Source organism: Microbulbifer sp. S227A (assembly GCF_049800935.1).
The window spans coordinates 1-56,980 of record NZ_JBNAFZ010000008.1 but is presented as its reverse complement, the minus strand read 5'-3'; the positions used below and the strand labels follow the sequence as shown (position 1 = coordinate 56,980).

General features: G+C 62.8%; 54 protein-coding genes and 1 tRNA gene (1 of these 55 cut by a window edge). 17 read left to right on the top strand and 38 right to left on the bottom strand.

Features of this window, described 5'->3' with window-relative positions:
• Positions 1 to 583 carry the 3' portion of an ABC transporter ATP-binding protein gene (locus ACP15R_RS18280; RefSeq protein WP_424987650.1) on the top strand. The gene continues 113 nt to the left of window position 1, outside the view, so 583 of the gene's 696 nt are visible here — the last part of the coding sequence; its start codon lies beyond the left edge, outside the window; the stop codon is at positions 581 to 583.
• Positions 580 to 3,108, top strand: coding sequence for an ABC transporter permease (locus ACP15R_RS18275; protein ID WP_424987649.1), 2,529 nt, complete (start codon positions 580 to 582; stop codon positions 3,106 to 3,108). The genes ACP15R_RS18280 and ACP15R_RS18275 overlap by 4 nt, the downstream gene beginning before the upstream one ends.
• Here ACP15R_RS18275 and ACP15R_RS18270 read toward each other — a convergent pair whose 3' ends face one another.
• Entirely contained in the window at positions 3,109 to 3,555 is a 447-nt protein-coding gene (locus ACP15R_RS18270) for an RrF2 family transcriptional regulator (RefSeq protein WP_424987648.1), read from the bottom strand.
• Between the two features lie 93 nt (positions 3,556 to 3,648).
• On the opposite strand from ACP15R_RS18270, the gene ACP15R_RS18265 reads away from it, so the two are divergent.
• Positions 3,649 to 4,227 carry a gamma-glutamylcyclotransferase family protein gene (locus ACP15R_RS18265; RefSeq protein ID WP_424987647.1) on the top strand — a complete coding sequence of 193 codons (579 nt, stop codon included), beginning with the start codon at positions 3,649 to 3,651 and terminating at the stop codon, positions 4,225 to 4,227.
• A gap of 74 nt (positions 4,228 to 4,301) precedes the next feature.
• On the opposite strand, the gene gltX is transcribed toward ACP15R_RS18265, so the two are convergent.
• Positions 4,302 to 5,627: a glutamate--tRNA ligase gene (gene gltX, locus ACP15R_RS18260; protein WP_424987646.1), complete on the bottom strand. Its 1,326-nt coding sequence runs from the start codon at positions 5,625 to 5,627 to the stop codon at positions 4,302 to 4,304.
• A 71-nt stretch (positions 5,628 to 5,698) separates the two neighbouring features.
• Positions 5,699 to 6,127 (bottom strand): DUF1801 domain-containing protein, encoded by a 429-nt coding sequence (locus tag ACP15R_RS18255; protein WP_424987645.1) that lies wholly within the window; start codon positions 6,125 to 6,127, stop codon positions 5,699 to 5,701.
• A gap of 114 nt (positions 6,128 to 6,241) precedes the next feature.
• On the opposite strand from ACP15R_RS18255, the gene ACP15R_RS18250 reads away from it, so the two are divergent.
• On the top strand, positions 6,242 to 7,156 hold the full coding sequence (locus ACP15R_RS18250) for an MBL fold metallo-hydrolase (protein WP_424987644.1): 915 nt from the start codon (positions 6,242 to 6,244) through the stop codon (positions 7,154 to 7,156).
• An 88-nt stretch (positions 7,157 to 7,244) separates the two neighbouring features.
• Entirely contained in the window at positions 7,245 to 7,637 is a 393-nt protein-coding gene (locus ACP15R_RS18245) for a metallopeptidase family protein (protein WP_424987643.1), read from the top strand.
• Here the strand turns inward: ACP15R_RS18245 and ACP15R_RS18240 are convergent, their stop codons facing one another.
• Positions 7,638 to 9,296 carry an NAD+ synthase gene (locus ACP15R_RS18240; RefSeq protein ID WP_424987642.1) on the bottom strand — a complete coding sequence of 553 codons (1,659 nt, stop codon included), beginning with the start codon at positions 9,294 to 9,296 and terminating at the stop codon, positions 7,638 to 7,640.
• 157 nt (positions 9,297 to 9,453) lie between these two features.
• Between ACP15R_RS18240 and ACP15R_RS18235 the strand changes: the two genes are divergently transcribed.
• On the top strand, positions 9,454 to 10,896 hold the full coding sequence (locus tag ACP15R_RS18235) for an MORN repeat-containing protein (protein WP_424987640.1): 1,443 nt from the start codon (positions 9,454 to 9,456) through the stop codon (positions 10,894 to 10,896).
• Between the two features lie 263 nt (positions 10,897 to 11,159).
• Positions 11,160 to 12,734, top strand: coding sequence for a 2-isopropylmalate synthase (locus ACP15R_RS18230; RefSeq protein ID WP_424987639.1), 1,575 nt, complete (start codon positions 11,160 to 11,162; stop codon positions 12,732 to 12,734).
• Positions 12,735 to 12,797: 63 nt separating this feature from the next.
• On the opposite strand, the gene ACP15R_RS18225 is transcribed toward ACP15R_RS18230, so the two are convergent.
• A complete protein-coding gene (locus tag ACP15R_RS18225; protein WP_424987638.1) occupies positions 12,798 to 13,370 on the bottom strand; it encodes a hypothetical protein in 573 nt (190 codons plus the stop codon).
• A 346-nt stretch (positions 13,371 to 13,716) separates the two neighbouring features.
• On the opposite strand from ACP15R_RS18225, the gene ACP15R_RS18220 reads away from it, so the two are divergent.
• From ACP15R_RS18220 to ACP15R_RS18195, 6 genes are read left to right on the top strand one after another with little or no spacing between them, the layout of a single operon-like run.
• The gene (locus ACP15R_RS18220) at positions 13,717 to 14,757 is read left to right on the top strand and encodes a rod shape-determining protein (protein WP_424987875.1); all 1,041 of its coding nucleotides are present in this window, start codon (positions 13,717 to 13,719) and stop codon (positions 14,755 to 14,757) included.
• Between the two features lie 60 nt (positions 14,758 to 14,817).
• Complete coding sequence (gene mreC, locus ACP15R_RS18215) at positions 14,818 to 15,720, top strand: rod shape-determining protein MreC (RefSeq protein WP_424987636.1); 903 nt, start codon at positions 14,818 to 14,820, stop codon at positions 15,718 to 15,720.
• 1 nt (position 15,721) lies between these two features.
• Positions 15,722 to 16,249 (top strand): hypothetical protein, encoded by a 528-nt coding sequence (locus ACP15R_RS18210; protein ID WP_424987634.1) that lies wholly within the window; start codon positions 15,722 to 15,724, stop codon positions 16,247 to 16,249.
• Positions 16,249 to 18,192, top strand: a complete 1,944-nt coding sequence (mrdA, locus tag ACP15R_RS18205) for a penicillin-binding protein 2 (protein WP_424987633.1) — start codon at positions 16,249 to 16,251, stop codon at positions 18,190 to 18,192. The genes ACP15R_RS18210 and mrdA overlap by 1 nt, the downstream gene beginning before the upstream one ends.
• The gene (rodA, locus tag ACP15R_RS18200) at positions 18,189 to 19,340 is read left to right on the top strand and encodes a rod shape-determining protein RodA (RefSeq protein ID WP_424987632.1); all 1,152 of its coding nucleotides are present in this window, start codon (positions 18,189 to 18,191) and stop codon (positions 19,338 to 19,340) included. Before mrdA ends, rodA begins: the two co-directional genes overlap by 4 nt.
• Positions 19,341 to 19,344: 4 nt before the next feature.
• Positions 19,345 to 20,289 carry a 2-hydroxyacid dehydrogenase gene (locus tag ACP15R_RS18195; protein WP_424987631.1) on the top strand — a complete coding sequence of 315 codons (945 nt, stop codon included), beginning with the start codon at positions 19,345 to 19,347 and terminating at the stop codon, positions 20,287 to 20,289.
• Between the two features lie 10 nt (positions 20,290 to 20,299).
• Here the strand turns inward: ACP15R_RS18195 and ACP15R_RS18190 are convergent, their stop codons facing one another.
• From ACP15R_RS18190 to ACP15R_RS18160, 7 genes are all read right to left on the bottom strand, one after another.
• Positions 20,300 to 21,130, bottom strand: coding sequence for a TylF/MycF/NovP-related O-methyltransferase (locus ACP15R_RS18190; RefSeq protein WP_424987630.1), 831 nt, complete (start codon positions 21,128 to 21,130; stop codon positions 20,300 to 20,302).
• Positions 21,127 to 23,139 carry a M3 family metallopeptidase gene (locus ACP15R_RS18185; RefSeq protein WP_424987629.1) on the bottom strand — a complete coding sequence of 671 codons (2,013 nt, stop codon included), beginning with the start codon at positions 23,137 to 23,139 and terminating at the stop codon, positions 21,127 to 21,129. Before ACP15R_RS18185 ends, ACP15R_RS18190 begins: the two co-directional genes overlap by 4 nt.
• 80 nt (positions 23,140 to 23,219) lie before the next feature.
• On the bottom strand, positions 23,220 to 24,278 hold the full coding sequence (moeB, locus tag ACP15R_RS18180; protein WP_424987628.1) for a molybdopterin-synthase adenylyltransferase MoeB: 1,059 nt from the start codon (positions 24,276 to 24,278) through the stop codon (positions 23,220 to 23,222).
• Positions 24,278 to 24,733, bottom strand: coding sequence for a dUTP diphosphatase (dut, locus tag ACP15R_RS18175; RefSeq protein WP_424987627.1), 456 nt, complete (start codon positions 24,731 to 24,733; stop codon positions 24,278 to 24,280). Before dut ends, moeB begins: the two co-directional genes overlap by 1 nt.
• 47 nt (positions 24,734 to 24,780) lie before the next feature.
• Positions 24,781 to 25,977, bottom strand: a complete 1,197-nt coding sequence (gene coaBC / locus ACP15R_RS18170; protein ID WP_424987626.1) for a bifunctional phosphopantothenoylcysteine decarboxylase/phosphopantothenate--cysteine ligase CoaBC — start codon at positions 25,975 to 25,977, stop codon at positions 24,781 to 24,783.
• A 64-nt stretch (positions 25,978 to 26,041) separates the two neighbouring features.
• Entirely contained in the window at positions 26,042 to 26,851 is an 810-nt protein-coding gene (locus ACP15R_RS18165) for a ChaN family lipoprotein (RefSeq protein WP_424987625.1), read from the bottom strand.
• On the bottom strand, positions 26,848 to 27,726 hold the full coding sequence (locus ACP15R_RS18160; RefSeq protein ID WP_424987624.1) for an RNA polymerase factor sigma-32: 879 nt from the start codon (positions 27,724 to 27,726) through the stop codon (positions 26,848 to 26,850). The genes ACP15R_RS18165 and ACP15R_RS18160 overlap by 4 nt, the downstream gene beginning before the upstream one ends.
• Before the next feature lie 101 nt (positions 27,727 to 27,827).
• Between ACP15R_RS18160 and cobU the strand changes: the two genes are divergently transcribed.
• Genes cobU through ACP15R_RS18145 form a run of 3 tightly spaced genes read left to right on the top strand, consistent with a single transcriptional unit; the run spans position 27,828 to position 29,675 of the window.
• The gene (cobU, locus tag ACP15R_RS18155; protein WP_424987623.1) at positions 27,828 to 28,349 is read left to right on the top strand and encodes a bifunctional adenosylcobinamide kinase/adenosylcobinamide-phosphate guanylyltransferase; all 522 of its coding nucleotides are present in this window, start codon (positions 27,828 to 27,830) and stop codon (positions 28,347 to 28,349) included.
• A complete protein-coding gene (locus ACP15R_RS18150; protein WP_424987621.1) occupies positions 28,346 to 28,924 on the top strand; it encodes a histidine phosphatase family protein in 579 nt (192 codons plus the stop codon). The genes cobU and ACP15R_RS18150 overlap by 4 nt, the downstream gene beginning before the upstream one ends.
• Before the next feature lie 58 nt (positions 28,925 to 28,982).
• A complete protein-coding gene (locus ACP15R_RS18145) occupies positions 28,983 to 29,675 on the top strand; it encodes a glutathione S-transferase (protein WP_424987620.1) in 693 nt (230 codons plus the stop codon).
• 85 nt (positions 29,676 to 29,760) lie between these two features.
• On the opposite strand, the gene rplP is transcribed toward ACP15R_RS18145, so the two are convergent.
• From rplP to ACP15R_RS18025, 24 genes are all read right to left on the bottom strand, one after another.
• Entirely contained in the window at positions 29,761 to 30,174 is a 414-nt protein-coding gene (gene rplP, locus ACP15R_RS18140) for a 50S ribosomal protein L16 (RefSeq protein ID WP_424987619.1), read from the bottom strand.
• 12 nt (positions 30,175 to 30,186) lie between these two features.
• Positions 30,187 to 30,894: a 30S ribosomal protein S3 gene (gene rpsC, locus ACP15R_RS18135; RefSeq protein ID WP_424987618.1), complete on the bottom strand. Its 708-nt coding sequence runs from the start codon at positions 30,892 to 30,894 to the stop codon at positions 30,187 to 30,189.
• On the bottom strand, positions 30,894 to 31,274 hold the full coding sequence (gene rplV / locus ACP15R_RS18130) for a 50S ribosomal protein L22 (RefSeq protein WP_369953039.1): 381 nt from the start codon (positions 31,272 to 31,274) through the stop codon (positions 30,894 to 30,896). Before rplV ends, rpsC begins: the two co-directional genes overlap by 1 nt.
• Positions 31,275 to 31,277: 3 nt before the next feature.
• The gene (gene rpsS, locus ACP15R_RS18125) at positions 31,278 to 31,556 is read right to left on the bottom strand and encodes a 30S ribosomal protein S19 (RefSeq protein ID WP_106609258.1); all 279 of its coding nucleotides are present in this window, start codon (positions 31,554 to 31,556) and stop codon (positions 31,278 to 31,280) included.
• Between the two features lie 3 nt (positions 31,557 to 31,559).
• The gene (gene rplB, locus ACP15R_RS18120; RefSeq protein WP_424987617.1) at positions 31,560 to 32,402 is read right to left on the bottom strand and encodes a 50S ribosomal protein L2; all 843 of its coding nucleotides are present in this window, start codon (positions 32,400 to 32,402) and stop codon (positions 31,560 to 31,562) included.
• 206 nt (positions 32,403 to 32,608) lie between these two features.
• Positions 32,609 to 33,643 (bottom strand): fatty acid desaturase, encoded by a 1,035-nt coding sequence (locus ACP15R_RS18115; RefSeq protein ID WP_424987616.1) that lies wholly within the window; start codon positions 33,641 to 33,643, stop codon positions 32,609 to 32,611.
• 171 nt (positions 33,644 to 33,814) lie between these two features.
• Positions 33,815 to 34,111, bottom strand: a complete 297-nt coding sequence (locus ACP15R_RS18110) for a 50S ribosomal protein L23 (RefSeq protein WP_424987615.1) — start codon at positions 34,109 to 34,111, stop codon at positions 33,815 to 33,817.
• Positions 34,108 to 34,725 (bottom strand): 50S ribosomal protein L4, encoded by a 618-nt coding sequence (rplD, locus tag ACP15R_RS18105; RefSeq protein ID WP_424987614.1) that lies wholly within the window; start codon positions 34,723 to 34,725, stop codon positions 34,108 to 34,110. The genes ACP15R_RS18110 and rplD overlap by 4 nt, the downstream gene beginning before the upstream one ends.
• The gene (gene rplC, locus ACP15R_RS18100; RefSeq protein ID WP_424987613.1) at positions 34,722 to 35,447 is read right to left on the bottom strand and encodes a 50S ribosomal protein L3; all 726 of its coding nucleotides are present in this window, start codon (positions 35,445 to 35,447) and stop codon (positions 34,722 to 34,724) included. Before rplC ends, rplD begins: the two co-directional genes overlap by 4 nt.
• 16 nt (positions 35,448 to 35,463) lie before the next feature.
• Positions 35,464 to 35,778, bottom strand: a complete 315-nt coding sequence (gene rpsJ / locus ACP15R_RS18095) for a 30S ribosomal protein S10 (RefSeq protein ID WP_008756422.1) — start codon at positions 35,776 to 35,778, stop codon at positions 35,464 to 35,466.
• A 159-nt stretch (positions 35,779 to 35,937) separates the two neighbouring features.
• On the bottom strand, positions 35,938 to 37,113 hold the full coding sequence (gene tuf / locus ACP15R_RS18090) for an elongation factor Tu (protein ID WP_424987598.1): 1,176 nt from the start codon (positions 37,111 to 37,113) through the stop codon (positions 35,938 to 35,940).
• An 82-nt stretch (positions 37,114 to 37,195) separates the two neighbouring features.
• Positions 37,196 to 39,313, bottom strand: coding sequence for an elongation factor G (gene fusA / locus ACP15R_RS18085; RefSeq protein WP_424987611.1), 2,118 nt, complete (start codon positions 39,311 to 39,313; stop codon positions 37,196 to 37,198).
• 21 nt (positions 39,314 to 39,334) lie between these two features.
• A complete protein-coding gene (rpsG, locus tag ACP15R_RS18080; protein WP_424987610.1) occupies positions 39,335 to 39,805 on the bottom strand; it encodes a 30S ribosomal protein S7 in 471 nt (156 codons plus the stop codon).
• 15 nt (positions 39,806 to 39,820) lie between these two features.
• Positions 39,821 to 40,192 carry a 30S ribosomal protein S12 gene (rpsL, locus tag ACP15R_RS18075; RefSeq protein WP_011570072.1) on the bottom strand — a complete coding sequence of 124 codons (372 nt, stop codon included), beginning with the start codon at positions 40,190 to 40,192 and terminating at the stop codon, positions 39,821 to 39,823.
• 311 nt (positions 40,193 to 40,503) lie between these two features.
• The gene (locus ACP15R_RS18070; RefSeq protein WP_424987609.1) at positions 40,504 to 41,382 is read right to left on the bottom strand and encodes a DMT family transporter; all 879 of its coding nucleotides are present in this window, start codon (positions 41,380 to 41,382) and stop codon (positions 40,504 to 40,506) included.
• Between the two features lie 168 nt (positions 41,383 to 41,550).
• A complete protein-coding gene (gene rpoC, locus ACP15R_RS18065) occupies positions 41,551 to 45,792 on the bottom strand; it encodes a DNA-directed RNA polymerase subunit beta' (protein WP_424987607.1) in 4,242 nt (1,413 codons plus the stop codon).
• Between the two features lie 49 nt (positions 45,793 to 45,841).
• Positions 45,842 to 49,975, bottom strand: coding sequence for a DNA-directed RNA polymerase subunit beta (gene rpoB, locus ACP15R_RS18060; RefSeq protein WP_424987606.1), 4,134 nt, complete (start codon positions 49,973 to 49,975; stop codon positions 45,842 to 45,844).
• A 244-nt stretch (positions 49,976 to 50,219) separates the two neighbouring features.
• Positions 50,220 to 50,594: a 50S ribosomal protein L7/L12 gene (gene rplL / locus ACP15R_RS18055; protein ID WP_424987605.1), complete on the bottom strand. Its 375-nt coding sequence runs from the start codon at positions 50,592 to 50,594 to the stop codon at positions 50,220 to 50,222.
• A gap of 74 nt (positions 50,595 to 50,668) precedes the next feature.
• Positions 50,669 to 51,184, bottom strand: coding sequence for a 50S ribosomal protein L10 (gene rplJ, locus ACP15R_RS18050; RefSeq protein ID WP_369952536.1), 516 nt, complete (start codon positions 51,182 to 51,184; stop codon positions 50,669 to 50,671).
• A 245-nt stretch (positions 51,185 to 51,429) separates the two neighbouring features.
• Positions 51,430 to 52,128 (bottom strand): 50S ribosomal protein L1, encoded by a 699-nt coding sequence (gene rplA / locus ACP15R_RS18045; protein WP_424987604.1) that lies wholly within the window; start codon positions 52,126 to 52,128, stop codon positions 51,430 to 51,432.
• Between the two features lies 1 nt (position 52,129).
• Positions 52,130 to 52,555 (bottom strand): 50S ribosomal protein L11, encoded by a 426-nt coding sequence (gene rplK, locus ACP15R_RS18040; protein WP_424987603.1) that lies wholly within the window; start codon positions 52,553 to 52,555, stop codon positions 52,130 to 52,132.
• Positions 52,556 to 52,714: 159 nt separating this feature from the next.
• Positions 52,715 to 53,248 (bottom strand): transcription termination/antitermination protein NusG, encoded by a 534-nt coding sequence (gene nusG / locus ACP15R_RS18035; RefSeq protein ID WP_424987602.1) that lies wholly within the window; start codon positions 53,246 to 53,248, stop codon positions 52,715 to 52,717.
• Positions 53,249 to 53,602: 354 nt separating this feature from the next.
• Positions 53,603 to 53,800 carry a preprotein translocase subunit SecE gene (secE, locus tag ACP15R_RS18030; RefSeq protein ID WP_424987601.1) on the bottom strand — a complete coding sequence of 66 codons (198 nt, stop codon included), beginning with the start codon at positions 53,798 to 53,800 and terminating at the stop codon, positions 53,603 to 53,605.
• Between the two features lie 173 nt (positions 53,801 to 53,973).
• A tRNA-Trp gene (locus ACP15R_RS18025) sits at positions 53,974 to 54,049 on the bottom strand.
• Between the two features lie 160 nt (positions 54,050 to 54,209).
• Between ACP15R_RS18025 and ACP15R_RS18020 the strand changes: the two genes are divergently transcribed.
• The gene (locus tag ACP15R_RS18020; RefSeq protein ID WP_424987600.1) at positions 54,210 to 54,914 is read left to right on the top strand and encodes a lysophospholipid acyltransferase family protein; all 705 of its coding nucleotides are present in this window, start codon (positions 54,210 to 54,212) and stop codon (positions 54,912 to 54,914) included.
• Between the two features lie 3 nt (positions 54,915 to 54,917).
• Here ACP15R_RS18020 and ACP15R_RS18015 read toward each other — a convergent pair whose 3' ends face one another.
• Both ACP15R_RS18015 and tuf (ACP15R_RS18010) read right to left on the bottom strand, forming a co-directional pair.
• A complete protein-coding gene (locus ACP15R_RS18015; protein ID WP_424987599.1) occupies positions 54,918 to 55,571 on the bottom strand; it encodes a CatB-related O-acetyltransferase in 654 nt (217 codons plus the stop codon).
• Positions 55,572 to 55,804: 233 nt separating this feature from the next.
• The gene (gene tuf, locus ACP15R_RS18010; RefSeq protein WP_424987598.1) at positions 55,805 to 56,980 is read right to left on the bottom strand and encodes an elongation factor Tu; all 1,176 of its coding nucleotides are present in this window, start codon (positions 56,978 to 56,980) and stop codon (positions 55,805 to 55,807) included.

The window sequence follows — 56,980 nt, the reverse complement described above, 5'->3', positions numbered from 1 at the left end:
CGGGCTGATCGGGCCGTCGGGGTCGGGAAAATCCTCGCTGCTGATGCTGATGGGCGGGCTGGAACAGGCAACCTCGGGGGCGATCACCGCGCTCGGCCATGACCTGACCGCGATGGACGAAGACGCGCTGGCCCGGTTTCGCCGTGATCACATGGGGGTGGTGTTTCAGTCCTTTCACCTGATCCCGACCATGACGGCGCTGGAAAACGTGGCCACGCCGCTGGAGCTCGCCGGGGTCAAGGACGCGTTTGACCGGGCCGCCGCCGAACTGGAAGCCGTGGGGCTGGCGAGTCGCGCCAATCACTATCCCGCGCAGATGTCAGGCGGCGAACAGCAGCGCGTGGCACTGGCCCGCGCCTCGGCCCCGCGCCCGCATATCCTGTTGGCGGATGAACCCACCGGCAACCTTGACGAAGCAAACGGGGCCGCGATCATGGACCTGCTCTTTGGCCTGCGCGACCGGCACGGGGCGACGCTGGTGCTGGTTACCCATTCCAACGAGCTCGCCGCCCGCTGTGACCGGGTGATCCGCCTGCGCGACGGCTCAATCGCACCCGAGATCGAGCGCGAGGCCGCCGAATGAGCCTGCGCCTTGCCGCGCGCTTTGCCCGGCGCGAATTGCGTGGCGGGCTGCGCGGGTTTCGCATCTTTCTCGCCTGTCTTACCCTCGGTGTCGCGGCCATTGCCGCAATCGGCACGATCCGCGCCTCGATCGAGGCGGGGCTGACCCGCGAAGGGGCGGCGTTGCTCGGCGGGGACGCCCAGATGCGGTTCACCTACCGCTTTGCCTCCGAGGATGAACGCCTGTGGATGCGCGATACCGCCACGGCGATCTCCGAGATCGTCGATTTCCGCTCGATGGCGGTTGTGACGCGCGATGGCGAAACCGAACGCGGCCTGACCCAGGTCAAATCGGTCGATGACGCCTATCCGCTGGTCGGCACCGCGCGGCTGGCCCCGGACATGCCCCTGCAAGACGCGCTCGCGGGGCGCGATGGCCTGCCCGGCGCGGTAATGGATCGGGTCTTGATGGACCGGCTGGGCCTGGTCGCGGGCGATCGGTTCCGGCTGGGCACCCAGGAGTTTGTCCTGATGGCAACGCTGGCGCATGAGCCTGACGGGGCCTCCGAAGGCTTTGGCCTCGGCCCCCGTACGCTGGTCGCGACCAAGGCCCTGGCGGAATCCGGCCTGTTGTCGCCCGGCTCGCTCTTTTCCACCAAGTACCGCCTGTCCCTGCCGCCGGGCAGCGATCTTGACGGGCTCGCCACCGAGGCACGCGCTCGGTTCGAGAATTCCGGCCTGCGCTGGTCGGACGCCCGCAACGGCGCGCCGGGTGTCGCGGAATTCGTCAACCGGCTCGGTTCGTTCCTGGTTCTGGTGGGCCTGTCGGGGCTTGCAGTGGGCGGTGTCGGCGTCTCCGCCGCCGTGCGCGCCTATCTCGCGGGCAAGACCAACGTGATCGCAACCCTGCGCACCCTGGGCGCGGATCGCAACACGATCTTTCAGACCTATTTCCTGCAGATCGGCCTGCTGTCGCTGGTCGGGATCGTGCTCGGGCTGACCCTTGGCGCCTTGGTCCCGGTTCTTGTGGCCCCGCTGATCGAGGCGCAACTGCCGATTCCCGCCGCCTTTACCATCTATCCCGCGCCGCTCGCCGAAGCCGGCATTTACGGCCTTCTGACGGCGCTGATCTTCACGCTCTGGCCGCTGGCGCGCACCGAAGAAGTCCGCGCCGCGACCCTGTTCCGCGATGCTCTGGCCGGCGCGCGCCTGATCCCGCCGCTGCGCTATCTCATCGCCCTTGCCATCGGCCTCGCCGCCCTTGTCGGGCTCGCCACGTGGTTCAGCGGAACCGCGCGGCTGACCCTGTGGACCACGGGCGGCCTTGCCTTTGCGCTCGCCCTGCTGGCGATCTCGGCGATCCTGATCCGCACGCTCGCACGCCGTTCCGGCAACATCGCCCGTGGCCGCCCCGCCCTGCGATGGGCGCTGTCGGCGATTTCCGGCCCCGGCGAAGGCGCAACCTCGGTTGTCCTGTCGCTGGGGCTTGGCCTGTCGGTGCTCGCGGCGGTCGGCCAGATCGATGGCAACCTGCGCAACGCGATTTCCGGCAACCTGCCCGACATCGCGCCGTCATACTTCTTTGTCGACATCCAGCAGGACCAGATCGACGGCTTCAGCGAACGGCTTGCCACCGATCCCGCCGTCAGCCGGGTGGAAACCGCCCCGATGCTGCGCGGGGTCGTGACCCGCATCAACGGCCGTCCCGCCCAGGAGGTCGCAGGAGGCCACTGGGTCGTCGAAGGCGATCGCGGCCTGACCTATGCCGCCGACATGCCCGACAGCACGCGGCTGGTCGCCGGGCAATGGTGGCCCTCCGACTATGACGGCCCGCCCCTGATCAGCTTTGCCGCCGAAGAGGCCGCCGAACTGGGCCTGGCCTTGGGTGACACGCTCACGGTCAACATCCTGGGGCGCGACATCACCGCCACGATCGCCAGCTTCCGCGAGGTCGATTTCTCCACCGGCGGGTTGGGCTTTGTCATGTCGATGAACCCTTCGGCGCTGGCTGGCGCGCCCCACAGCTTCATCGCCACCGTCTATGCCGAAGACGCCGCCGAAACCCAGATCCTGCGCGACCTGGCAAACGCCTATCCCAACATCACCGCCATCCGGGTGCGCGATGCCATCAACCGCGCCTCCGAAGTGCTCGCCGGGCTGGCCGCCGCCACGTCCTATGGCGCGGCGGCCACGCTGCTGACCGGTTTTCTGGTGCTGATCGGTGCCGCCGCCGCCGGCGAACAGGCCCGCACCTACGAAGCCGCCCTGCTCAAGACCCTGGGAGCGGCCCGCAGCCGCATCCTCGCCAGCTTCGCCCTGCGCGCCGCACTGCTCGGAGCCGCCGCGGGCAGCGTCGCTCTGGCCGCCGGCATAGCCGGGGGATGGGCGGTCAGCCATTTCATCATGGATACCGATTTCACCGTGATCTGGCCCTCTGCCCTGGGCATCGTGGCCGGCGGCGTCCTTGCCACATTGCTCGCCGGTCTCGGCTTTGCCTGGCGTCCCCTCGCCAGCCGCCCGGCCCGCGTGTTGCGTGGCCGCGAATGATCAGCGCGAACAGGCAACCGGCTGCAAGAGCCGCAACAGATCGGTATTGTCACAAACCAGCGCATCCAGCGTGATGCCGTCAAGGCTCGCATAAAACGCCGACACCGCATCCCTGAGCGCCAGTCGCAACCGGCAGGACGCGACAAGCGGGCAGCTGTTATCGGCATCCGCAAAACACTCCGACACCGGCGGCTCGCCCTCGACATCGCGGAACACATCGCCGATCCGGATGTTCTCCGGCCTGCGCGCCAGCGTCATCCCCCCGTTGCGCCCCCGCTGCGTGTGCAGATAGCATAACTGGCTCAACTGGTTGATCACCTGCGCCAGGTGGTTCTCGGACACCTTGCAGCATTCCGCGATCTCCGCCTTGGTCACAAGCCGACCGCCATTGGCCGCACAATACATCAACAATCGCACCGCGATGTTGGTCCTCTTGGTGATTCTCACGCCCTCGCTCCCCGGATCCTTCGGATTGCAACTTGTCGCACATCGCGCGAAAAAGCGGTTTGACATACATCAATAGAAACAGCACGGACCCGGATGACAGCAGCCCCCTATTGCTTCGGCTATGGCAGCCTCGTGAACTGCGCCACCCACGACTTCACCAATCCACAGCCCGCCCGGCTGACCGGCTGGTGCCGCGCCTGGCGGCATACCGATCTGCGCCCGGTGGCTTTTCTCACGGCAATACCCGCGCCCGGCACCGCCATCGACGGGCTGATCGCCCATGTGCCGAACGACGACTGGCAGACGCTGGACCAACGCGAATGGGCCTATGACCGCATCCCGGCAACCGCCTCGGTCACACACCCCTTGACTTTCCCCGTCGAAATCGCGGTCTACAGCGTCCCCCGGACCCGCCACATCGCGCCGGCAAACCGCCACCCGATCCTGCTCAGCTATCTTGACGTGGTGATCCAGGGCTACTTGCGGGAATTCGGCGAAACCGGCGCCGACCGCTTCTTTGAAACGACGCGGGGATGGGACATCCCGATCCTTGATGATCGCAACGCCCCGCGCTACCCGCGCCACCAACATCTGACTCCCGATGAAACCGCCTGTGTCGACGACCGGCTCGCGGCGATCGGGGCCCGCATCGTGACCACCACAGCCGACTGACTCACCGCCCCTTCAGCTTTGGACAAATACTCCCGCCGGAGGCTCCCGCAGCCTCCACAGGCGCAGGTGCCGCGTCAGGCGCGCGCCCGTACAACCTGCATCAACGGCATCAGCGCCGCCATTTCCGGCCCGCGCTCCATCCCGGTCACCGCCTTGCGCAACGGCATGAACAGCCCCTTCCCCTTGCGCCCGGTTGCGGCCTTCACCGCATTGGTCCAGCTGCTCCAGGTGTCGCCATCATAGGGCCCATCCGGCAACAGCGCCATCGCCTGCGCGACGAACGCGCTGTCCTCCTCCGCGATCAATGGCTCCGCGCCATCCCGGCACAGGGTCCACCATGCCTCAAGATCGCCCAGCGTGGTGATATTGTCGCGCGCCATCAGCCAGAAAGCCTCGGCAATATCCTCCGGCACCCCCGCTGCCGCCACCGCGCCGCGCACGTCTGACAGCGGCAGACCTTGCAGGTAATGCCCGGTCAGCGGGAACAGGTCGTCGACATCGAACTTGGTCGGTGCGCTGCCGAAACGGGAAATGTCAAATCCTTCGACCAACTCGTCCATGCTGCCGCGCAGTTCCACCGGATCGCTCGACCCCAGCCGCGCCAGCAGGCTCAGCAGCGCCATCGGCTGCACCCCCCGATCGCGCAGGTCCCGCAAGGCCAATGTGCCCAACCGCTTGCTCAATGCCTCGCCCTGCGGGCCGGTCAGCAGCGAATGATGCGCAAAGCGCGGCGGCTCGAACCCGAGCGCGCGGATGATCTGGATCTGTGTTGCGGTGTTGGTCACGTGGTCCGAACCGCGCACCACGTCAGTCACGCCCATCTCGGTGTCATCGACCACCGACGCAATCGTATAGAGCACCTGGCCATCGCCCCGGATCAGCACCGGATCGCTGACGCTGGCGGCATCGATGGAAATATCCCCAAGGATTCCATCGGCCCACTCGATCCGTTCGTGATCGAGCTTGAACCGCCAGACCCCGTCGCCGCGTTCGGCGCGCAGGGCCTCCTGTTCCGCCTCGCTCAGGTTCAGCGCCGCGCGATCATAGACCGGCGGCTTGCCCATGTTCAGCTGTTTCTTGCGCTTGAGGTCCAATTCGGTCGGCGTCTCGAACGCCTCGTAGAACCGCCCCATCCCGCGCAGACGCTCCGCCGCCTCCGCATAACGGTCCAGCCGCTCGGATTGCCGTTCAACCCGGTCCCAGTGCAGCCCCAGCCAGTCGAGATCCTGCTTGATCGCGTCCACATAGGCTTCCTTGGAGCGTTCCGGGTCGGTGTCGTCGATGCGCAGGATGAACGTACCGCCCGACTTGCGCGCGATCATGTAGTTCATCAGCGCCGTGCGCAGGTTTCCAACATGGATATAGCCGGTAGGCGAAGGGGCAAAACGGGTGGTTGTCATCGGTGTCTCCTGTTCGGCGACCTGTTGTCACAGGGATGCGCCATTGTCCAGCCAGAGCGCCAACTGGCGCATCATTCGCGGTGCACCGGCCAACGCGTCCCAAGATCGTCAAGCCCGGCGCGGATCAACTCGCCCAGCACCTCCATGTCGATATCCGCCAGCTTGTTGACATAAAGACAGGACTTGCCGATCCGATGTTTGCCCAGCCGCCCCAGAATACCCGCGAAATCCCCGTAGCCGGGCATGATATAGATCGACAGCGCCGCCTTGCGCGGGGAAAACCCGGTGGCGAGGAAATCCCCCTCGCGCCCACTGTCATAGACATAGTGATAGCGCCCGTACCCCACGATGCTGCCGCCCCACATCCGCGGCTGAAACCCCGTAACCGCGCGAAACAGCCGATCCAGACGCGCGCCCTCTTCCGCGCGGCGGCGCGGCTCGACGCCAGCGAGAAAATCGCTCACATTTGCATCGTTCGGCTGGGTCTTGTTCGCGCTCATGGCATCGCCCTATCACATCTCGGTGCGCGCTGCCAAACCGGGCAAACAACCTGTGGCCAAATGCCGGAACGGTTCTATCATGTCCGTAATGCACCGAACCCAGGAGATTGCCCGATGACCAAACTGACCCGTCGCGCCGCATTGGCCGGGGCTGCTGCGCTGCCCTTGGCCACCGCCGCCACCCGGACCCGTGCCGCCGCCCCGATGATGGGGGCCGCCGACGCCCCCTACAAGCGCTTCAAGCTGGGAGAGTTCGAAGTCACCACCATCCTTGCCGGTACCCGTGCGGTTCCGGATCCCCAGGCGATCTTTGGCATGAACGTGTCCCCCGAAGCTTTCAAGGAAGCCTCGGACGCGGCGCATCTTCCGATCGACCAGGCGCAGTTCTTTTTCACCCCCACCATCGTCAACACCGGATCGGAACTTGTGCTGTTTGACACCGGCCTGTCGGCAGAGGGCACAACCGCCGCGCTTGCCGCCGCCGGGTATTCGCCCGACATGGTGGATGTTGTCGTCATCACCCACATGCATGGCGACCATATCGGCGGCGTGATGAACGGTGACGCCCCGACCTATCCCAATGCCCGCTATGTCACCGGATCGACCGAATTCGACGCCTGGAGCGCCATGGGCAACGAAACATTTGATGCCAAGATGAAGCCCCTGGCCGAACAGACCACCTTTCTGGCCGACGGCGGAGACGTGACCGGCGGCATCACCGCGATGCAGGCTTTTGGCCACACCCCCGGACACATGACCTATCTGCTGGACAGCGGCGGCAAGCAATTGCTGATCGGCGCGGATTTCACCAACCATTATGTCTGGTCGCTCGCCTATCCGGATTGGGAAGTGAAATTCGACATGGACAAGGAAATGGCCGCGCAGACCCGGCGCAAGCTCCTCGGGATGCTGGCCGCCGACGGGGTTCCGATGATCGGCTACCACATGCCATGGCCCGCTATCGGCTATGTGGAAACGCGCGGCGATGGGTTCCACTATGTGCCGCACAGCTATCAATTGATGCTGTGATCCCGCCTGTGGCGGGCCTGTCCGGGTCCGCCACCCACGATTCGCGCCGCATCTTCAATTCGCGGCGATCCCGCGCCATATGATGCGCATGACCATGCCTCCAACCCTCGATCATTTCGAAACCGTGGCCCGCGCTACGGTCGATACGCTTCCGGACCCGTTTCGCGACCCGGCGCGGGACGTGGCGCTTTGCGTAGCGGACAGGCCATCGCAGCAGATGCTGCGCGATCTCGGGATGAGCGACCCCCTGCTCCTGACCGGCTTGTACGAAGGCACCCCGATGACCATGAAATCGGTCTGGGACCAACCGGCGCAGCCCGATACCGTGTGGCTGTTTCGTGAACCGATCCTCGCGGAATGGCGCGACCGGCGATCCGTGCCGCTCGACACGTTGATCGCGCATGTCACGATCCACGAATTTGCCCACCATTTCGGCTGGTCCGATGACGACATCGCGCGGATTGACCGCTGGTGGGAATGATCAGCTTGGATCGCGCCAGCGATTGACGATCGGATAGCGCCGGTCAAGCCAGAACGCCCCCTTGGTCAGGCGCGGCCCCGGTGCGGACTGGAACCGCTTGTATTCGCTGATGTAAATCAGCCGCTCGACCTTTTGCGCGATGGCCCGGTCAAACCCGGCGGCGACACAATCGGCAATCGACCCGTCCCTGTCCACGAGGATGTCCAGCATCGCATCGAGATCCGGATAATCCGGTAGGCTGTCGCTGTCTTTCTGGTCTTCGCGCAGTTCCGCCGAGGGCGGTTTGTCGATCACGTTGGGGCGGATCACCTCGCCCGCCGGTCCCATCATCCAGTCGCGATGATTGGCATTGCGCCAGCGGCAGGTTTCGAACACCCGGGTCTTGTAGAGATCCTTGATCGGGTTATAGCCCCCCGCCATGTCGCCATAGATGGTGGCATAACCGACCGCCACTTCGGACTTGTTACCGGTGGTCAGCAGCATTTCGCCGAACTTGTTGCTCATCGCCATGAGCAGCAGCCCGCGCAGGCGGGACTGGATGTTTTCTTCGGTCAACCCCGGCTCGGTGCCTTCGAAAAACGGCGCGAGCGTGTTGGTGATCGCGGCGCGCCCCTCGCTGATGGGAAGATAGTCATAGCGACACCCAAGCGCCCTGGCGACGGCCTCGGCATCCGCAAGGCTCTCGGCGCTGGTATATTCCGAGGGCAGCATCACACAGCGCACGTTCTGCGGGCCCAGCGCATCGGCGGCAATGGTCGCGACAATGGCGCTGTCAACGCCGCCGGACAGCCCCAGCAGAACCTTGGAAAAGCCCGACTTGGCCATGTAATCGCGCAGGCCGGTGACCATCACGCGATAATCCTGTTCGTATGCGTCGGGATGCGAATGCTCGACACCGGGCACGATGCGCCATCCGGCGTCGGAACGCTCAAGGTCCAGATGGGTGATCGCCTCATCAAACAGCGGCATCTGCAAGGCCAGTTCGCCACCGGGGTTCAGCGCAAAGCTGCCGCCGTCAAAGACCTGGTCATCCTGCCCGCCCACCATGTTGAGATAGATCAGCGGCAAACCGGTTTCGACGACGCGGGCCACCATGTGATTCAGCCGTGTTTCGAACTTGTTGCGGTAATAGGGCGACCCGTTGGGGATGAGCAGGAACTCGGCCCCGGTTTCCGCCAGCGTCTCGGCCACGTCCTCGTGCCAGGCATCCTCGCAGATCGGCGAGCCGATCCGCACATTGCCGACCGCATAGGGTCCGCCAAGCGGCCCGGTGTCGAATATGCGCACCTCGTCAAACACCGTTTCGTTGGGCAGGTGATGCTTGAACACGGTGCTGACAACCTGGCCACCCCGCAGGATCAGGTAGCTGTTGAAGAGCTCGGTCCCTTCGACCCATGGTCCGCCGATCGCCATGGCCGGCCCACCGGCGCAGTCGGCGGCCAGCTGGCGGACCGCCTCAATCGCCGCCGTGTGAAAGGCCGGCTTCATCACCAGATCCTGCGCATTGTAGCCGGTGATGAACATTTCCGGCAGCGCCACGAGGTCGGCCCCCGCCTCGCGCCCCTGTTCCCATGCGGCACGCGCCTTGTCGGCATTGCCGGCCAGATCGCCGACAACCGGGTTGAGTTGCGCCAGAGTTATGCGAAATCGGTCAGCCATACTGCCCTCGTGCCCAGAACCATCCCCTGCCATTTAGCAGATCATCGCCCGAGTGAAAGGGAGCAGCGGCAAAAGACATTGCTCAATCCGGCATGCTCGCCTAATTTCGGCCCACAGGGCGCAGAAGCCGCCAGCACATCGGGCAACAGGGCATCTCATGACATTTCCGACCGTATTTCGCCGATCTTCAGCGACCGCATCCGCAATGCTGGCCCTGATGATGGTCCTGTCCCCCGCTGGCCCGGCGCTGGCGCAGAGCGATCAGGTCCTGATCAAGCAGGACGATATCGGCGGCGTCTACGAAGGGACTTTTCGCGGCGGGCTGCAACACGGCACCGGCACCTATACCCTGCCCAACGGCTATGAATACACCGGCGACTGGGTTGATGGCGAGATCACCGGCTCGGGCATCGCGCATTTCCCCGATGGCTCGGTTTATGAAGGGGAATTCGCCAAGGGCAAGCCGCAGGGTACAGGAAAAATCGTCTTTGCCGATGGCGGCACCTATGAGGGCGAATGGGCCGATGGGGCGATCAACGGGAGCGGTGTCGCGGTCTATGCCAATGGCGTGCGCTATGAGGGCACGTTTCGCGACGCGCAGCATCACGGCACCGGCACCATGCAGGATCCCGAGGGATATGAATATGTCGGGGCCTGGGTTGACGGGGTCAAACAGGGCACGGGCGTGATCACATACGCGGATGGCGCGGTCTATGAGGGAGAGTTGCTTGCTGGCAAGCGCTCGGGCAACGGCAAGCTGACCCTGCCCGACGGGCTGGTCTATGAGGGCGAATGGAAAAACGGCCAGTTCGATGGCTCAGGCACGCTCGTGCAGCCCAATGGAGACACCTATTCCGGTCAGTTCGTGGGTGGCCGCCGGCAGGGCAAAGGGCGCGTCGACTATGCCAATGGCGACAGCTACGAGGGTGATTTCGCCGAGGATCACCGCGACGGCACCGGCACGTTCACCGGTTCGGACGGCTATGTGTATGCGGGCACATGGGCGGCCGGGAAAATCGCCGGCAATGGCCGGGTGACCTATCCTGACGGGTCGATCTATGTGGGCGAGTTCAGCGACGATCTCGCGGATGGCATCGGCACGATCACCTATCCCGACGGGTCATCCTATGAAGGCAGCTGGGTGGCCGGGGTCATCGAGGGAAGCGGCACCGCGACCTATCCCAACGGCGTGGTTTACGCGGGCGAATTCAAGAACGCGCTGAACCACGGCAGCGGCGTCATGACCTATTCGGACGGCTATCGCTATGAAGGCGGCTGGGTGGATGGCCAGCGGCAGGGCACCGGCAAGGCGACCTATGCGGATGGTTCGGTCTATGAGGGCGCGTTCGACAAGGGCGCGCGCCACGGCACCGGCAAGATCGTGATGCAAAACGGCTTTACCTATGAGGGCGACTGGACATCGGGCGCGATCACCGGCAGCGGACGCGCCACCTATTCCAACGGCGATGTCTACGAGGGCCAATTCCTCGGCGGCAAGCGCCACGGCGAAGGCACAATGCGCTATGCCAGCGGTCAGCAGGAAAGCGGCGAATGGGAAAACGGCGCGCTGAAACCCCAGGCCACGGCAACGCAGGAGTAATCCGCCCCGCGCCGCCCCGTCCGGTCACAGCCCGGCCCCGCCCCACGGCGGACGCAAAAACAGCCTTTTCATTTTCAGCCGGGCCGATATAACCTGTGCCCATGACACATGACGCACATATCCGTTTCGCTCCCGCCCCCGGCGGTGCGTCGCTGTGCGGCCTACTGATCCTAACGCGCCTCTGAGCGTGCCATTCGGCGCGCCCGCTCAGAGGATGCAGCCTGCGCGCCATTGGCTTTAGGACAGATACGAAAGAACCCGACATGACACAGACAACTGACAAAGATCGCGTCTTGATCTTCGATACCACCTTGCGCGATGGCGAACAGAGCCCGGGCGCGACCATGACCCATGCGGAAAAGCTTGAAATCGCGGGATTGCTCGACGAGATGGGCGTCGACATCATCGAGGCCGGTTTCCCGATCGCCTCCGAGGGCGATTTCAAGGCGGTCAGCGAAATCGCGGCAAACGCCCGCAACAGCGTGATCTGCGGCCTTGCCCGCGCCAATATCGGCGATATCGACCGCTGCTGGGAGGCCGTCAGGAACGCGGCGCGGCCCCGCATTCACACGTTCATCGGCACCTCGCCGCTGCATCGCGCCATTCCGAACCTCACGCAGGATGAAATGGCCGACCGGATCCACGAAACCGTGACCCATGCGCGCAACCTCTGTGACAACGTGCAATGGTCGCCGATGGATGCCACCCGCACCGAATGGGATTACCTCAAACGCGTTGTCGAAATCGCCATCAAGGCCGGTGCCAGCACCATCAACATCCCCGACACCGTGGGCTATACCGCGCCGGCGGAAAGCGCCGACCTGATCAAGCGGCTGATCGCCGAGGTGCCGGGGGCCGACGAGGTGATCTTTGCCACCCATTGCCACAACGACCTTGGCATGGCGACCGCCAACAGCCTTGCCGCCGTGGCCGGTGGTGCCCGCCAGATCGAATGCACGATCAACGGCCTGGGCGAACGTGCGGGCAACACGGCGCTCGAAGAGGTGGTGATGGCGTTGAAGGTCCGCTACGACATCATGCCCTGGCGCACCGGGATCGACACCAGCAAGATCATGAATATCAGCCGCCGCGTCGCCACCGTCAGCGGCTTTGCGGTGCAGTTCAACAAGGCCATCGTCGGCAAGAACGCCTTTGCGCATGAATCCGGCATTCACCAGGACGGGATGCTCAAGAACCCCGAGAATTTCGAGATCATGCGCCCCGAGGACGTGGGGTTGACCGAGTCAAACCTTGTCATGGGCAAGCATTCGGGCCGCGCCGCGCTGCGCGACAAGCTCGAACAGCTTGGGTTCGAAGTGGGCGACAACCAGCTCAAGGATCTGTTCGTGCGGTTCAAGGAACTTGCCGACCGCAAGAAAGAAGTGTTCGACGATGACATCGTCGCGCTGATGCGGGCGGGCGAAGATCCCGAGAACGACCATCTGCAAATCGTGTCGATGAAAGTGGTCTGTGGCACCGGCGGCCCCGCCGAGGCGACCATCGAGATGGAAATCGACGGCAAGGATGTTACGGCCACTGCCCATGGTGACGGACCTGTCGATGCCTCGTTCAAGGCCATTCGCGAATTGTTCCCCAACGCCGCGCAACTGCAACTCTACCAGGTTCACGCCGTGACCGCGGGCACCGACGCCCAGGCAACCGTCTCGGTTCGTCTGGAAGAGGACGGGATGATCTCGACCGGGCAATCGGCCAATACCGATACCGTGGTCGCCAGCGCCAAGGCCTATGTCAACGCGCTCAACCGGCTGATCACCCGGCGCGAGAAATCCGCGCCCGGCAGCGATGTCCGCGAGATCAGCTACAAGGACGTGTCCTGACGCGGGCACACGGAAAGCTGTCCCGATCGGCGCGCGCGGGATCGTTCGTGCGCGCCTCCCCTGTCAGCGGCCAAAGGCGGTGTTGGCCACCCAGCTGCGCTTTTGCCCGGCCGGGCCGGCCTTCATCATCAGACAGGAGGTGCCGGCATTCTGATAATAGAGGATGCTGAGGTCATACCAACCCGCCACCGGTGCCTCGACCTGGGTTACCACGGTGCCTTCGCAGCCCTGGATACCCGAGAAATACCCGACCTTCTGACCGCCGATATAGGCATCCAGACCGTCATTGGTGAACATCTCGATGTCATAGACCCCGGGCGCATCAAAGCGGTAATAGCCCTTGATCCTGGCGGCGAAATACCACGGTTGCGTTGCGGTCAGGTTAAGCTCGCCGAATTCCTTTTCGCGATAGTCCAGCCCGCGCAACGGTTGCCCGCGCTGCGGGTTCGCATCATGGATTTGCCTGGCCCGCGACAATGTCTTGAATTTGGTTTCCGAATAGCCATAGGTCACGTTTAGCCCGCTCTTGACCGACGAGGGTTGCGGCTTGGCGGGCGTCAACTTCAGCGGCGCCGCGACGGCAGCCGTGCAGAACAGCCCCAGCACCAAGGTCGTGCCGATCAGAAATCTGAACATGGTGGTCTCCTTGTTGTCGGCACGGGTCTGTTGCCCGGTCCGGTTTTGCGCCCGAGTCTAGAACCGCCATGTAAATGCGACAAGCCCGTCATTGCCGGGATGCAAGGGCACGTGGCGGCAACCGAACCGTCATATTGCCGGAAAACCCCGTGCTTTTCATGGCTTGCCCGATCTGCACCCTGCCCCCGCCTTGCGCGGCGTCATCGCCCGAACGGGCAATAATGCGCTGATCGGCGGGAATTCGGACCTTTCGCACAAACCGGCACGGGCATATAAGATGCACGGCTTGGCTCGCTGCGAGTCGCGGGCCCAATCTACAGTAACCTACAGGACCACGTGCATGTCGATCTTCGGTAATTTGGGCGGCATCTTTGCCTCGGACATGGCGATCGACCTCGGAACGGCCAACACGCTGGTCTATGTCAAGGGGCGGGGCATCATCCTGAGCGAACCCTCGGTGGTCGCCTATCACGTCAAGGATGGCGTCAAGCGGGTGCTTGCGGTGGGCGAGGATGCCAAGCTGATGCTGGGCCGGACCCCCGGTTCCATCGAGGCGATCCGCCCGATGCGTGAAGGGGTCATCGCGGATTTCGACACCGCCGAAGAGATGATCAAGCACTTTATCCGCAAGGTTCACCGCCGTTCGACCTTTTCCAAACCCAAGGTCATCGTCTGTGTGCCCCACGGTGCGACGCCGGTGGAAAAACGCGCGATTCGCACCTCGGTGCTGAGCGCCGGGGCGCGCAAGGCGGGGTTGATCGCGGAGCCGATCGCGGCGGCCATCGGGGCCGGGATGCCGATCACCGATCCCACCGGCAACATGGTCGTGGATATTGGCGGCGGCACCACCGAAGTCGCGGTGCTGAGCCTTGGCGACATCGTCTATGCCCGCTCGATCCGGGTCGGGGGCGACCGCATGGACGAGGCGATCATCGCCTATCTGCGCCGCCAGCAGAACCTGCTGATCGGGGAAAGCACCGCCGAGCGGATCAAGACCAGCATCGGCAGCGCCCGGATGCCCGATGACGGGCGCGGCGCGTCGATGCAAATTCGCGGCCGTGACCTGCTGAACGGTGTTCCGCGCGAACTCGAAGTCAGCCAGGCGCAGGTTGCCGAAGCCCTGTCCGAACCGGTGCAGCAAATCTGCGAAGCGGTGATGACCGCGCTGGAAACGACACCGCCCGACCTGGCCGCCGATATCGTCGACCGGGGCGTGATGCTGACCGGCGGCGGGGCGCTGCTGGGCGATCTCGACCTGGCACTGCGCGAGCAGACCGGGCTGGCTGTGTCGATTGCCGATGAAAGCCTGAACTGTGTTGCCCTGGGCACCGGCAAGGCGCTGGAGTTCGAAAAACAACTGCGACACGCGATTGACTACGACAGCTAGGGCGCGCACCCTCGCCTAGCATGGATTGCCGGTGCCCCGCGCGCCGCAAATGAGGTTCCGTTGGCCAAGGACCGTTCACAACGCGACGACTATACGACCCCGCTGCGCCGGCTATTGCTGGGGGTGCTGTGCCTGTGCCTACTGGCAATTTTCCTCGTCTGGCGGATCGACAGCCCGCGGGTCGAACGGTTTCGCGCCCAGGTCACCGACAAGGTCGTGCCCAACATGAGCTGGGCAATGGTTCCTGTCACCGGCGCCATCAACCTGATCCGCGATTTCCAGAGCTACCAGCGGCTGGCCGAGCAAAACCGCGACCTGCGCGACGAGTTGCGGCAGATGCAGGCCTGGAAGGAAGCGGCGCTGCAACTGGAACAGGAAAACGCCCGGCTCCTCGATCTCAGTAATGTCCGCCTCGACCCGCGGCTGACCTATATCACCGGCGTCGTGATGGCGGATTCCGGATCTCCGTTCCGGCAATCCGTGTTGCTGAATGTCGGGGCGCGCGACGGTATCGTCGATGGCTGGGCGGCGATGGACGGCATCGGCCTCGTGGGGCGCATTTCCGGTACCGGCGAGGCAACGTCGCGGGTCATCCTGCTGACCGACGCGGCAAGCGCCGTCCCCGCAACCATCCAGCCCTCGGGCCAGGGCGCGCTGGTGGCCGGTGACAACTCGGCCGCACCCATTCTGGATTTCCTCGAAAATACCGACCTCGTGCGCCCCGGCGACCGGGTGATCAGCTCGGCCGATGGCGGGGTGTTCCCGGCGGGCCTGTTGATCGGTCAGGTCGCCGCCGACCCTTCCGGGCGGCTGCGCGTCCGGCTGGCGGCGGATTACGAGCGGCTCGAATTCCTGCGGGTGCTGCGCCATCACGGGACCGAGGCGATATCGGATCCGGGCAATATCGTCGCCCCGCTTGCCCCCCGTGACACGGCACAATCGGAACCGGCAGGCGATGAGTGACATGTCGCTCTCGCATACATGGGCCATGCGCCTGTGGTTCATCGCCCTGTGCGCGCTGATCGTGTTTTTCCACCTGATCCCGCTGGACACCACGCCACGCAACTGGGCACCGCCCGATCTGCTGATCGCCTTTACCCTCGCATGGGTGCTGCGCCGTCCGGATTATGTGCCCCCGCTCAGCGTGGCGGCGGTTATCCTGATGGCGGACCTGCTGTTTCAGCGCCCCCCGGGGCTAATGGCGCTGCTGGTGGTTCTGGGCTGCGAATTCCTCAAGAGTCGCTCCAACAGCCATGGCGAAACCAGCTTTGTGGTGGAATGGTTCAATGTCTGCGTGGTCATCGCCGGCATCACCGTGCTGGACCGGCTCATTCTGACGATGACGCTGGTGGACAGGGCGCCGCTGTCGCTGCATCTTGTTCAAATGGTCCTCACCATGGCCGCATATCCGCTGGTGGCCTTCGTGACCCAGACCGTTATGGGCGTGCGCAAGCTGTCGCCCGGCAATTCCGACGCACTGGGGAGCCGCTGATGCGACGCAATCCGAGGGAACTTGAGTCGACCCACCGCCAGATGAGCCGCAGAACGCTGGTTCTCGGCGGGGCGCAGCTGGCGCTCATCGGGACGCTGGGGATGCGGATGCGCTATATGCAGGTGGATCAGGCCGACCAGTTCCGCCTGCTGGCCGAGGAAAACCGCGTCAATATCCGCCTGCTGCCACCGGCGCGGGGCGAATTGTTCGACCGCAATGGCGAACAGCTGGCCCATAACTCGCCCAGCTACCGGATCATCATCGTCCCCGAGGATGCGGGCGACGTGGAAAAGGTGATTGCCGACCTGTCCCAACTCGTGGAGCTGGACGAGGAAGACCTGAACAAGGCGCTGACCGAAATGCGGCGCAGCCCGCCCTTTCTGCCGATCACCCTCGCCGACCAGGTCAGCTGGCAGGACATCAGCAAGATCGCGGTCAATGCCCCGGCCCTGCCCGGCATCACGCCCGAAGTCGGCTTGACCCGCGTCTACCCGCGCCGCGCGGATCTGGCGCATGTGATCGGCTATGTCGGCCCGGTCAGCGACTATGACCTGAAACAGATCGACGATCCCGAACCGGTGCTGCTGATCCCGCGATTCCAGATCGGCAAGGTCGGGCTCGAAGCCAAGCGCGAAGACGTGCTGCGCGGCAAGGCCGGGGCCAAGCGGGTCGAGGTCAATGCCACCGGGCGCGTGATGCGCGAACTGGACCGGCAAGAGGGCCAATCGGGTGCCGACCTGCAACTGACCGTCGACGCCGACCTGCAAGGCTATGTGCAGGCACGTCTGGGCACCGAAAGCGCCGCCGCCGTGGTGATCGATTGCGAAACCGGCGATCTGCGGGCGATCTGCTCGTCGCCGAGCTTTGATCCCAATCTCTTCGTGCGGGGAATTTCGGTGGCCGATTATCGCGGTCTCACCGAAGACCCCTATCGCCCGCTGGCCAACAAGACGGTGCAGGGCACCTACCCGCCCGGCTCGACCTTCAAGATGATCACGGCGCTGGCCGCGCTCGAAGAAGGGTTGGTCGGTGCCGGGGAAACCGTCTGGTGTCCGGGGCATCTCGAAGTGTCCGGCCGGCGGTTCCATTGCTGGAAACGCGGCGGGCACGGGCATGTGGACCTGAATGCCTCGCTGATGCAAAGCTGCGACGTCTATTACTATGACGTTGCAATCAAGGTCGGCATCGACAAGATTTCCGCCATGGCCAAACGCTTTGGACTCGGGGTACGGCACGACATTCCGATGTCGGCGGTCGCCGAGGGGCTGGCCCCCGACCGGGCATGGAAAGAACGGGTTCACAACGATGTCTGGCGGATCGGCGACACCGCCAACTCGTCGATCGGCCAGGGCTATATGCTGGCCTCGCCGCTTCAGCTTGCGGTGATGTCGGCGCGGCTGGCAACCGGACGTGCGGTGACGCCGCGCCTGGTCAAGAAGATCAACGGCATCGAGCAACCCAGCGGCGCCGGCGACTCGCTCGGCATGAACGAAAACCACCTGCGGCAGGTGCGGCGCGGCATGTATGACGTGTGCAACAGCCGCCGGGGCACCGCCTATCGCAGCCGCATCATCGAAGACGCCTATCGCATGGCCGGCAAGACCGGCACCAGCCAGGTGCGCAACATCACCAAGGCCGAACGCGCGGCGGGCGTGATTCATAACCGCGACCTGCCATGGGAACGGCGCGACCACGCGCTCTATGTGTGTTTCGCGCCCTATGACAACCCGCGCTATGCGGTGTCTGTCATCGTCGAACATGGCGGCGGCGGATCGACCGCCGCGGCCCCGATTGCCCGCGACGTGATGTTGCAGGCCCTCTATGGCGACACCCCGCCCCTGTCGGCCTATCCCGCCGGCGATCGCAGCAAGATCAAGGCCCAGCAAGAGCGCCTGCACCGCGATTACCCCGGTGTCAGCGCCCCGGTGAGCGACCGCGCATGAGTTATCTCGAGCATAACGTCAAATCGACACCGACCGGCCCGCGCAAGATGCTGCACATGAACTGGCCGCTGACGCTGCTGTTGATCAGCGTCGCCAGCGTCGGATTCCTGATGCTCTATTCGGTTGCCGGCGGCTCGTTCAGCCCCTGGGCGGAACCCCAGATCAAGCGGTTCGCGCTTGGCTTTGCGGTCATGGTGATCGTGGCGATGGTGCCGATCTGGTTCTGGCGCAACATGTCGGTGCTTGCCTATCTGGTTGGGGTCGTGCTGCTGGTGCTGGTGGCGACAATCGGCGAAGAGGGCAAGGGCGCGCAGCGCTGGATCAACCTCGGCTTCATGCGCCTGCAACCGTCCGAATTGATGAAGATCTCGCTGGTGATGGTACTGGCCGCCTATTACGATTGGCTGCCCGCCAAGAAAACCTCACACCCGTTCTGGGTGATGATCCCGGTGGCGTTGATCCTGCTGCCGACGGCGCTGGTCTTGAAACAGCCCGACCTTGGCACCTCGATCCTGCTGCTGACGGCGGGGGGCGGGCTGATGTTTCTGGCCGGTGTACACTGGGCCTATTTCGCGGCCGTCATCGCCGCCGGCGTCGGCCTGGTCACCGCCGTGTTCGAAAGCCGTGGCACCGAATGGCAATTGCTCAAGAATTACCAATACCGCCGCATCGATACCTTTCTCGATCCCTCAAGCGACCCGCTGGGGGCCGGGTATCACATCACCCAATCCAAGATCGCCCTGGGCTCGGGCGGCTGGACCGGGCGGGGTTTCATGCAGGGTACGCAATCACGCCTGAACTTCCTGCCCGAGAAACACACCGATTTCATCTTTACCACGCTGGCCGAAGAGTTCGGCTTTGTCGGCGGGTTTTCCCTGCTGACGCTCTATGCGCTGATCATCGTGTTCTGTGTCTACACCGCACTGGCCACGCGCGACCGGTTTTCTTCGCTGGTGACGCTGGGGATCGGGCTCAATTTCTTCCTGTTCTTCGCGGTGAACATGTCGATGGTCATGGGGCTTGCCCCGGTTGTCGGCGTGCCCCTGCCCATGGTCAGTTATGGCGGTTCGGCCATGCTGGTCCTGATGGTCGCCTTCGGGCTGGTTCACAGCGCCCATATCCATCGCCCACGCCAACAAAGACGGTAACACATTGACCATCAACATTCTCTTCGCCGCCAAAACCGAACGCTGGGACAGCTATGAAGGGCCGCTGACCAAAGCCCTGACCCAGGCGCTGTCGCAGACCGGGATCGACTTTGACCTGCGCACCGATTTCGCGCCCGCCGAGGTCGATTACATCATCTATGCGCCCAACAGCCCGGTTCAGGATTTCCGCCCCTATACGCGGCTCAAGGCGGTTCATAACCTCTGGGCCGGGGTCGAGGGCGTGGTGCATAACGATACCCTGACCGTGCCGCTGACCCGGATGGTCGATCACGGGCTGACACAGGGCATGGTCGAATGGGTCACCGGGCACGTGTTGCGGCATCACCTGGGGATGGATGCCCATATCCACGGACAGGACGGGCAATGGCGCAGCGACGTGCCACCGCTCGCCGAGGACCGCCCGGTCACCATCCTGGGCATGGGCGCGCTTGGACAGGCCTGCGCCGCCGCGCTGACCGGTCTCGGGTTTCCCGTCAGCGGCTGGAGCCGCAGCGCCAAGACCGTGCCGCAGGTTGCCACCCATCATGGCTATGACGGGTTGCAGACCGCGCTTTCAACCGCGCAGATCCTCGTTCTGCTGCTGCCCGACACGCCGGTCACGACCGACATCCTGAACGCCGACACGCTTGCCGAATTGCCGCGCGGCGCAGTGGTGATCAATCCGGGACGCGGCCCGTTGATCGACGACACGGCGCTGGTCGCCGCACTTGACAGCGGACAGCTGAGCCATGCGACACTCGACGTGTTCCGGGCCGAACCGCTGCCCGCCGATCATCCGTTCTGGGCGCATCCCAACATCACCGTCACGCCGCATATCGCCTCGGCCACGCGCGAGGGCACGGCGAGCCAGACCATTGCCGAGAACATCCGCCGGGGCGAAGCCGGCGAACCGTTCCTGCATGTCGTGGATCGCGCGCTCGGGTACTGAACCTAGGGGATCAGGTTTTCTGCCACCACACGCCGGTATGGTCGATCTTGTGGATCTCTTCGGTGATCCCCTGCGCGTCCCGGTAATCGTGGATCGCCTGGCGGCAGGCCTTGATCCCGCCATAGTCGTCGACGATGACAAACCCGCCCGGAGCCAGCCGGGGATAAAGCGCCGAAATCGCCTGGATGGTTGACTCGTACATATCCCCGTCCAGCCGGATCAACGCGAATTGCGGCACGTCAAGCTTGTGCAGCGTGTCCTTGAACCAGCCGACCACGAACTCGACCCGATCATCCAGCAGGTCATAGGCCTCAAAGGTCTTCTTGACCGCATCGACCCCCACGGCCAACCGCCCGCGCGTGTGATAGCGGCTGCCCTTGTCTGCCGGATAGTCTTCTTCGTTGGGGGGCGGCAGCCCCTCGAAACTGTCGGCAAGATACACCTTGCGGTCCTCGATGCCGCGAAACTTCAGCACCCCGCGCACCATCGCAGACGCGCCGCCGCGCCAGACGCCGGTTTCGATGAAATCGCCCGGCACGTCCTCTGCGATCACCCGGTCGGTCAGGTGCGCGACATTCTGCAACCGCCGGACCCCCGCCATGCTGTGCCCGACAACCGGCCAGTCGCGCCCCTGAAAGCGCTTTTTCCTGTCAAACGCGATCTTGTTGCCGCGCCGCACAATCCGCCGGTCTCCGCCATAAATCATGTCGGTCAGGCATTTTGCCATGAGATCCACGTACATCTCGAAACCGGGATCGGATACCGAAACCTTGTGCAGGTCCGATTGTGGCGTGGCTTGGGTCTGGTCGGTCACTTGCTTGTCCATTCTGGTGTCCTTCATGCCGCCAATCCGCGGCCTTTCAACAGGGCTCCGACCTCGGGCAGGCGCCCCCGGAACGCGGTATAGAGCACATCCGGTTCCTGCGAGCCGCCGGCGGACAGGATATGTTCTTCCAACGCCTGCGCCCGCTCGGGATCGAACGCGCCACCGGCCTCTTCAAAGGCGGCAAAGGCATCGGCATCCATCACCTCGGACCACATGTAGCTGTAATAGCCGCTGGAATATCCATCGCCCGCAAAGACATGCGCGAAATGCGGCGTGGCGTGGCGCATCCCGATCGCGTGCGGCATGCCCAGCTCTCCGAGGATCTCGGCCTGGCGCGCCATCGGATCGGCGGGGGCGTCGCCCTGGTGAAACGCCAGGTCAACCATCGCCGAGGCCACGTATTCCACGGTCTGAAAGCCCATGTCGAACGTCGCCGCACCCAACACCTTGTCGAGCATCTCTGCCGGCATCGCCTGGCCGGTTTCCGCATGTACCGCAAATTCGCGCAGCACTTCGGGCACTTCCAGCCAGTGTTCATAGAGCTGGCTGGGCAATTCCACGAAATCGCGCGCGACCGACGTGCCCGAAATGCTCTCGTAGGTGACATCCGACAGCATCTGGTGCAGCGCGTGGCCGAATTCATGAAACAGCGTGCGCGCATCGTCATAGGACAACAGCGCCGGATCGCCCTTGGCAAAGTTGCAGACATTGATGACAATCGGTGCCTGCACACGCGGGAACCTGGCCTGCGACCGCATCGCCGAGCACCAGGCCCCGGACCGTTTCGATCCACGCGCGAAGTAATCCCCGATGAACAGCGCCACGTGCTCGCCTTTGCGCGTCACCTCCCACGCCCGGCAATCCGGGTGATACAACGGCAGATCGACCGCCCGGAACTCCAGCCCGAACAGGCGATTGGCACAGGAAAACGCCGCCTCGATCATCCGGTCGAGTTGCAGGTAGGGCTTGAGCGCGGCCTCGTCCAGGTCATGCTCGGCCTTGCGCCGCTTCTCCGCATAATACCGCCAGTCCCAGGGCTCCAGAGCGCCGTTGATACCGTCCTCATGCATCATCCGGGCGAGCACCTCGGCATCCTGATCCGCGCGCGCCCTGGCCGGTTCCCAGACCGCCATCAAAAGGTCGCGCACCTTGTCCGGCGTGCGCGCCATTTCGGTTTCCAGCTTGTAGTCCGCAAAGCTGTCATATCCCAGCAAAGCCGCCCGTTCCTGCCGCAGGGCCAGAATCTCGGCGGCAATCGCGCGGTTATCCGTATCGCCGCCATTCGCGCCACGCGCCACCCAAGCGGCATAGGCCCGTTCGCGCAGATCGCGGCGCGGCGAGAATTGCAGGAACGGCACGATGATCGACCGCGACAGGGTGACAACCGGCCCTGCCACGCCCTTTTCCCGCCCCGCCGCCTGCGCCGCATCGACGGCAAATGCCGGCAGCCCGTCAAGATCGGCCTCGGACAGTTCCATGAACCATTCCCGCTCATCCGCCAGCAGGTTCTGGGTAAAGGCGGTCCCAAGCGTGGCAAGCCGCGACTTGATCTCTTTCATGCGCGCTTCCGCGTCGCCTTCAAGCGCCGCGCCGGCCCGCACCAGGCCGCGATGGGTCAGCAGGAGAACCCGCGCCTGCTCGGCGGTCAGGCGCAACTCATCCTTGCGCGCCCAGAGTTCGGCCACCCGCCGAAACAGCACCTTGTTGGCGGAAATATCCGAGAAATGCGCCGCAAGCCTGGGTGAGAATTCCCGTTGCAGGGCCTCGCGGTCCGGGTTGCTGTCGGCCCCGGATACGGTGAAGAACACCGACAGGACCTTGTCCAGCGCCTCGCCCGCAGCCTCGAGCGCCTCGACCGTGTTGGCAAAGCTTGCCGGTTCGGAATTGGTTGCAATCGCCGCGATCTCGGCCCTGTGCTGCTCCAGCGCAGTGTCAAGCGCGGGGGCGAAATCGCTGTCAGAGATCGCGTCAAAAGGGGCAATCTGAAACGCTGTGTTCCAGTCGGTCAGGATCGGGTTGGTCATGGCAATCTCCTTCTGACACGCAAGCTAGGAGCGCACGGCCCCCGGGTCCAGTGGCCGGCGCGAGATTTCTGCTGTGGGGGTCAGCCCACCCGCCCCTTGCCGCCGCAAACCGGGCAATCCGCGCGCGGCGCAAGCCGGATGGTGCGGGTCTCGCCATAGAGCGCATCATAGATCAGCATCTGCCCCCGCAGCGGTGCCCCGGCATCGGTCACCACCTTGATCGCCTCGACCGCCATCATCGCGCCCACCACTCCGGGCAGCGGGCCAATCACCCCGGCCTCGGCACAGGAGGGGGCCAGCCCGGGCGCCGGGGCCTCGGGGAATATACACTGATAACAGGGGCCTGAATGCGCCGGGTCAAAAACCGAAAGCTGCCCTTCCCATTGCGACAAGGCCCCCGAGACCAGCGGCTTGCCCGCCGCCACCGCCGTGGCATTCGACAGGTAACGGGTGTCGAAATTGTCGGTGCCGTCAAGGATCAGGTCATATTCCGCGAACAGGTCCGCGGCGATTTCAGACGTCAGCCTGCGGTGATAGGGGCGTACCGTCACCGCCGGGTTCTGGGCCAGCATCGCCTGTTGTGCGGAAAACACCTTGGGCATGCCGATATCTGCGTCACGGTGGATGACCTGCCGTTGCAGGTTGGCGTTTTCCACCACGTCATCGTCGATCACACCGATTGTACCGATGCCGGCGGCGGCAAGATACTGCAAGGCCGGCGCGCCAAGACCACCCGCCCCGATCACGAGGATACGCGCCTGTTTCATGCGCTTCTGCCCCGGCCCGCCAATCTCGCGCAGCACGATGTGACGGGCATACCGGTCCAGCTCGGTTGCGCTGAACGTGCCCCCCGGCTGTGGCGTGGATTGCGGCGCGTCGCCAGCCCGCGCCCGATTGCGCAGCGCCAGCAGCCCGCGCCGGTACAGCGCGACGATCCCCGCGAACCCGGCGAGCAACAGCCAAGGCGCGGGCGCGCCGCCAGTCACCACCCGGACCGGATGCCCCACCGGCAGGATCAGCTGCGCCAACAGCACGACGCCGAAAAGGGCCGCCAACAGCGTCAGCCGCGCCTGTCGCGACACGCCCATCCAGCCACCGCCCCACCAGATCAGCGCGGCAAATCCAAGAACCAGCAGCATCAGCCCCGCCCGGTCGACCCAAAGCCGCCCGCGCCACGTTCCGTATCGCCCAGCCCATCGGCCAGGTCGAAACGCGCCTGCACCACCGGGGCCACGACCATCTGCGCGATCCGATCGCCATGAGCGATCTCAAACGGGGCCTCGCCCGCGTTCATCACGATCACCCCAAGCGGACCGCGATAGTCGCTGTCGATGGTGCCCGGCGCATTGGGCAGCGTGATGCCATGCTTGAGCGCCAGCCCCGAACGCGGGCGGATCTGCGCCTCGTACCCTTCGGGTATCTCGATGCGCAACCCGGTCGGCACCAGCGCACGCGCGCCCGGCGCCAGCGTTACGGTTCCGCGATCGGCAAAATTGGCGCGCAGGTCGGCCCCCGCCGCCCCTGCCGTTTCATACGAGGGCAGCGGCACGTCCCGGTCGGCACCGTCTTCAAATATCACCCGAATTGCTACCATTTCACCTGGCCCTTGTTGGTCATCTGCCCCGACGCCGGGGCGGTCAATCAATCTGCGAGCGCCGCCGCGATACGCTGGGCAAGCTGTTGCGCCACCGCGTCCTTGCCCATGCGCGGCCAGGTCTCGGCCCCGTCATCGCTGATCAGGACAATGGCGTTTTCGCTGCCGCCCATGATGCCGGTCGCCGGGCTGACGTCATTGGCGACGATCCAGTCACAGCCCTTGCGCGCCCGCTTGGCGGTGGCGTTTTCCAGCACATCGTTGGTTTCGGCGGCAAAGCCCACAACCAGCGGCGGACGTCCCTCGCGCATCTGCGACACCGTGGCGAGAATGTCGGGGTTTTCCGCGAATTCGAGCACCGGCAATCCATCGCGGCTTTTCTTGAGCTTGCGGTCGCTGGCCTGCGCCATGCGCCAATCCGCCACCGCTGCGGCGAAAACACCGGCATCCACCGGCAATGCCGCCTGTACCGCCTCGGCCATCTGCAACGCGGTCTGCACGCGCACGACCTCGACACCATCGGGCGGCGGCACATCGGCGGGACCGGTGACAAACACCACCTCGGCCCCGAGCCCGGCCAGCGCCCGCGCCACCGCCGTGCCCTGTGCTCCGGACGACCGGTTGGCAATGTAACGCACCGGGTCGATGGGTTCATGCGTCGGCCCCGACGTCACAAGGATACGTTTGCCCCGCAGCGGCCCGTCGGTCAGCGCGGTCTCGATGGCCGCGACGATCTCCATCGGCTCTGCCATGCGCCCCGGCCCGAATTCACCACAGGCCATGCTGCCCTCGTTGGGTCCGACACAACGGATACCATCCGCGATCAGCCGGGCATGGTTGCGCCGCGTCGCCGGGTGCTCCCACATGCGCACGTTCATCGCAGGAGCAATCAGAACCGGCGTGTCGGTCGCCAACAGCAGGGTCGAGGCCAGGTCATTGGCCAGCCCGCCCGCCATCTTGGCCATCAGGTCGGCGGTTGCCGGGGCCACCACGATCAGGTCGGCACTGCGCGACAGCTGGATATGGCCCATCTCGGCCTCATCCCCGAGATCGAACAGATCCCGGTAGAGTTTCTGCCCCGCGAGCCCCGACACCGCCAGCGGCGTGACAAATTCCTCGCCCGCGCGGGTCAGAACCGGGGTCACGCTCGCCCCCCGGTCCTGCAAGCGCCGGATCAGTTCCAGCGATTTATAGGCCGCGATCCCGCCACCGATGATCAGCAAAATGCGTTTTGACGCCAGCATCCCGTGCCCCCTGGTTCAGATCGCCCCGACCATATGCGGGCGGCTCACGATCTGCCAGCGCATTTCATCCGTCGTCGCGGAATGCAGTGCACGGATCTTCGCGCGCGGGGGCCTCGCTGTCGAGGACCGCGTCAAACGCGCCGTCGATCCGGCCGGCTTCGGACTGGCCCAGAACGAACAGGTTCAGACCCGGCTGTACCCGGTCCAGATAGACCGGGATGCCCCAATCGCGCCGGGCGTGCCCGTTGCCGGTGATCACCGCCACCGGCCCGCCGGTTTCCTTGAACGCCGCGATGACTTCACGCGCCAGAACCGCGTCGCGCAGACGCTGAATGTCGACCATGGCCCGCATCCGCTCGCGCGGCACCGCCTCGCAATGGGCGGCAAATTGCAGTGCTTCGCGGGCGGCCTCTTGGGCCTCGGGCAAGTGGGTCGTCAGACCGTATCGTTCGGCATCCGCCCCGAACACCGTGGCCGGGCCGCTCTGGATGGTTGCAAGCGCCGCTTCGCGCGGAACCTCGCCGCCAAAGATCCGCGCATCGGGAGCGGCGAGAAAAACCTGGTGATACATCGAAAACGCGGGCCAGCCGGATTGCGACCATTCCAGCGCCGTCGCCAGACGCTCTGGCGCGTGAATCATCTCGGAGGTGATCCGGCCCGCCTCGTCCCGCGTCAGCATTTCCCAGACCACGGCCTTGGGTTGCAACGCGCTCAGAACCGCATGCTGGTTGGCGTGATGGGCGGGGTTGTCATGCACCTCGCCCACGATCACCACATCCGCGTTCTGCAATCGTGCAATCACGTCCTCAGGCAGATCGGCCGCCCAGAGCGGCGCGGCCATCAGTGCCAGGATCAATATCTGAATGAACCTCATGCGAAGAAGGTTTGCACCTCGCGCGCGCGGGTTTCAAGGCTCTTGCGCATCTTCTGGAACGCCGCCGCCTCGAGCTGGCGAATGCGCTCTTTCGACAGGCCCAGCTCCTCGCCAAGATTTTCAAGGGTACGGGGCGTGTCGCGCAGCTTGCGTTCGCGCACGATGAACCGTTCGCGCTCGGGCAGGTCGTTCATCGCCAGCAGCAACCATTCCCGCAATTGTGCCCGGTCATGGCGGTCTTCGACAAGCTCGGCGGCCTGCGCCCCTTGGTCTTCGAGGGCATCGATCCATTCGCGCCCCTCATCCTCGGTCGATTGCGTCGCATTCAGCGAAAAATCACCCCCCGACAGACGGCCATCCATCATCTCGACATCGCGCAACGGCACGCCCACCTCGGAGGCAATCAGCTGGTGCAGCTGGTGCCGGTCCAGTTGCGCGCCCTGCGCCGCCGCCGTGCGTTCGAGCTGTGCCTGAACCCGGCGCATGTTGAAGAACAGGGATTTCTGGCTGCTGGTGGAACCGGTCCGCACCATCGACCAGTTGCGCATGACGTAATCCTGGATCGACGCCTTGATCCACCAGACCGCATAGGTCGAAAAGCGCACTCCGCGGTCCGGGTCGAACTTGTCCGCCGCCTTCATCAGGCCCAGCCCCGCCTCCTGCACCAGATCGTTCATCGGCGCGCCATAGCGGCGGAACCTGGCGGCCATGGAAATCGCCAGCCGCATATAGGCGTTGATCAGCCGGTGCAGCGCCGCTTCGTCACGGTCATCGCGCCAGGCATGGGCCAGCCGCAATTCGGTTTCCGCATCCAGCAACTCGGCCTTCATGGCCTTGCGCGTCAGGGACATGTCGTTCTGTGAATCCAGTGCCATCCTTACCCCCGGTCTGTGACCCGATCTTCGGCGGGTTGTTTTGCGTTTTCATGACAGATACGCAGGGCGCAGAAGTTTGGATCAATCATGGGTAGACGGACGTGCAACCAACCCACACCCTCGTTCTGGGCGGCGCAGCCTCGGGCAAATCGGCCTTTGCCGAAGGGCTTGCCGAGGGCGCGGACAAACCGATGGTCTATATAGCAACCGCACAGGTGTTCGACGCCGAGATGCGTGACAAGATCGACCTGCATGTGGCGCGCCGGGGCGATGCATGGAGCACGATCGAGGCTCCCCTGGATGTGGCCGCCGCGCTCCGGTCGCTGACGCCGCAACAGGTCTGTCTGCTCGATTGCGCGACCATGTGGCTCAGCAACCAGATGCTGGCCGGGCATGACATCGCCGGGGCCGAGGCCATGCTGGTGGACGCGATCCGGACCTGTGCCGCCGACCTGGTGATCGTGACCAACGAAGTGGGCCAGGGGATCGTGCCGGACAACCCGCTCGCCCGCCGGTTTCGCGAGACACAGGGGCGGCTCAACATCACGCTGGCACGGGAATGTCACACGGTTGTGCAGGTCGTGGTCGGTTTGCCGCGCGTGCTGAAGGGGGAATTGCCATGACCACGTTCCACTGGGTCCGCCATGGCCCCACCCATGAACGCGCCTTTGTCGGCTGGCGTGACGTGCCCGCCGACCTGTCCGACACGGCACAGATCGCGCGGCTGAACCGATTCCTGCCCGGGGATGCCGTCGTGGTGGCTTCCGACCTGATCCGCGCCACGGCCACGGCCGACGTGCTCAGCGCCGGTCGGACCCGCCTGCCCGACTTGCCCGAACTGCGCGAGTTTCACTTTGGCGACTGGGACGGGCGGCATTTTTCCGACGTCGCCAAGAGCCATCCCGCGCTGAGCCGCGCCTATTGGGAAACCCCCGGCGACCCGATGCCACCGGGCGGAGAAAGCTGGAACATGGCGGCGCAACGCATCCGCCCTGCGGTGGACCGGTTGATCGAGACGCATCGCGGCGGGCACATCATCGCCGTGGCCCATATCGGCGTCATCATGACCCAGATCGAGCGCGCCACTGGCCAGCCTGCACAGCAGGTGATCGGCAACAGGATCGACAATCTGTCGATCACCGAACTGCACCTGGCGGATGCCGGGTGGCAGGTCCGGCGCATCAATCATCTTCCGTGATGAACGCGGCCACAAATCGCCATTTTACCGGCCCCTGCCCCGCATCTAGGCTCGGAACATGACCTATGATCTGTTTATCGGCGACCGGATGTTCTCAAGCTGGTCCTTGCGCGGATGGCTGATGTTCGAGAAATTCGACATCCCCTGCGACACCCACCTGGTTGGCTTGTATTCCGGCACCATGGCCCGCGACATGGCGGAACTGGCACCGGCGCGGCTGGTTCCGGCGGTCAGAACCCCGGACGGCACCGTCATCGGCGAGAGCCTCGCCATCGGCGAAACACTGGCCGAACGCCACCCCGAGGCCGGAATGTGGCCCGCCGAACCCGCAAACCGGGCCACGGCGCGCTGGCTCTGCGCCGAAATGGCCAGCGGCTTTGGCGCGCTCAGGGCGGAATGCCCGATGCAATTGATGCATTGTTACCGCGGCTTCCAACCCTCGGACGCGGTCATGGCCGACCTGCAACGCATCGAAACCCTGTGGAGCCACGCGCGCACGATATCGGGGAGCAGATCCGGCTGGCTATTTGGCAACTACACGCTTGCCGAGGTGTTCTATACCCCGGTCGCGGCGCGGATCGTCGGATATGGCCTGCCCGTGTCCGACAGGGCGCTGGCCTATTGCCATGCCCTGCTGGCCGACCCGGCGGTTCTGGCCTGGCGCATCGCGGCACATGAAATCACCTATGATCCCCTGCCCTATCCCAGCGACCTGCCAACGGCACCCTGGCCCGATTTCACGTCACGCTGACACCCCCCGGCATCCAGAAACGGAAAAGGCCCCCTCCGATCCATCGGAGGGGGCCTTGTCATGTCTTGACGTGGCAGACCGGGTCTTACCAGTCTTCGCGCACCACGATGCGGGTCTTGATCGGCAGCTTCATCGCGGCAAGGCGCAGCGCCTCGCGGGCGATGTCGTCATTGACGCCATCAAGCTCGAACATCACGCGGCCCGGCTTGACCTTGGCAGCCCAGAAATCAACCGAACCCTTACCCTTACCCATCCGGACTTCGGTGGGTTTGGAGGTGACCGGCGTATCCGGGAAGATACGGATCCAGACACGGCCCTGACGTTTCATGTGACGCGTCATGGCACGACGTGCAGCTTCGATCTGGCGGGCCGTCACGCGCTCGGGCTGGAGAGCCTTGAGGCCATAGGTGCCAAAGTTCAGATCGCTTCCGCCTTTTGCCAGGCCGCTGATCCGGCCTTTGTGCATCTTGCGGAATTTTGTACGTTTTGGTTGAAGCATTGTCGTATCTCCTTAGCGGCGGCCACCAGCACCACGGGGTGCGGGACCATCCTGGAGTTCCTGAGCTTTACGGTCACGTGCAGCGGGGTCGTGTTCCATGATCTCGCCTTTGAAGATCCAGGTCTTGATCCCGATGATCCCGTAGGCGGTCGAGGCCTCTACATGTGCGTAATCGATGTCGGCACGCAGCGTGTGCAGCGGAACGCGACCCTCGCGATACCATTCGGTCCGCGCGATCTCGGCACCACCCAGACGACCGGCCAGGTTCACCCGGATACCCAGGGCACCCATGCGCATGGCGTTCTGAACGGCACGTTTCATCGCACGGCGGAACGATACCCGGCGCTCGAGCTGCTGTGCGATGGACTCGCCCACCAGCGCGGCGTCAAGCTCGGGCTTGCGCACTTCGACGATGTTCAGGTGCAGCTCGCTGTCGGTCATGTTGGCGATTTTCTTGCGCAGCGTTTCGATATCCGCGCCTTTCTTGCCAATGATGACCCCCGGACGCGCCGTGTGGATCGTGACGCGGCACTTCTTGTGCGGACGCTCGATGATCACGCGGCTGACACCGGCCTGTTTGCACTCATCCTTGATGAACTCGCGGATGTTCAGGTCTTCCAGCAGCAGATCACCATAGTCCTTGGTGTCCGCGTACCAGCGGCTGTCCCAGGTGCGGTTCACCTGAAGGCGCATGCCAATCGGATTGACTTTGTTACCCATTAGGCTTGCTCCTCGACTTGGCGAACTTTGATGGTCAGTTCCGAGAACGGCTTCATGATCTTGCCGAACCGGCCACGGGCCCGAGGGCGACCGCGCTTGAGGGTCATGTTCTTGCCAACATAGGCCTCGGCGACGATCAGTTCATCGACGTCCAGGTTGTGGTTGTTCTCGGCATTCGCAATCGCGGACTGAAGGCATTTCTTCACATCCTCGGCGATCCGCTTGTTGCTGAAGGTCAGATCGGTCAGGGCACGATCGACTTTCTTGCCACGGATCATCGCGGCAACCAGGTTCAGTTTCTGCGGGCTGGTGCGAAGCATGCGCAGTTTTGCCATTGCTTCATTGTCTGCCACGCGGCGGGGGTTCTTTTCCTTGCCCATGACTTACTTCCGCTTCGCTTTCTTGTCAGCGGCGTGACCGTAATAGGTCCGGGTCGGGGAGTATTCACCGAACTTCTGACCGATCATGTCTTCGCTGACGTTGACTGGGATATGTTTCTTGCCGTTGTAGACGCCAAACGTCAGGCCCACGAACTGGGGCAGGATCGTCGAGCGGCGCGACCAGATCTTGATGACTTCGTTGCGACCGCTTTCGCGGGCCGCTTCGGCCTTTTTCAACACATATGCGTCGACAAAAGGACCTTTCCAAACAGAGCGAGACATCTATCAGCGTCCCTTCTTCTTGGCGTGCCGCGAGCGGATGATCAGCTTGCTGGACGCTTTGTTCTTGTTGCGGGTTTTTGCACCCTTCGTCGGCTTGCCCCACGGCGTCACCGGGTGGCGACCACCCGAGGTACGGCCTTCACCACCACCATGGGGGTGGTCGATCGGGTTCATGACCACACCACGCACAGAGGGGCGAACGCCCTTGTGGCGCATGCGGCCAGCCTTACCAAAGTTCTGGTTGCTGTTGTCGGGGTTGGACACGGCACCGATGGACGCCATGCATTCCTGACGCACCAGGCGCAGTTCGCCCGAAGACAGGCGGATCTGGGCATAGCCACCGTCGCGGCCGACGAACTGGGCATAGGTGCCCGCGGCGCGTGCGATCTGGCCACCCTTGCCGGGCTTCATCTCGATGTTGTGGACAATGGTACCGATCGGCATGCCCGAGAACGGCATCGCGTTGCCCGGCTTGATATCGGCCTTGGCAGAGGCGATGACCTGGTCACCAACAGCCAGACGCTGGGGGGCCAGGATATAGGCGCGCTCGCCATCGGCATAGTTGATCAGGGCGATGAAGGCGGTCCGGTTCGGGTCATATTCGATCCGTTCGACGGTTGCCGCCACGTCCAGCTTGTTGCGCTTGAAATCGACGATCCGGTAAAGGCGCTTTGCCCCACCGCCCGTGCGACGCATAGTAATCCGCCCGGTGTTGTTCCGGCCGCCCGATTTGGTCAGACCCTGGGTAAGGGATTTGACCGGACGTCCTTTGTACAGCTCCGAACGGTCGATCAGCACCAGCCCGCGCTGGCCCGGCGTCGTCGGCTTATACGACTTGAGTGCCATGCTTTCTGTCTTCCGTTTAGCAATGCAGCGGGTTTGCCCGCCGCTATGTTTGAGGCCCCCGTAGGTGCCAGATTTGTAGGGCCCCGAAGGTCCCCGGTTATAAACATCAGAAGCCCCGGAACGAATCCGGGGCCACGACGATGCGCCCGTTTAGGCGATCAGGGTAACAGGGTCAAGGCCGCGAATGCAAAACCCGGCAATCCCGTTCACCGCTCCAGCGCGCGCGCCTCGGCAAAAGACAGGAGACGGCGCTGGTTTTCATCCCACAGGTGCAAACGGGCATTGGCAAGGCTCTGGCGTATGGTCATCTGATTGCTGTTCGCCAGCTCCTCGTGATCGCGCAGCACCTCGGTCAGCCTGTAAAACGGGATCCTGCTGTAGAGATGGTGAACATGATGGATACCGATATTGGCGCTGACCCATTGCAGGACAGAGGGCAATATATAATGCGAGCTGCCATGCAGCGCGGCTTCGTGCAATTGCCAGTTCTCCTGGATATTCCAGTGCGTATCCTCGAACTGGTGCTGAACATAGAACAGCCAGACCCCCGCCGAGGCCGCGATCAGTGTCGTCGGCAGGAAAATCAGCAGCAGCGGCATCCAACCGCCAAAATGATAGACAATCAAAAGCGCCAGAACGATGGCGACATTTGTCACCATCGCGCTGACCCAGTATTTCAGGCTATTCATCAATCCCAGCGGCACACGGTTCTGCAACAGGAACAGATAGCCGGGTCCAAAGACAAAAAGCGTCACCGGATGACGATAGGCCCGGTAAAGGAACCGGTTTAGCGGCGTCATGTCCCGGTATTCGGCGACCGTCAGCGTATGGATATCCCCGATGCCGCGCTTGTCCAGGTTGCCGGAACTGTTGTGGTGGATGGAATGCGTGCGACGCCAGACGTCATACGGGGTCAGGGTCAGTACGCCGATGACCCGCCCCACCCAATCGCTCAGGGCACGGTTCTTGAAGAAAGCCCCATGCCCGCAATCATGCTGGATCGCGAAAAGCCGCAGCAGAAAAGCGGCATTGACCGAGGCGATCGCAAAGGTCAGCCAGTAACTCACCGAAAGCGACAGCCATGCCAGCGCCCAAAGCGCCAGAAAGGGAATGAGGCTGACGGCTAGCTCATAACAACTGCGCAGCTGGTCCGGTTCGCGATACCTGGCAAGGGTCGTAACCCAATCGCGCGCATTGGCCGCCGTCGGCGTTTCCCCGGCCGGCAGAGACGGTTCACTCATGCGTCTACCCTGTCTGTTGTTACGGATCAAACCGGGTTGAATACCGCACCGGCCAAGCAAGTGATTTCACGGCAAGACGCCGTCAGCTGCGATCAAGACCCAACGTCACCGCCTATAGAAAAACCCCCGCTTTCGCGGGGGCTTTCATATCATTCCAAAGACAACGTCCGATCAAAGACCGGTGGATACGTCGATGGTGTTGCCCTCTTCGAGGGTCACATAGGCTTTCTTGACGTCCTTGCGCTTGCCCAGCTGGCCGCGGAAACGCTTGGCCTTGCCCTTGGTGATGGTGGTGTTGACCGCCTTCACCTTGACACCGAACAAGGCTTCGACCGCCTCTTTGATCTGCGGCTTGTTGCTGTCGATCGCCACCTCGAACACCACTGCGCCGCTCTCGGAGGCCATGGTGGATTTCTCGGTGATGACCGGCTTGCGGATCACGTCGTAATGTTCTGCTTTCGCGCTCATTTCAGACGAGCCTCCAGTGCTTCGACACCCGCCTTGGTGATCACCAGGGTGTCACGCTTGAGGATGTCATATACGTTTGCGCCCATCGACGGCAGGACATCCAGACCCTCGATGTTGCGGGCGGCCTTGGCAAAGCCTTCGTTGACAGCCGCGCCATCGATGACCAGAGCGCGTTTCCAGCCCAGGTTCTTGACCTGCTTGGCCAGGGCGGCGGTCTTGCCCTCTGCGGTTGCGTCTTCGATGATGACCAGTTCACCCGCCTTGGCCTTGGCCGACAGCGCGTGGCGCAGGCCCAGCTTGCGGAACTTCTTGGTCAGGTCATGGCCGTGGCTGCGCACGACGGGACCCTTGTAGATGCCACCACCACGGAAAATCGGCGCGTTGCGGTCACCGTGGCGTGCGCCGCCGGTGCCCTTCTGGCGATAGATCTTCTTGGTCGAATAGCTGGTCTCGCTGCGGGTCTTGACCTTGTGGGTCCCGGCCTGCGCGTTGTTGCGCTGCCAGCGCACGACGCGGTGCAGGATGTCCGCACGCGGCTCCAGCCCGAACAGTTCGGCATTGAGCTCGATGTCGCCGGCCTTCGCGCCGTCCAGTTTGATCACGTCAAGTTTCATGCTTCACCACCTTCCGCGGGCGCTTCTTCCGCGGGTGCTTCGGTTGCGGCTTTCTTCAGGCCAGCCGGGAACGGCACGCCTTCGGGCAGCTTTTTCTTGACCGCGTCCTTGACCGTGACCCAGCCACCCTTGGAGCCGGGAACGGCACCCTTGATGAACACCAGGCCGCGATCGGCGTCGGTCTTGACGACTTCCAGGTTCTGCGTGGTCACACGGGCAGCCCCCATGTGGCCGGCCATTTTCTTGCCTTTGAAAACCTTGCCGGGATCCTGACACTGACCGGTCGAACCGTGCGAACGGTGGCTGATCGACACGCCGTGCGTGGCGCGCAGACCGCCGAAGTTGTGGCGCTTCATGCCACCGGCGAAACCCTTACCGATCGAGGTGCCGCTGACGTCGACTTTCTGGCCTTCCAGAAAGTGTTCCGCCGACAGTTCTTCGCCAACGCCGATCAGGTTGTCCTCGCTCACGCGGAACTCGGCAACCTTGCGCTTGGGCTCGACCTTGGCGGCCGCGAAATGCCCGCGCATGGCCTTGCTGACACGCTTGACCTTGGAGGTTCCGGCACCCAGCTGAACGGCGGTATAGCCATCCTTGTCGGTGGTGCGCTGTGCGACAACCTGCAGCTGGTCCAGTTGCAGGACGGTCACAGGGATCTGCTTGCCGTCTTCCAGGAACAGCCGGGTCATGCCGACTTTCTTTGCGATAATACCAGAGCGCATGTTCACTACCCTCCGATTACGATTGCAGCTTGATCTCGACATCCACGCCAGCGGCGAGGTCGAGCTTCATCAGCGCGTCCACGGTCTGGGGGGTCGGATCAACGATGTCCAGCAGGCGCTTGTGCGTGCGGATTTCGAACTGGTCACGAGATTTCTTGTCAACGTGGGGACCACGCAGAACGGTGAATTTCTCGATCTTGTTGGGCAGCGGGATCGGGCCACGGACGTTGGCACCGGTCCGCTTGGCTGTGTTCACGATTTCCTGCGTGCTGGCATCCAGGACGCGGTAATCGAAAGCTTTCAGCCGAATGCGAATGTTTTGGCTTTGCATTTCGTCAGCCTTTCAAGGCTTTTGGAGTTGATAGGACGACCGCTGGCTCATTCCGGCGGCCCTCTTCGAACCCGAAGGGCGGGAATGATTCCCGCCCATAGGTCAAATCGTGTGTACGATCCGGGGCGCATAACCCGCCCCGGAGCGATCATCAAGCCCTTACTCGACGATCTTTGAGACGACGCCCGCGCCGACGGTGCGGCCGCCTTCGCGGATGGCGAAGCGGAGGCCTTGTTCCATGGCGATCGGCGCGATCAGTTCGACGCCAAAGGACACGTTGTCGCCCGGCATCACCATCTCGGTGCCTTCGGCCAGCGTCACGGTGCCGGTCACGTCCGTCGTGCGGAAGTAGAACTGCGGACGGTAGTTCGCGAAGAACGGCGTGTGACGGCCACCCTCTTCCTTGGTCAGGATATAGGCTTCGGCTTCGAACTTGGTGTGCGGCGTCACCGAACCCGGCTTGCAGAGAACCTGGCCACGCTCGACACCTTCACGGTCAACACCGCGCAGCAGCGCGCCGATGTTGTCGCCCGCTTCGCCGCGATCCAGCAGCTTGCGGAACATTTCAACACCCGTGCAGGTGGTTTTCTTGGTGTCGCGGATGCCGACGATCTCGATTTCGTCGCCAACGTTGATCACGCCACGCTCGACACGGCCGGTCACAACCGTACCACGGCCCGAGATCGAGAACACGTCTTCGATCGGCATCAGGAACGGCTGGTCAACCGCACGCTCGGGCGTGTCGATATAGTCGTCAACAGCCGCCATCAGCTCCTTGATCTTCTCTTCGCCGATTTCCGGCTTGTTGCCTTCCATCGCCGCCAGAGCAGAACCCGCGATGATCGGGATATCGTCGCCCGGATAGTCGTAGGAGCTCAGCAGTTCGCGGATCTCCATTTCCACCAGCTCGAGCAGCTCTTCGTCGTCAACCTGGTCGACCTTGTTCATGAACACGACCATCTTCGGGATGCCAACCTGGCGGCCCAGCAGGATGTGCTCGCGGGTCTGCGGCATCGGGCCGTCAGCGGCGTTCACAACCAGGATCGCGCCGTCCATCTGCGCCGCACCGGTGATCATGTTCTTCACATAGTCCGCGTGGCCGGGGCAGTCCACATGCGCATAGTGGCGGTTCTCGGTCTCGTATTCCACGTGCGCGGTCGAGATGGTGATCCCGCGGGCCTTCTCTTCCGGCGCGCCGTCGATCTGGTCATAGGCCTTGAAGTCACCGAAATACTTGGTGATTGCCGCGGTCAGCGTCGTCTTGCCGTGGTCAACGTGGCCAATCGTGCCGATGTTGACGTGCGGCTTGTTACGCTCAAACTTTTCCTTTGCCATGATGGCCTCCTTTGTCTGTCGGGGGCCGGGCATCTGCCCGGCCTGCGGTACTGGCAGGGCGGGGTCTCCCCCGCCTCGCCGCTTATGCGTATTTCGACTGGATCTCGTCGCTGATGTTCTGCGGAACCGGGTCGTAGTGATCGAACTGCATGGTGAAGTTCGCTCGGCCCGAGCTCATCGAACGCAGCGTGTTGATGTAGCCGAACATGTTGGCCAGAGGCACCATCGCGTCAATGGCGATCGCGTTGCCACGTTGCTCCTGTCCGGTCACCTGACCACGACGGCTGGTCAAGTCGCCGATAATCCCACCGGTATACTCTTCCGGCGTGATGACCTCGACCTTCATGATCGGCTCCAACAACTTGGCGCCAGCCTTTTTCATGCCTTCGCGCATACCCATGCGCGCCGCGATTTCAAAGGCCAGAACGCTGGAGTCAACGTCGTGGAACTTGCCGTCGATCAGAGCAACCTTGAAGTCGATCACTGGGAAGCCAGCCAGCGGGCCGCTGTCCATGACCGAGTTGATGCCCTTTTCAACACCCGGGATGTATTCCTTGGGAACGGCACCACCAACGATGCGGCTCTCGAAGGAATAGCCTTCGCCCGGCTCTGTCGGCGAGATGATCATCTTCACCTCGGCGAACTGGCCCGAACCACCCGACTGTTTCTTGTGGGTGTAGGTGTGCTCGACCTCGTGACCGATGGTCTCGCGATAGGCCACCTGCGGCGCACCGATATTGGCTTCGACCTTGAATTCACGCTTGAGACGGTCCACCAGGATGTCCAGGTGAAGTTCGCCCATGCCCTTCATGATGGTCTGACCGGATTCCAGGTCGGTTTCCACGCGGAAGGACGGGTCTTCGGCGGCCAGACGGGCCAGACCCTGCGACATCTTCTCCTGGTCGGCCTTGGTTTTCGGCTCGACCGCGATCTCGATAACCGGATCGGGGAAGGTCATGGTTTCCAGAACGACCGGGTCGTTGACCGCACAGAGCGTGTCACCGGTGGTGGTGTCCTTGAGACCCGCCAGCGCGATGATGTCGCCCGCAAACGCTTCGGTGATTTCCTCGCGGTTGTTGGAGTGCATCATCATCATCCGGCCAACGCGCTCTTTCTTGCCCTTGGTCGAGTTCAGAAGAGTCGCGCCCTTTTCCAGCGTGCCGGAATAGATACGGGTAAAGGTCAAGGAGCCGACAAACGGGTCGTTCATGATTTTGAACGCCAGAGCCGAGAACGCCATTTCATCATCCGCACGGCGGGCGATGTTCCGTTCTTCGGTTTCGTCACCGGGTTTGAAGCCCATGTAGTCAACCACGTCCAGCGGGCTGGGGAGATAGTCGATCACGGCATTGAGCAGCGGCTGAACACCTTTGTTCTTGAACGCAGAACCACCCAGAACCGGGACGAAGTGCAGCGCCAGCGTGCCCTTGCGCAGCAGTTTGCGCAGGGTCGGCACGTCGGGCTCGTTGCCTTCGAGATATTCCATCATCGCTTCGTCGTCTTCTTCGACGGCCGCTTCGATCATCTTGCCGCGCCATTCGTCGGCCATGTCCTTGAGGCTGTCGCGGATCGGGGCCTTGATCCAGCTTGCGCCGAGATCTTCACCCTGCCACAGCCACTCTTCCATGGTCACGAGGTCAACCAGACCTTCCAGCTCGTTCTCGGCACCGATCGGGATACCAACCGGCACGGCGCGCGCGCCGGTGCGGTCTTCGATCATGCGAACGCAGTTGAAGAAGTCGGCACCGATCTTGTCCATCTTGTTGACGAACACCATGCGCGGAACCTTGTAGCGATCAGCCTGACGCCACACGGTTTCGGTCTGGGGCTCGACGCCGGCATTGGCGTCCAGAACACAGACGGCACCGTCGAGAACCGCCAGCGAACGCTCGACCTCGATGGTAAAGTCAACGTGGCCGGGGGTGTCGATGATGTTCAGACGATGCTTGGGCGAGTCGGCGGTCTGGCCATCTTCGGTGCGTTCCCAGAAGGTGGTGGTCGCAGCCGAGGTGATGGTGATCCCGCGTTCCTGCTCCTGCTCCATCCAGTCCATGGTGGCCGCACCATCGTGCACCTCACCGATGTTGTGGGATTTGCCGGTGTAGAACAGGATCCGTTCGCTGCAGGTGGTCTTGCCTGCATCGATATGGGCCATGATGCCGAAGTTGCGGTAGCGGTCGAGCGGATAATCGCGTGCCATGAGTTCCGTGCCTCTGAGGGTTTACCAGCGGTAATGGCTGAAGGCTTTGTTCGCCTCGGCCATCTTGTGGGTGTCTTCGCGCTTTTTCACCGCGGAACCGCGGGATTGTACAGCGTCCAGAAGCTCGCCGGCGAGACGCTCTTCCATGGTGTTCTCGTTGCGGGCGCGGCTGGCCTTGATCAGCCAGCGGATCGCCAGCGCTTCGCGGCGCTCGGGGCGAACTTCGACCGGAACCTGGTAGGTGGCACCACCCACACGGCGCGAACGGACTTCGACGCTGGGTTTGATGTTGTCGAGCGCTTCGTGGAACACTTCGACGGGCGAACGCTTGATCTTGCCTTCGACGCGATCCATCGCGTTGTAGACGATGCGCTCGGCAACAGATTTCTTGCCATCGATCATGAGGTTGTTCATGAACTTGGTCAGAACGATATCGCCAAACTTGGCGTCGGGCAGGACTTCGCGTTTTTCGGCGGCGTGACGACGTGACATATCAGCCTCTCCTTCTTACTTGGGACGCTTGGCGCCGTATTTCGAACGGCGTTGCTTACGGTCTTTGACGCCCTGCGTGTCCAGAACACCGCGCAGGATGTGATAGCGCACACCGGGAAGGTCTTTGACACGGCCGCCGCGGATCAGGACAACCGAGTGTTCCTGAAGGTTGTGGCTCTCACCCGGGATATACGAGATGACCTCGAAACCGTTGGTCAGGCGCACCTTGGCAACCTTCCGCATGGCCGAGTTCGGTTTTTTCGGCGTCGTGGTGTACACGCGCGTGCAAACGCCACGCTTCTGCGGGCATTCCTGCAGATGCATGGACTTGGATCGTTTGATTTTAGGCTGGCGCGGCTTGCGGATCAGCTGTTGGATCGTTGGCATTCCGGTTCTTTCCCCGTTTCGCAACATACATGTCATGCACGCATGTGCGTGCGGTTCAAATTCTTCGCAACTTACGCGTCCGCAAGCGCAAAAACCGCAATCGTTCCCATTCCGAGGTGAACGACGCGGCGGGTATACAGAGGATCGGGGCGATAGGTGCCCGGATCGTGACCACTTCAGTATAGATTTCGACCGCTGGGGCGACCCCCAAAGCCGAGATGAGACCGGCGTATAAGAGGAGTCGCAGAGCGTGTCAACAGCCCGCGGCCGTTGCCGGCCGGCCCGGCCCATGCAGGGTCGTCACCGGGCCTTCACCGGGCCGATCGCGCCGACCGGACCGCCCGTTCACGGTAGAGTGTGAACACCCCGGTTGCCACCACGATCCCCGCCCCCAATAGGGTCAGATCCGATGGCCAGTCGCCAAATACCAGCCAGCCCAGGGCCAGCGCCCACAACAAGCCGGTATAGCGGAACGGCGCAATCACGGCGATGTCCCCCACCCGCATCACCATCACGCTGAACAGATAGCCGCCAAGGATAAAGAACGATGCGCCCCCGACAAGCAGCGTCAGTCGCAGATCGAGCGGTTGCCACTCGGTCCCCACCGACCCAAGCCCGAAAAACACCAGCACAGCCAGCGATGCAACCAGCGTAACGGTCATCGAGGGCACCGATGCCGACATGCGCCGCGTTGCGAGATCGCGCACCGTGACGCACAGCACCGCGGCAAGCGCATAGACCGAGTCGATGTCAAAGCCGTTTGGTCCCGGCCTCACGATCAGCAACATGCCGCAGAAGCCGACAAGGATCGCGCTCATCCGCCGCCAGCCTACCGGGTCACCAAAGAACAGGGCCGCGCCAAGGGTCACGGTCAACGGCAGCACTTGCAACACCGCCGTGACATTGGCCAGCGGCATGTTCAACAGCGCGGTCAGAAAAAAATAGGCCGCCGCGATTTCCGCGACCGAACGCAGTGCTACAAGGCCCCAGTCATGGGGCGACAAGTCGAACCGCAGCGCCCCCAGATGCCGCGCCAGCAGATAGATCAGCAGGCTGGTCACGATACCCCGCAGCGTCAGCAGCTGAAACAAGGGGAGCGCGTTGTCGGTGGCCTTGATACAGGCATCGTTCAGCGTGAACGCGGCCATGCTTGCCATCATCAGCAGCGAGCCATGCAGGTTTGGCGACATCGAGTGCTCCGTGAGAATGGGGCCGCGCCCCGCTTGCCCGTCCGGTCAATCGCAAATCCGCAGGCGGATCAAGTGCCGAGCTTCATATCTGCGCGCCGGGCAGAAAAAAGCCCCCCGCACAAGCAGCGCGGGGGGCAATCCTGGCTTGGCCATCTTCCGGCCAGCGGATCAGTCGCGGCTCTCCGGCGTTTCGACCATCGGGTCAAACGCATCGGCGTTGATGATGTCCGCCTCGGTCGGAGCCGCCAGGGCCGCAGCGGCCTCGGCTTCTTCGCGACGGGCATCGATCACGACATTGTCCCGCTCGGTCGCGATGCGGCGCACCCGCTGGGTGGCACCACCGGTCCCGGCCGGGATCAGACGACCCACGATCACGTTTTCCTTGAGACCGACCAGCTTGTCTTTCTTGCCCTGTACCGATGCCTCGGTCAGAACCCGGGTGGTTTCCTGGAAGGACGCCGCCGAGATGAAGCTGCGGGTCTGCAAGCTGGCCTTGGTGATGCCCAGCAGGATCGGTTCGCCCTGCGCCGGGCGACCATTCTTGGACAGCGCCTTTTCATTGGCGTGATCGAATTCCTGCTTGTCCACGTGCTCGCCCTTGAGCAGCGTCGTGTCGCCGGAATCCTGGACCTCCCACTTTTGCAGCATCTGGCGAACGATCACCTCGATGTGCTTGTCGTTGATCTTCACACCCTGAAGCCGGTAGACGTCCTGCACCTCGTGGATCATGTAGTCGGCCAGTGCCTCGACACCCATGATCGACAGGATGTCATGCGGCGCCGGGTTGCCGTCCATGATATAGTCGCCCTTCTGGATGAAGTCGCCTTCCTGCACCGGAATATGCTTGCCCTTGGGCACCATGTATTCCGCCGGTTCCAGCGAGTCATCCGCAGGTTCGATGCTGATGCGGCGCTTGTTCTTGTAGTCGCGGCCAAAGCGCACGTAACCATCGATTTCCGCGATGATCGCGTGGTCCTTGGGACGCCGCGCCTCGAACAGTTCGGCCACACGCGGCAGACCACCGGTGATGTCCTTGGTCTTGGACCCCTCGCGCGGGATACGCGCGACCACGTCACCGGCCTTGACCTCGGCACCGTCCTCGATCGACAGAACCGCATCCACCGACATCGGATAGGTCACCGGGTTGCCCGCATCGTTGCGGACCGGCTCGCCATCGGCGTCGACCAGGATGATCTCGGGCTTGAGCTCGTTGCCCTTGGGCGCGGCACGCCAGTCGATCACGATCTTCTGGGTCATGCCCGTCGCATCGTCGGTCTCGTCACGCACGGCAATGCCGCTGACCAGGTCGACGAATTTCGCCGTACCGGCCTTTTCCGCGATGATCGGCAGGGTATAGGGATCCCATTCGAACAGCTTCTGACCGCGGCTGACCGCCTCGCCCTCCTTGACGAACAGCTTGGAGCCATAGCTGAGCTTGAAGCTCGCGCGCTCTTCGCCGTGCTCGTCGTTGATGACGACCTTCATGTTCCGGCCCATCACCAGCATCTCGCCCGACGCGTTTTCAAGAATCTGCGGATTCTCGAAGACGACGACACCATCCTGGCTGGTTTCCTGGAACGACTGCTGGCCACCCTGCGCAACGCCCCCGATGTGGAAGGTCCGCATGGTCAGCTGTGTGCCCGGTTCACCGATCGACTGCGCCGCGATGATGCCCACCGCTTCACCCTGGTTCACCAGCGTGCCGCGCGCGAGGTCACGGCCATAGCACATGGCACAGACGCCCTCTTCGGCCTCACAGGTCAGCGGGCTGCGGATACGGGCGGTCTGGACATTGGCCTCGTCGATCGCATCCGCCATCCGCTCGTCGATGATCTGGCCTTGCGCCACCAACACCTCGTCTGTGCCCGGCTTGAGGATGTCGTCAGCCGCCACGCGGCCCAGGACACGCTCGGCCAGCGAGGCCACGACCTCGCCGTCATTCACCGCCGGTTCCGCGGTGATCGCCGTTTCGGTGCCACAGTCATGCATACGCACGATACAATCCTGCGCCACGTCCACCAGACGTCGGGTCAGATAGCCCGAGTTGGCGGTTTTCAGAGCCGTATCGGACAGACCCTTGCGGGCACCGTGGGTCGAGTTGAAGTACTCAAGAACGGTCAGACCTTCCTTGAAGTTCGAGATGATCGGCGTCTCGATGATGTCGCCGTTCGGCTTGGCCATCAGGCCCCGCATCCCGCCCAGCTGCTTCATCTGCGTGACCGAGCCACGGGCACCGGAATGCGCCATCATGTAGACGCTGTTGGGTTCCTTTTCGGCACCATCCGTGTCGCGGCCGCTGTCCGAGATCGAGCCCATCATGGCTTCGGTGACCCGGTCGTTACACTTGGACCAGGCATCGACAACCTTGTTGTACTTTTCGCCCTGGGTGATCAGGCCGTCCATGTACTGTTGCTCGAAATCCTTGACCTGTTCGCGGGTCTCTTCGACGATCGGCCACTTGGTGTCCGGGATCAGCATGTCGTCCTTGCCGAACGAAATGCCCGCCTTGAACGCCTCGCGGAAACCCATGGTCATGATCTGGTCACAGAAAATGACCGACTCTTTCTGACCGCAATAGCGATAGACCGTGTCGATGACCTGCTGAACTTCCTTCTTGCGCAGCAGGCGGTTGACCAGCTCGAACGGAGCCTTGGCGTTCAGCGGCAGCAACGCCCCCAGACGCACGCGGCCCGGCGTGGTTTCATAGCGTTTCTGAACCTCGTTGCCTTCGTCGTCGATCTGGGTCACGCGCGCGGTGATCTTGGTATGAAGATGCACCTCGCCCGCGTCCAACGCATGCTGGACTTCTTCGATCGACCCAAAGACCTTGCCCTCGCCCTTCATGCCTTCGCGTTCCAGCGTGACATAATAAAGACCCAGGATCATGTCCTGCGACGGAACGATGATCGGCGCACCGTTGGCGGGCGACAGAACGTTGTTCGTCGACATCATCAGAACCCGCGCTTCCAGCTGTGCCTCAAGGCTCAGCGGCACGTGAACGGCCATCTGGTCACCGTCAAAGTCGGCGTTGAAGGCCGAACAGACCAGCGGGTGCAGCTGAATGGCCTTGCCTTCGATCAGCACCGGTTCGAACGCCTGGATGCCCAGACGGTGCAGCGTCGGCGCACGGTTCAGCATGACAGGATGTTCGCGGATCACCTCGTCAAGGATATCCCAAACCTCGGGGCGCTCTTTCTCGACCAGCTTTTTCGCCTGTTTCACGGTGCTCGACAGCCCCTTGGCCTCAAGCCGCGAGTAGATGAACGGTTTGAACAATTCGAGCGCCATCTTCTTTGGCAGACCACATTGGTGCAGCTTGAGTTCCGGCCCCGTCACGATGACCGAACGGCCCGAGAAGTCGACCCGTTTCCCCAGAAGGTTCTGACGGAAACGGCCCTGCTTGCCCTTGAGCATGTCAGACAGAGATTTCAGCGGACGCTTGTTGGCACCGGTGATCACCCGGCCGCGGCGACCGTTGTCAAACAACGCATCCACCGATTCCTGCAACATCCGCTTTTCGTTACGCACGATGATGTCAGGTGCACGCAGTTCGATCAGACGCTTCAGACGGTTGTTCCGGTTGATCACCCGGCGGTACAGGTCGTTCAGGTCCGAGGTCGCGAAACGGCCGCCATCCAGCGGCACCAGGGGGCGCAGTTCCGGCGGGATGACCGGGATCACGGTCAGAACCATCCATTCCGGGCGGTTGCCGGATTCAAGGAAGGATTCCACCACTTTCAAACGCTTGATGATCTTCTTGGGCTTCAGTTCGCCTGTGGCCTCTTTCAGATCGGCGCGCAGGGTTTCGGCCTCTTGCTCAAGATCGATCGCCGCCAGCATTTCACGGATCGCCTCGGCGCCGATATTGGCGGTAAAGGCGTCCATGCCATAGGCATCCTGCGCATCCATGTATTCTTCTTCGGTCATCATCTGGCCGTATTGCAGGTCGGTCAGACCCGGCTCGATGACAACGTAGTTTTCAAAATACAGCACGCGTTCCAGATCACGCAGCGTCATGTCCAGCATCAGGCCGATGCGGGACGGCAGCGATTTCAGGAACCAGATATGCGCCACCGGCGCGGCCAGTTCGATATGGCCCATACGCTCGCGGCGAACCTTTTGCAGCGTGACTTCGACACCGCATTTCTCGCAGACAACGCCGCGATACTTCATGCGCTTGTATTTGCCGCAGAGGCATTCGTAATCCTTGATCGGGCCAAAGATACGCGCACAGAACAGGCCGTCACGCTCGGGCTTGAACGTGCGGTAGTTGATGGTTTCCGGCTTCTTGATCTCGCCATACGACCACGACAGGATTCGCTCGGGCGAGGCCAGCGACACCTTGATCTCGTCGAAGACCTTGGGCGGTGTGAGCGGGTTAAACGGGTTGTTGGTCAGTTCCTGGTTCATTTTGCGTCCTTACACATTGGGATGGGATGAGTTTGGGGCGAAACCGCCCCTACTCTTCCTCCGCATCCAGGAGTTCCATGTTCAGGCCGAGGCCGCGGACCTCTTTCACGAGAACGTTGAACGATTCCGGCACGCCGGCCTCGAAATTGTCCTCGCCCTTGACGATGCTTTCGTAGACCTTGGTCCGTCCGGCAACGTCGTCCGACTTCACGGTCAGCATTTCCTGCAGGGTATAGGCCGCGCCATAGGCTTCGAGTGCCCAGACTTCCATTTCCCCAAAGCGCTGGCCACCGAACTGCGCCTTGCCACCCAGCGGCTGCTGGGTCACGAGCGAGTAGGGTCCGGTCGAACGCGCGTGGATCTTGTCGTCGACCAGGTGGTGCAGCTTGAGCAGGTACTTGACGCCAACGGTGACAGGACGGGCGAATTGCTCGCCGGTCCGGCCATCATACAGCACCGACTGACCGGATTCGCTGAACCCGGCACGCATCAGCGCGTTGTTGACATCCGCCTCTTTCGCGCCGTCAAAGACCGGTGTCGCGATCGGCACGCCGCGGGTCACGTTGCCCGCCGCCTCGACAAGCTGATCCTCGTCCATGCCGGTGATGCCTTCGTCATAGACATCTTCGCCATATGCCAGTTTCATCGCGTCGCGCACCGGGGTCAGATCGCCCGAGCGGCGGTATTCCTGCAACGCCTCGTCGATGTTCAGACCCAGGCCGCGCGCGGCCCAACCCATGTGGGTTTCAAGGATCTGACCGACGTTCATGCGCGACGGCACACCCAGCGGGTTGAGGCAGAAATCGACCGGCGTACCATCCGCGAGGAACGGCATGTCCTCCATCGGCACCACTTTCGAAATCACACCCTTGTTGCCATGACGGCCGGCCATCTTGTCGCCCGGTTGCAGCTTGCGCTTAACCGCCACGAACACCTTGACCATTTTCATCACGCCCGGGGGCAGGTCGTCGCCACGACGGACCTTTTCGACCTTGTCCTCGAACCGTGCATCCAGGGCGCGTTTCTGCGCCTCGTACTGCTCGTGCAGAGCTTCGACGATCTTGGCGTCTTCCTCTTCGTGCAGGGCGAGCTGCCACCATTGGCCACGGCTCATGGTTGCCAGCAGGTCCTCGGTCACTTCCGAGCCCGCCTTGATGCCTTTCGGCCCCTTGGCAACGGTCTTGCCCATGATCACGGTTTTCAGACGCGCATAGATGTTACGGTCGAGAATACCCAGCTCGTCGTCGCGGTCACGGGCCAGACGTTCAACCTCTTCCCGCTCGATCTGCAGGGCACGTTCGTCCTTTTCCACACCGTGGCGGTTGAACACGCGCACTTCGACGACGGTGCCGAAATCGCCCGGCTTGACGCGCAGCGAGGTATCGCGCACGTCGCTGGCCTTTTCCCCGAAGATGGCGCGCAGAAGCTTCTCTTCCGGCGTCATCGGGCTCTCGCCCTTGGGGGTGATCTTGCCAACCAGGATGTCGCCCGGTTCCACATCCGCACCGATGTAAACGATGCCCGCCTCGTCGAGGTTGCGCAGCGCTTCTTCACCGACATTCGGAATGTCGCGGGTGATCTCTTCGGGGCCGAGTTTCGTATCACGGGCGGCGACTTCGAATTCCTCGATATGGATCGAGGTAAACACGTCATCCTGCGCGATGCGCTCGGAGATCAGGATCGAGTCTTCGTAGTTGTAGCCGTTCCACGGCATGAAGGCGACGACCACGTTCTTGCCAAGCGCCAGTTCACCGATATCGGTGGACGGACCATCGGCAATCACCTGCCCCTTTTGCACCGTGTCACCCACCTTGACCAGCGGGCGCTGGTTGATGCAGGTGTTCTGGTTCGAACGCTGGAACTTGCGCATGCGGTAGATGTCCACACCGGCGTCGCCCAGTTCAAGATCGGATGTTGCACGGATCACGATACGCTGGGCGTCGACCTGGTCGATGATGCCCGCGCGTTTCGCCATGATCGCAGCGCCGGAATCCCGTGCCACGACCTCTTCGATGCCGGTGCCGACCAGCGGCGCCTCGGCCCGCAAAAGCGGAACCGCCTGACGTTGCATGTTCGATCCCATCAGGGCGCGGTTGGCGTCGTCGTTTTCAAGGAACGGAATCAGCGATGCCGCAACCGAGACCAGCTGTTTCGGGCTGACGTCGATCAGGTCGACATTCTCGCGCGGGGCCAGCGTGTAATCGCCGGACTGGCGGGTGCTGACCAGCTCGTTGATGAAGTTGCCGCTCTGGTCCAGCGTCGCGTTGGCCTGCGCCACGGTGTGGCGCATTTCCTCGGTGGCGGACATATAGTGCACTTCGTCCGTCACGTGACCTTCCTTGACCACGCGGTACGGGGTTTCGATAAAGCCGTATTTGTTCACGCGGGCAAAGGTTGCCAGCGAGTTGATCAGACCGATATTCGGCCCTTCCGGCGTTTCAATCGGGCACATCCGACCATAGTGGGTCGGGTGCACGTCGCGCACCTCAAAGCCGGCACGCTCGCGGGTCAGACCACCCGGCCCAAGCGCCGAGAGGCGGCGTTTGTGGGTGACTTCCGACAGCGGGTTGGTCTGGTCCATGAACTGCGACAGCTGCGACGAACCAAAGAACTCGCGCACCGCGGCAGCCGCCGGTTTGGCGTTGATCAGGTCCTGCGGCATCACCGTGTCGATTTCGACCGACGACATGCGTTCCTTGATCGCGCGCTCCATGCGCAGCAGGCCAACGCGGTACTGGTTTTCCATCAGCTCGCCGACCGAGCGCACACGGCGGTTGCCCAGGTGGTCGATGTCGTCGATGTCGCCATGCCCGTCGCGCAGTTCGACCAGCGCCTTGATACAGGCAACGATGTCTTCGCGGCGCAGGGTGCGCATGGTGTCTTCGGCATCCAGCGCAAGGCGCATGTTCATCTTGACCCGGCCAACAGCAGACAGGTCATAGCGCTCGCTGTCAAAGAACAGCGTGTCAAACAGCGCGCTTGCCGCCTCGACGGTGGGCGGCTCGCCCGGGCGCATGACGCGGTAGATATCCATGAGCGCGGTTTCCCGGTTCATGTTCTTGTCCTGCGCCATGGTGTTGCGGATGTAGGGGCCGACATTGACATTGTCGATGTCCAGAACCGGGATGTCGGTGATGCCCGCATCGATCAGGTCCTTGACGGTGCCCCCGATCAGGTCGCCATCCTTGTCGTATTCCAGCGTCAGCTCGTCACCGGCCTCGACATAGATCGCACCGGTTTCCTCGTTGATGATGTCCTTGGCGACAAATTTGCCGACGATGTGGTCGAACGGCACCAGCAGGTCGGTGACCGTGCCTTCGTCGATCAGCTTCTTGACCGCGCGCGGGGTCACTTTCTTGCCGGCCTCGGCGATGATCTCACCGGATTTGGCATCGACCAGATCATAGGTCGGACGGGTGCCGCGCACCCGCTCGGGGAAGAACGGCGTGACCCAGCCCCGGTTGTTGTTCAGCGTATAGGATACGGTGTCGTAATAGGCGTCGGCAATGCCTTCCTGGTCCAGACCCAGGGCATAGAGCAGCGTCGTCACCGGCAGCTTGCGGCGACGGTCGATACGGGCATAGACGATGTCCTTGGCATCGAATTCAAAGTCCAGCCAGCTGCCGCGGTACGGGATGATGCGGCAGGCAAAAAGCAGCTTGCCCGAGCTGTGGGTCTTGCCCTTGTCATGGTCAAAGAACACGCCGGGCGAACGGTGCATCTGGCTCACGATGACGCGTTCGGTGCCGTTCACGATAAAGGTGCCGTTCGGTGTCATCAGGGGCATGTCGCCCATGAACACGTCCTGTTCCTTGATGTCCTTGACCGACTTCGCTCCGGTGTCCTCGTCAATATCGAACACGATCAGCCGCAGCGTTACCTTGAGCGGTGCGCTGTAGGTCATGTCGCGCTGCTGGCATTCCTCGACGTCGTATTTCGGTTTTTCCAACTCGTATTTCACGAATTCCAGCACGCTGGTCTCGTTGAAATCCTTGATCGGGAAAACCGACTGGAACACGCCCATGATGCCTTCACCATCGGTCGGCTGGGGCGCGTCACCGGAGTTCAGGAACAGGTCATAGCTGGATTTCTGAACCTCGATCAGGTTCGGCATTTCCAACACTTCACGGATTCTACCGTAATATTTGCGAAGACGTTTCTGGCCAAGGAAGGACTGAGCCATATCAGGTGTCACCTTTCAATATTCTCACCGGTCAAGGATGCCGCCGGGCCCTGGCACCTTGCCCATACGAGACAGCGCGTCCGGATCAATTCATGGCCACCGTCCCGAATGGCAGCCTCCCGATCCCTTGAACCGCGCCTTGGAAAAGGCTTGCTGCAAAGCCCTTTCCAAGACAGGTTCGGCTGGACCCGGATTTCTCCGGATCCAGCCAAATTTCATGCGGCGGGTTGCCCCACCAGCCGGCTTAGGCCAGCTCGACCTCGGCGCCAGCTGCTTCCAGCTTGCCTTTGACTTCTTCGGCTTCCTCTTTCGAGACGCCTTCTTTGATCTTGCCACCGGCTTCGACCAGGTCCTTGGCTTCTTTCAGGCCCAGACCGGTGATGCCGCGAACTTCTTTGATCACGTTGATTTTCGAAGCGCCGGCGTTCTTCAGAACGACGTCGAATTCGGTCTTTTCTTCCTCGGCTGCGCCACCGGCGTCAGCAGGACCCGCCATCATGACAGCGCCGCCAGCTGCGGGCTCGATGCCGTATTCGTCCTTGAGGATGGTTTTCAGTTCTTGTGCTTCCAGCAGGGTCAGACCAACGATCTCTTCTGCCAGCTTCTTCAGATCAGCCATTTTATCAGCTCTTTCCGTTTACAGTTCGTGTGTTCCAACGACGCGTGTTCACCCACGTGCCGGACTTACGTTGCTCAGGCGGCCGCCTTGTCCTCGATGGTGGACAAGATGGACGCGATGTTGCTTGCAGGTGCGCCAATGGCCCCGGCGATGTTGCTTGCAGGTGCACCGAGCATGCCAGCGATGGTCGCGATAAGTTCTTCGCGCGACGGCATTTTCGATACGGCCTGCACACCGGCCCGGTCCAACGCATTCTCACCCATTGCGCCGCCAAGAATCTCAAACTTCTTGTTTTCCTTGGCGAAATCCTCGGCAACCTTGGCCGCAGCCACAGGATCCTCGGAATAGGTCAGAACGGTCATGCCCGTCAGGAGCGATGTGATGGACTCACACGGCTTACCCTCAAGGGCGATCTTGGCGAGCCTGTTCTTGGCAACACGCACAGACCCACCCGCTTCGCGTGCACGCGCGCGCAGGTCCTGCATCTCGGCAACTGTCAGTCCGACGTAGTGGCTAACCACAACGACGCCAGAGCTTTCAAAGATCTGGCCGAGTTCCTCGACCACTTTCTCTTTCTGGGCTCTATCCACAGTTTCACTCCAAGTATGGGGGTTTCCCCCCGGCTCAGTTTCACCCCGCATATTGGCCACGGGGCATTCGGGTCCAATTTCAGGGTCCCGAGCCAAAACCACCCGAAGGTGCAGAATGTCTCGTTTCCCATCTCAGGAAGGAATTATTCAGGCAAATGCCTGAACCCTCCGTCTCGGACAGGACGGGGCCAGATGTTGCGGCCCCGCCATCTGGAGCCGAAGCTCCAAATTCTTGTGCGGCGGTCTTATTCGCCGGTTGCGTTGGCAACATCAATGGTGACGCCGGGTCCCATTGTCGAGCTCAGCGCGATTTTCTTCATATAGGTACCCTTGGCGCCGGCCGGCTTGGCCTTGGCGACGGCACCGACAAAGGCGCGCACGTTCTCGACCAGCTTGGCCTCGTCAAACGATGCCTTGCCGACACCCGCATGCACGACACCGGCCTTTTCGACCTTGAACTGCACTTCGCCGCCCTTGGCTGCCTTGACCGCGTCGGCCACGTCCATGGTGACGGTTCCGACCTTGGGGTTCGGCATCAGGTTGCGCGGGCCCAGGACCTTGCCCAGACGGCCGACGATCGGCATCATGTCCGGGGTCGCGATGCAGCGATCGAACTCGATCTTGCCGCCCTGCACGGTTTCCATCAGGTCTTCTGCACCGACGATGTCGGCACCGGCTGCGGTCGCTTCATCCGCCTTGGCGCCACGGGCAAAAACCGCAACGCGCACGGTCTTGCCTGTACCGTTGGGCAGACCCACAACGCCGCGGACCATCTGGTCGGCATGGCGCGGGTCGACACCCAGGTTCACGGCCAGCTCGACGGTCTCGTCGAATTTGGCCGTGGCATTGCCCTTGATCAGCGCAACGGCGTCTTCGACGCTCAGGTTTTCTTTGCCGGCAACGGCGTCACGGGCGGCGCGGGTACGTTTTCCAAGCTTTGCCATCTTACTTCACCTCGATGCCCATGGAGTTGGCCGAGCCAACAATGATCTTCATCGCCGCATCGATATCGTTGGCGTTCAGATCCTTCATCTTCGCTTCGGCGATCTCGCGCACCTGCTTGACGGTCACGGTCCCCACGACTTCCCGCGACGGGGTCTTGGCACCGGACTTCAGCTTGGCGGCCTTTTTCAGGAAATACGACGCCGGGGGCGTCTTGATGTCCATGGTAAAGGACTTGTCCTGATAATAGGTGATCACGGTCGGGCACGGCGCGCCGGGCTCGAGATCTGCGGTCTTGGCGTTGAACGCCTTGCAGAATTCCATGATGTTGATGCCGCGCTGACCCAGTGCGGGACCAACCGGCGGCGACGGGTTTGCCTGCCCGGCGGGCACTTGCAGCTTCATGGAGCCGACGAGTTTCTTGGCCATTGGCCATCTCCTTGTGTCATCGGCGGGTTGCCCCGCCCTAAGAGGCGTGACGCGTCACACCCCGGTTTGCTAGCGTGGTCCGGCTTGGGCACGCGTGCCCTTGCCTCCCACAAACGAACGGCCAACCCGGCCGCCGGCGGGGTGACCCCCGCCCCACACTCAGGCCTGCTTGCTGACCTGCGTGAATTCCAGTTCGACCGGGGTCTCCCGGCCAAAAATCGACACCGACACCTTCAGGCGCTGGTTCTCGTCGTCCACTTCCTCGATCATGCCATCGAAATCCTCGAACGGACCGTCGTTGACCTTGACCTTCTCGCCGATCTCGAAATGGATCAGCGTCCGCGGCGTCTCTTCGCCTTCCTGCACCCGGTTCATGATGGCGTTCAGCTCGGCATCACGCATCGGCATCGGGCGGCCCTGCGGCCCCAGGAAACCGGTCACCCGATTGATCGAGTTGATCAGGTGATAGCCCTGATCGGACATTTCCATATGCACCAGCACATAGCCCGGCATGAAGCGGCGCTCGGTGGTGACCTTCTTGCCGCGACGGACTTCGATCACCTCTTCGGTCGGAACGAGAACCTCGTCGATATCGTCCTCAAGCCCCTGCTCGGCAACCGACGTGCGGATCTGTTCTGCGATCTTCTTTTCGAAATTCGAAAGAACACTGACCGAATACCACCGTTTCGCCATGAAGCTCGTCGCCCTTGTCTTGCCGAGTCGCCCAGCATGGAACGCCCCGAATTCTATAAGTCTTTCATACGGTTGACCCGTCATCCGCAGAACAAAAAGCGGCGCGCAGCACGAATCGCCACACGCCAATGTTCGGGGACGGGCGTGACCTAACGCTGATTGGTCAAATGTTCAAGGGGTTAACCGAGTATTATTACACGTACCACGCGCATGCACCCGAATTCGCGGGACGGGGCAAGGCCGACGATCTGATGACGCTTACCACAAAACCGGTATCGTGCCAATCACCGGATCACGCCCCGGCGACGGCCCACTCTCCTCAATCGGACAGACTGTGTGCGCCCGACGGGCGTATCAGCCAAACATCCCGAGCAAGGCAGTCAGCCCGCCCCGGATCAACAGATCGACCACCGCGAAAAACGCCGCGGTCAGCGCCGCCATGATCAAAACCATCACCGTGGTCAACAGCACCTCGCGACGTGTCGGCCAAACGACCTTGGCAACTTCGGCACGCACTTGCTGGATGAACTGAATCGGGTTGATGGTGGCCATGAGGGGGCCCTTTTCTGATATCGATTAGCGGGCACATAACCTTCTGTGCCGCCGGTTTCAAGCCGCAGTTCACCGCGACAGGCCCCAATGGCGCAGAATTGCGCCGCCATATGCCCCGAACCGGACCAAAACCCGACACCCGCGGCGAGGTACCTTTGCGATGTCGTGGGAATTGGCAGGGGCAGCAGGGTTCGAACCCGCGACCTACGGTTTTGGAGACCGTCGCTCTACCAGCTGAGCTATACCCCTAGGGCCGGGGTTGTCCTATGCCAAGGCGCGCGCCGGGGCAAGAGGGAAATGACGCGGCCTCGCGGGTCGCGCGCGTAATATTTCGACACGGCTCGCGGAAGCGGTTTGCCTCGCGCCGGGGATTGCGTAAGAAAAGGCACCAAGCAATGAGGAGCGCGACGTGAGCCTGCGGAAAAGGATTGCCGACAGTGCCTGGCTCAACCGTTCGGTCGAGGGGGCGTTTGCCGCCCATGTCAGGTTTGCGCATCGCAGTTCCAGCTGGCGGCGCGAGGGGTTCGAACCGATGGACGCGGCCGCCGCCGCGGGCGAGCCGGTGATCATGGTGCTGTGGCACCAGCGGCTGTTCATGGCCCCTTACATGTTCGACACGTCCAAGGGGCCGATCTGTACGCTGACCTCGTCGGGGCGCGCCGGTCGCATGGTGGGCCAGATCCTCTACCGGTTCGGCATGGATACGGTGGCCATGTCCTCGCATGCGCGCAACCTGTCGCTGACACGCGAGGTGATGGGCAAGATGCGGTCGGGCATATCCATCGGCATCGCCGCCGATGGCCCGCGCGGCCCGGCGCGAATCTGCTCGACCGTGCCGCTCGCCTGGGCGCGGGCATCCGGCAAACGGGTGTTCGTGGTGTCCTATTCGGCGCGCCGGGTGCTGGAGTTTCCGACCTGGGACAGGATGTGGCTGCCCGCCCCCTGGACCAGCGGCGTGATCATGTGCCGCGAATGGAAGACCAAGATACCGCGCGCCGTCGATGCGCAAGAGCTTGAGCACCACCGACTCGATTTGCAGGCCGCGCTGAACGCGGTCACCGACGCCTGCGACCGGGCGATCGGGCGGGAGCCCGGCACACCGTCCGGGCAATAGGTCTCAGAGTGCCGCCGCCGCCGCTTCCAGGGCGGCCAGATCGCCGCCGCAAATGGCCGCCTCGTGGGCAAGGATCGTCTCGATTGGCCAATCCCACCAGGCAAGCTGCAGAAGCCGGTCGATCGTCGCTTGATCGAACCGCCTGCGCAAAAGCTGGCCGGGATTGCCGACAATGACGGAATAGGGCGGGATCTCCCCCCCGACGACCGCACCGGTCCCGACAATCGTGCCCGACCCGATCCGCGCGCCGGGCAGCACGCGCACCCCCTGCCCCAGCCACACATCGTTACCGATTTCGGTGTCGGGGAACGGGCCATCGGGCAGAGAAGGCCGGGCGGGGTCCATTCCGTCAAAGACGGCAAAGGGATAGCTCGAGAACCCGTCATGGCGATGATTGGCCGACGCGGTGACAAAGAGAACGCCATCGGCGATCTGGCAAAACCGCCCGATACGCAGGCGCTCGGCGCTCGCCGGATGCAAATAGGGCGCCAGATGCGCCGCCCAGTCCTGCGGCGGCTGAAAGGCCGAAGCATAGGAATAGTCGCCGATCTGCCAACGCGGATGGTCGATGGCGGCGGACAGGAACACCGAACTTGGATGCGGCTGCCCATCCGGCAGGATGAGCGGATACAGGGTTTCAGGAGACGGAAAAGGCATGATGACCTCGCTATGACCAGTGGGTTCGAACGGTTCAGCGCAGATAAATCATCAAAGCCTCCATAGCGTGGTGCAGGTGATACCAGCAGCGCCCGCAAAAGGAAAGGCATCCGGAATCCGGTGGGCGGTCTGGCCAATGGCCGGAACGAAAAAACCTCCCCCGGGTCCGATACCCGGAGGAGGCCAGTTTTCTGATTTCAGGTCGCGTCAACCGAAAGGTTCGCGCTGCGTCCTTACTCGACGATCTTTGAGACGACGCCAGCGCCGACGGTGCGGCCGCCTTCGCGGATGGCGAAGCGGAGGCCTTGTTCCATGGCGATCGGCGCGATCAGTTCGACGCCAAAGGACACGTTGTCGCCCGGCATCACCATCTCGGTGCCTTCGGCCAGCGTCACGGTGCCGGTCACGTCCGTCGTGCGGAAGTAGAACTGCGGACGGTAGTTCGCGAAGAACGGCGTGTGACGGCCACCCTCTTCCTTGGTCAGGATATAGGCTTCGGCTTCGAACTTGGTGTGCGGCGTCACCGAACCCGGCTTGCAGAGAACCTGGCCACGCTCGACACCTTCACGGTCAACACCGCGCAGCAGCGCGCCGATGTTGTCGCCCGCTTCGCCGCGATCCAGCAGCTTGCGGAACATTTCAACACCCGTGCAGGTGGTTTTCTTGGTGTCGCGGATGCCGACGATCTCGATTTCGTCGCCAACGTTGATCACGCCACGCTCGACACGGCCGGTCACAACCGTACCACGGCCCGAGATCGAGAACACGTCTTCGATCGGCATCAGGAACGGCTGGTCAACCGCACGCTCGGGCGTGTCGATATAGTCGTCAACAGCCGCCATCAGCTCCTTGATCTTCTCTTCGCCGATTTCCGGCTTGTTGCCTTCCATCGCCGCCAGAGCAGAACCCGCGATGATCGGGATATCGTCGCCCGGATAGTCGTAGGAGCTCAGCAGTTCGCGGATCTCCATTTCCACCAGCTCGAGCAGCTCTTCGTCGTCAACCTGGTCGACCTTGTTCATGAACACGACCATCTTCGGGATGCCAACCTGGCGGCCCAGCAGGATGTGCTCGCGGGTCTGCGGCATCGGGCCGTCAGCGGCGTTCACAACCAGGATCGCGCCGTCCATCTGCGCCGCACCGGTGATCATGTTCTTCACATAGTCCGCGTGGCCGGGGCAGTCCACATGCGCATAGTGGCGGTTCTCGGTCTCGTATTCCACGTGCGCGGTCGAGATGGTGATCCCGCGGGCCTTCTCTTCCGGCGCGCCGTCGATCTGGTCATAGGCCTTGAAGTCACCGAAATACTTGGTGATTGCCGCGGTCAGCGTCGTCTTGCCGTGGTCAACGTGGCCAATCGTGCCGATGTTGACGTGCGGCTTGTTACGCTCAAACTTTTCCTTTGCCAT

What these genes read in the sequence shown, in the direction of transcription:
- ACP15R_RS18275 (WP_424987649.1), top strand. Translation starts at nt 580, where the DNA reads ATGAGCCTGCGCCTTGCCGCGCGCTTTGCCCGGCGCGAATTGCGTGGC.
- ACP15R_RS18265 (WP_424987647.1), top strand. Translation starts at nt 3,649, where the DNA reads ATGACAGCAGCCCCCTATTGCTTCGGCTATGGCAGCCTCGTGAACTGC.
- gltX (WP_424987646.1), bottom strand. Translation starts at nt 5,627, where the DNA reads ATGACAACCACCCGTTTTGCCCCTTCGCCTACCGGCTATATCCATGTT.
- ACP15R_RS18255 (WP_424987645.1), bottom strand. Translation starts at nt 6,127, where the DNA reads ATGAGCGCGAACAAGACCCAGCCGAACGATGCAAATGTGAGCGATTTT.
- ACP15R_RS18250 (WP_424987644.1), top strand. Translation starts at nt 6,242, where the DNA reads ATGACCAAACTGACCCGTCGCGCCGCATTGGCCGGGGCTGCTGCGCTG.
- ACP15R_RS18245 (WP_424987643.1), top strand. Translation starts at nt 7,245, where the DNA reads ATGACCATGCCTCCAACCCTCGATCATTTCGAAACCGTGGCCCGCGCT.
- ACP15R_RS18240 (WP_424987642.1), bottom strand. Translation starts at nt 9,296, where the DNA reads ATGGCTGACCGATTTCGCATAACTCTGGCGCAACTCAACCCGGTTGTC.
- ACP15R_RS18235 (WP_424987640.1), top strand. Translation starts at nt 9,454, where the DNA reads ATGACATTTCCGACCGTATTTCGCCGATCTTCAGCGACCGCATCCGCA.
- ACP15R_RS18230 (WP_424987639.1), top strand. Translation starts at nt 11,160, where the DNA reads ATGACACAGACAACTGACAAAGATCGCGTCTTGATCTTCGATACCACC.
- ACP15R_RS18225 (WP_424987638.1), bottom strand. Translation starts at nt 13,370, where the DNA reads ATGTTCAGATTTCTGATCGGCACGACCTTGGTGCTGGGGCTGTTCTGC.
- ACP15R_RS18210 (WP_424987634.1), top strand. Translation starts at nt 15,722, where the DNA reads ATGTCGCTCTCGCATACATGGGCCATGCGCCTGTGGTTCATCGCCCTG.
- mrdA (WP_424987633.1), top strand. Translation starts at nt 16,249, where the DNA reads ATGCGACGCAATCCGAGGGAACTTGAGTCGACCCACCGCCAGATGAGC.
- rodA (WP_424987632.1), top strand. Translation starts at nt 18,189, where the DNA reads ATGAGTTATCTCGAGCATAACGTCAAATCGACACCGACCGGCCCGCGC.
- ACP15R_RS18190 (WP_424987630.1), bottom strand. Translation starts at nt 21,130, where the DNA reads ATGAAGGACACCAGAATGGACAAGCAAGTGACCGACCAGACCCAAGCC.
- ACP15R_RS18185 (WP_424987629.1), bottom strand. Translation starts at nt 23,139, where the DNA reads ATGACCAACCCGATCCTGACCGACTGGAACACAGCGTTTCAGATTGCC.
- moeB (WP_424987628.1), bottom strand. Translation starts at nt 24,278, where the DNA reads ATGCTGCTGGTTCTTGGATTTGCCGCGCTGATCTGGTGGGGCGGTGGC.
- dut (WP_424987627.1), bottom strand. Translation starts at nt 24,733, where the DNA reads ATGGTAGCAATTCGGGTGATATTTGAAGACGGTGCCGACCGGGACGTG.
- coaBC (WP_424987626.1), bottom strand. Translation starts at nt 25,977, where the DNA reads ATGCTGGCGTCAAAACGCATTTTGCTGATCATCGGTGGCGGGATCGCG.
- ACP15R_RS18165 (WP_424987625.1), bottom strand. Translation starts at nt 26,851, where the DNA reads ATGAGGTTCATTCAGATATTGATCCTGGCACTGATGGCCGCGCCGCTC.
- ACP15R_RS18160 (WP_424987624.1), bottom strand. Translation starts at nt 27,726, where the DNA reads ATGGCACTGGATTCACAGAACGACATGTCCCTGACGCGCAAGGCCATG.
- ACP15R_RS18150 (WP_424987621.1), top strand. Translation starts at nt 28,346, where the DNA reads ATGACCACGTTCCACTGGGTCCGCCATGGCCCCACCCATGAACGCGCC.
- ACP15R_RS18145 (WP_424987620.1), top strand. Translation starts at nt 28,983, where the DNA reads ATGACCTATGATCTGTTTATCGGCGACCGGATGTTCTCAAGCTGGTCC.
- rplP (WP_424987619.1), bottom strand. Translation starts at nt 30,174, where the DNA reads ATGCTTCAACCAAAACGTACAAAATTCCGCAAGATGCACAAAGGCCGG.
- rpsC (WP_424987618.1), bottom strand. Translation starts at nt 30,894, where the DNA reads ATGGGTAACAAAGTCAATCCGATTGGCATGCGCCTTCAGGTGAACCGC.
- rplV (WP_369953039.1), bottom strand. Translation starts at nt 31,274, where the DNA reads ATGGGCAAGGAAAAGAACCCCCGCCGCGTGGCAGACAATGAAGCAATG.
- rpsS (WP_106609258.1), bottom strand. Translation starts at nt 31,556, where the DNA reads ATGTCTCGCTCTGTTTGGAAAGGTCCTTTTGTCGACGCATATGTGTTG.
- rplB (WP_424987617.1), bottom strand. Translation starts at nt 32,402, where the DNA reads ATGGCACTCAAGTCGTATAAGCCGACGACGCCGGGCCAGCGCGGGCTG.
- ACP15R_RS18115 (WP_424987616.1), bottom strand. Translation starts at nt 33,643, where the DNA reads ATGAGTGAACCGTCTCTGCCGGCCGGGGAAACGCCGACGGCGGCCAAT.
- ACP15R_RS18110 (WP_424987615.1), bottom strand. Translation starts at nt 34,111, where the DNA reads ATGAGCGCGAAAGCAGAACATTACGACGTGATCCGCAAGCCGGTCATC.
- rplD (WP_424987614.1), bottom strand. Translation starts at nt 34,725, where the DNA reads ATGAAACTTGACGTGATCAAACTGGACGGCGCGAAGGCCGGCGACATC.
- rplC (WP_424987613.1), bottom strand. Translation starts at nt 35,447, where the DNA reads ATGCGCTCTGGTATTATCGCAAAGAAAGTCGGCATGACCCGGCTGTTC.
- rpsJ (WP_008756422.1), bottom strand. Translation starts at nt 35,778, where the DNA reads ATGCAAAGCCAAAACATTCGCATTCGGCTGAAAGCTTTCGATTACCGC.
- tuf (WP_424987598.1), bottom strand. Translation starts at nt 37,113, where the DNA reads ATGGCAAAGGAAAAGTTTGAGCGTAACAAGCCGCACGTCAACATCGGC.
- fusA (WP_424987611.1), bottom strand. Translation starts at nt 39,313, where the DNA reads ATGGCACGCGATTATCCGCTCGACCGCTACCGCAACTTCGGCATCATG.
- rpsG (WP_424987610.1), bottom strand. Translation starts at nt 39,805, where the DNA reads ATGTCACGTCGTCACGCCGCCGAAAAACGCGAAGTCCTGCCCGACGCC.
- rpsL (WP_011570072.1), bottom strand. Translation starts at nt 40,192, where the DNA reads ATGCCAACGATCCAACAGCTGATCCGCAAGCCGCGCCAGCCTAAAATC.
- ACP15R_RS18070 (WP_424987609.1), bottom strand. Translation starts at nt 41,382, where the DNA reads ATGTCGCCAAACCTGCATGGCTCGCTGCTGATGATGGCAAGCATGGCC.
- rpoC (WP_424987607.1), bottom strand. Translation starts at nt 45,792, where the DNA reads ATGAACCAGGAACTGACCAACAACCCGTTTAACCCGCTCACACCGCCC.
- rpoB (WP_424987606.1), bottom strand. Translation starts at nt 49,975, where the DNA reads ATGGCTCAGTCCTTCCTTGGCCAGAAACGTCTTCGCAAATATTACGGT.
- rplL (WP_424987605.1), bottom strand. Translation starts at nt 50,594, where the DNA reads ATGGCTGATCTGAAGAAGCTGGCAGAAGAGATCGTTGGTCTGACCCTG.
- rplA (WP_424987604.1), bottom strand. Translation starts at nt 52,128, where the DNA reads ATGGCAAAGCTTGGAAAACGTACCCGCGCCGCCCGTGACGCCGTTGCC.
- rplK (WP_424987603.1), bottom strand. Translation starts at nt 52,555, where the DNA reads ATGGCCAAGAAACTCGTCGGCTCCATGAAGCTGCAAGTGCCCGCCGGG.
- nusG (WP_424987602.1), bottom strand. Translation starts at nt 53,248, where the DNA reads ATGGCGAAACGGTGGTATTCGGTCAGTGTTCTTTCGAATTTCGAAAAG.
- secE (WP_424987601.1), bottom strand. Translation starts at nt 53,800, where the DNA reads ATGGCCACCATCAACCCGATTCAGTTCATCCAGCAAGTGCGTGCCGAA.
- ACP15R_RS18015 (WP_424987599.1), bottom strand. Translation starts at nt 55,571, where the DNA reads ATGCCTTTTCCGTCTCCTGAAACCCTGTATCCGCTCATCCTGCCGGAT.
- tuf (WP_424987598.1), bottom strand. Translation starts at nt 56,980, where the DNA reads ATGGCAAAGGAAAAGTTTGAGCGTAACAAGCCGCACGTCAACATCGGC.